At 35.2% G+C, this 40,768-nt stretch carries 31 protein-coding genes (1 of these 31 only partly in view); all 31 read right to left on the reverse strand.

The genetic code is table 11. The annotated features are described in order from the left end of the window. Window positions 1-83, reverse strand: partial view of a hypothetical protein gene (locus SBH76_RS03230; RefSeq protein WP_007593770.1) — the 5' portion only. 325 nt of this gene lie to the left of the window's left edge; the window shows 83 of its 408 coding nt (coding positions 1-83); its start codon is at window positions 81-83; the stop codon falls past the left edge of the window. 136 nt (window positions 84-219) lie between these two features. Further along, window positions 220-861 (reverse strand): D-sedoheptulose-7-phosphate isomerase, encoded by a 642-nt coding sequence (locus SBH76_RS03235; protein WP_317976750.1) that lies wholly within the window; start codon window positions 859-861, stop codon window positions 220-222. A 10-nt stretch (window positions 862-871) separates the two neighbouring features. Next, window positions 872-1,942: a GHMP family kinase ATP-binding protein gene (locus SBH76_RS03240; RefSeq protein WP_315036132.1), complete on the reverse strand. Its 1,071-nt coding sequence runs from the start codon at window positions 1,940-1,942 to the stop codon at window positions 872-874. Window positions 1,943-2,039: 97 nt separating this feature from the next. Beyond that, a complete protein-coding gene (locus tag SBH76_RS03245; protein ID WP_317976751.1) occupies window positions 2,040-2,417 on the reverse strand; it encodes a hypothetical protein in 378 nt (125 codons plus the stop codon). A 15-nt stretch (window positions 2,418-2,432) separates the two neighbouring features. Beyond that, a complete protein-coding gene (locus tag SBH76_RS03250) occupies window positions 2,433-4,382 on the reverse strand; it encodes an HAD family hydrolase (RefSeq protein ID WP_317976752.1) in 1,950 nt (649 codons plus the stop codon). Between the two features lies 1 nt (window position 4,383). Next, complete coding sequence (locus SBH76_RS03255) at window positions 4,384-5,595, reverse strand: rhamnosyltransferase WsaF family glycosyltransferase (protein WP_317976753.1); 1,212 nt, start codon at window positions 5,593-5,595, stop codon at window positions 4,384-4,386. Next, entirely contained in the window at window positions 5,592-6,941 is a 1,350-nt protein-coding gene (locus SBH76_RS03260) for a class I SAM-dependent methyltransferase (RefSeq protein ID WP_317976754.1), read from the reverse strand. Before SBH76_RS03260 ends, SBH76_RS03255 begins: the two co-directional genes overlap by 4 nt. Continuing rightward, on the reverse strand, window positions 6,934-8,235 hold the full coding sequence (locus SBH76_RS03265) for an ABC transporter ATP-binding protein (protein WP_317976755.1): 1,302 nt from the start codon (window positions 8,233-8,235) through the stop codon (window positions 6,934-6,936). The genes SBH76_RS03260 and SBH76_RS03265 overlap by 8 nt, the downstream gene beginning before the upstream one ends. A gap of 13 nt (window positions 8,236-8,248) precedes the next feature. After that, window positions 8,249-9,043, reverse strand: a complete 795-nt coding sequence (locus tag SBH76_RS03270; protein ID WP_317976756.1) for an ABC transporter permease — start codon at window positions 9,041-9,043, stop codon at window positions 8,249-8,251. Next, on the reverse strand, window positions 9,040-10,140 hold the full coding sequence (locus SBH76_RS03275) for a glycosyltransferase (protein WP_317976757.1): 1,101 nt from the start codon (window positions 10,138-10,140) through the stop codon (window positions 9,040-9,042). The genes SBH76_RS03270 and SBH76_RS03275 overlap by 4 nt, the downstream gene beginning before the upstream one ends. Then, window positions 10,130-11,278 carry a glycosyltransferase family 4 protein gene (locus SBH76_RS03280; protein ID WP_317976758.1) on the reverse strand — a complete coding sequence of 383 codons (1,149 nt, stop codon included), beginning with the start codon at window positions 11,276-11,278 and terminating at the stop codon, window positions 10,130-10,132. Before SBH76_RS03280 ends, SBH76_RS03275 begins: the two co-directional genes overlap by 11 nt. Before the next feature lie 129 nt (window positions 11,279-11,407). Continuing rightward, on the reverse strand, window positions 11,408-11,740 hold the full coding sequence (locus SBH76_RS03285) for a DMT family transporter (protein ID WP_317976759.1): 333 nt from the start codon (window positions 11,738-11,740) through the stop codon (window positions 11,408-11,410). After that, a complete protein-coding gene (locus SBH76_RS03290) occupies window positions 11,737-12,075 on the reverse strand; it encodes an EamA/RhaT family transporter (protein ID WP_317976760.1) in 339 nt (112 codons plus the stop codon). Before SBH76_RS03290 ends, SBH76_RS03285 begins: the two co-directional genes overlap by 4 nt. Window positions 12,076-12,150: 75 nt before the next feature. Next, complete coding sequence (locus tag SBH76_RS03295) at window positions 12,151-13,932, reverse strand: hypothetical protein (RefSeq protein ID WP_317976761.1); 1,782 nt, start codon at window positions 13,930-13,932, stop codon at window positions 12,151-12,153. A 5-nt stretch (window positions 13,933-13,937) separates the two neighbouring features. After that, window positions 13,938-15,281 (reverse strand): lipopolysaccharide biosynthesis protein RfbH, encoded by a 1,344-nt coding sequence (rfbH, locus tag SBH76_RS03300; protein WP_317976762.1) that lies wholly within the window; start codon window positions 15,279-15,281, stop codon window positions 13,938-13,940. A 21-nt stretch (window positions 15,282-15,302) separates the two neighbouring features. Then, a complete protein-coding gene (rfbG, locus tag SBH76_RS03305; protein ID WP_317976763.1) occupies window positions 15,303-16,361 on the reverse strand; it encodes a CDP-glucose 4,6-dehydratase in 1,059 nt (352 codons plus the stop codon). Then, window positions 16,362-17,141 carry a glucose-1-phosphate cytidylyltransferase gene (gene rfbF / locus SBH76_RS03310; protein ID WP_317976764.1) on the reverse strand — a complete coding sequence of 260 codons (780 nt, stop codon included), beginning with the start codon at window positions 17,139-17,141 and terminating at the stop codon, window positions 16,362-16,364. Between the two features lie 45 nt (window positions 17,142-17,186). Beyond that, the gene (gene rfbC / locus SBH76_RS03315; RefSeq protein ID WP_317976765.1) at window positions 17,187-17,753 is read right to left on the reverse strand and encodes a dTDP-4-dehydrorhamnose 3,5-epimerase; all 567 of its coding nucleotides are present in this window, start codon (window positions 17,751-17,753) and stop codon (window positions 17,187-17,189) included. Between the two features lie 31 nt (window positions 17,754-17,784). After that, on the reverse strand, window positions 17,785-18,690 hold the full coding sequence (locus SBH76_RS03320) for an NAD-dependent epimerase/dehydratase family protein (RefSeq protein WP_317976766.1): 906 nt from the start codon (window positions 18,688-18,690) through the stop codon (window positions 17,785-17,787). A 3-nt stretch (window positions 18,691-18,693) separates the two neighbouring features. Further along, window positions 18,694-19,641 (reverse strand): glycosyltransferase family 2 protein, encoded by a 948-nt coding sequence (locus tag SBH76_RS03325; protein ID WP_317976767.1) that lies wholly within the window; start codon window positions 19,639-19,641, stop codon window positions 18,694-18,696. Window positions 19,642-19,779: 138 nt separating this feature from the next. After that, window positions 19,780-21,438, reverse strand: a complete 1,659-nt coding sequence (locus SBH76_RS03330) for a hypothetical protein (protein WP_317976768.1) — start codon at window positions 21,436-21,438, stop codon at window positions 19,780-19,782. Window positions 21,439-21,450: 12 nt separating this feature from the next. After that, window positions 21,451-22,902 carry an MBOAT family O-acyltransferase gene (locus tag SBH76_RS03335; RefSeq protein ID WP_317976769.1) on the reverse strand — a complete coding sequence of 484 codons (1,452 nt, stop codon included), beginning with the start codon at window positions 22,900-22,902 and terminating at the stop codon, window positions 21,451-21,453. 40 nt (window positions 22,903-22,942) lie between these two features. Beyond that, window positions 22,943-24,121 carry an MFS transporter gene (locus tag SBH76_RS03340; RefSeq protein ID WP_317976770.1) on the reverse strand — a complete coding sequence of 393 codons (1,179 nt, stop codon included), beginning with the start codon at window positions 24,119-24,121 and terminating at the stop codon, window positions 22,943-22,945. Beyond that, on the reverse strand, window positions 24,111-24,779 hold the full coding sequence (locus SBH76_RS03345) for an HAD family hydrolase (RefSeq protein ID WP_317976771.1): 669 nt from the start codon (window positions 24,777-24,779) through the stop codon (window positions 24,111-24,113). Before SBH76_RS03345 ends, SBH76_RS03340 begins: the two co-directional genes overlap by 11 nt. Before the next feature lie 152 nt (window positions 24,780-24,931). After that, complete coding sequence (locus SBH76_RS03350) at window positions 24,932-31,054, reverse strand: MucBP domain-containing protein (protein ID WP_317976772.1); 6,123 nt, start codon at window positions 31,052-31,054, stop codon at window positions 24,932-24,934. Between the two features lie 157 nt (window positions 31,055-31,211). Next, the gene (locus tag SBH76_RS03355) at window positions 31,212-33,434 is read right to left on the reverse strand and encodes a DEAD/DEAH box helicase (protein WP_317976773.1); all 2,223 of its coding nucleotides are present in this window, start codon (window positions 33,432-33,434) and stop codon (window positions 31,212-31,214) included. Then, window positions 33,431-34,759, reverse strand: a complete 1,329-nt coding sequence (locus SBH76_RS03360) for an ATP-binding protein (RefSeq protein ID WP_317976774.1) — start codon at window positions 34,757-34,759, stop codon at window positions 33,431-33,433. The genes SBH76_RS03355 and SBH76_RS03360 overlap by 4 nt, the downstream gene beginning before the upstream one ends. After that, window positions 34,752-36,659, reverse strand: coding sequence for a TerB N-terminal domain-containing protein (locus SBH76_RS03365; protein ID WP_317976775.1), 1,908 nt, complete (start codon window positions 36,657-36,659; stop codon window positions 34,752-34,754). Before SBH76_RS03365 ends, SBH76_RS03360 begins: the two co-directional genes overlap by 8 nt. An 88-nt stretch (window positions 36,660-36,747) precedes the next feature. After that, window positions 36,748-37,176, reverse strand: coding sequence for a 3'-5' exonuclease (locus SBH76_RS03370; RefSeq protein ID WP_317976776.1), 429 nt, complete (start codon window positions 37,174-37,176; stop codon window positions 36,748-36,750). Window positions 37,177-37,339: 163 nt separating this feature from the next. After that, window positions 37,340-38,575 (reverse strand): OmpA family protein, encoded by a 1,236-nt coding sequence (locus SBH76_RS03375; protein ID WP_315085128.1) that lies wholly within the window; start codon window positions 38,573-38,575, stop codon window positions 37,340-37,342. A 706-nt stretch (window positions 38,576-39,281) separates the two neighbouring features. Next, entirely contained in the window at window positions 39,282-40,175 is an 894-nt protein-coding gene (locus tag SBH76_RS03380) for an Rpn family recombination-promoting nuclease/putative transposase (protein ID WP_317976777.1), read from the reverse strand. Window positions 40,176-40,768: the final 593 nt, after the last annotated feature.

The raw sequence follows: 40,768 nt of genomic DNA on the forward strand, positions 1-40,768 counted from the left end.
TCTATCTCAAACATCTGCTCGCCCTTCCTCTTTTTTAATAATGCTAATTCCGTCATCTGCTTTATTTTCTCTTCGTTTAGCATACTTTCTCCCAACACAAAACTTTCTGCGACATTTTCATTATTATATCATATCTAAGGTTGCATAGCAAATATGGGAGTGGTGTTGATAATAAACTTAAAAAGGCGCACACCTATAAGTGTAGCGCCATATATCATTCTAAAAAAATCTCTCTTCAAGCATCAGGCATAAAGCATGATATACAGGTAGGTGAAGTTCCTGAATCTTGAATGTTTCCTTCTCCGGAACTATTATAATCTCATCACAAAATTCCTTCATCTTTCCGCCGTCTCTGCCTGAAAGTCCTATAGTTTTCATACCCTTGGCTTTAGCTGTGACCAAAGCATAAAGTATATTTTCGGAATTTCCTGAAGTGGATATACCAAGAAATACATCTCCCTCTCTTCCAAATCCGTTGACCTGCTGAGCAAATGAAAGTAAAGGATTACAGTCATTTAAGTATGCAGTTGAAAGCCCTACATGACCTGTAACTGCAATCGACGGCAATGCTCCCTGCAGATTATCGGCTAAAACAGTACCGAGCTTTTCATCAATAGATTTTAATTTATCACAGACTTCTTTTTCCAATTTTCTCGGCTTTACAAAGCCTTTCATAAGTTCCCCGACTATATGCTCCGAGTCGGCGGCACTTCCACCGTTACCGGCAACCAAAAGTTTCCTTCCGCTTGAGTATGCTTCTTCTAAAATCTTGTATGTATTCCAAATGTTATCATAAGCAGTATCAAGTTCGGGATATCTGCTAATCAAGTTATCCAATATTTTTATAATATTTTCTTCCATAAAACCTCAATTATATATCAAATCTAAAATCACCTTCCGGCAGTCTTATATCAATATCTTTATAATCCCATCTGTCATTATCGACTGTCCATGTTTGCACACCTCGCAGTTCAAAATTCCAATCCAGAATTTGACCTCCTACATCCTCCAATCCGGCTGCTACTTTATGTCTTGCATTAAACGGACAATATATCAACAAAAACCCTCCGCCTCCTGCTCCAAGCAGCTTACCTCCGACAGCTCCTTCAGCTTTTGCTCTTTCATACAAAGCATCTATAGCAGGATTTGAAATTTTATTGCTCATTCTCTTCTTGCTGTTCCAACTATAATCAAGCAGCTTTCCGAATGCATTCAAATTTCCTTTCAATAACTCATCTTTCATAGCATAGGCCAAGGCTTTTACCTCACACATTGCCTTAAATGAATCCTGTTTTTCGTAGTTTTTGACCTGATCATCAATAATATTTGCAGAAACATGCACTCCGCCTGTATAACACATGATAAGATTATACTCCAATTCATGTATAATCTCTTTATGTATTCTTAGAGGGTTTACCACAACATTATTTCTTCCATGAAACTCCATAAAATTAAATCCGCCGAAAGTTGTTGCATATTGATCTTGATATCCTCCTGAAATGCCAAGATCAATTCTCTCAACTCCGAAAGCCAAGTCGGCCATTTGATATGCATCCAGCTCTATTTTTTTCCATTTTGCCATAGCACTCAGTAACGCCACCATCACTGTAGAACTTGTGCCAAGACCTGAACCCGGAGGCGCATCACAGTGTAGATAAACTTCACAGCCTTCTTTAATGTTCATTGCCTTAAGTGCCGCTTTAACCAGATCCAGCTTTCCGTCATAGACAAAATTTTCTTGTGTATTATATTTTACGGTCATATCAAAGTCCAGAGAATGAACTGTTATCTCCTCGTCATCTCTAGGTAATATGGAACAGTATGCATATTTATTTATAGTGCTTCCTATAATAACCCCACCTTGATTTTCACAAAATGGAGCCACATCGGTACCGCCTCCACCAAAACTTACACGTAATGGTGCTTTTGAACGAATAATCATTTATTATCTCCTACATTTGTATATCCACCATACTAACATAAAGTAATCTCCAGTGCAAACATCAAAAAAGCAGGATGCTAATACACCCTGCAAAAAATTATTTCTTTCTCATAAAACTTACTATATGCAGCAAAAGTGACACAGCTAACAGAGAATAAACAAAACCGTTTATAGGTGTAAATGCGCCCTTAAAAGAATTGCTGTACTCCTTATTATTTATAAAGAGTTTTCCGTTAATGTATACTCCGCCGTATCTGTCTACTGTAAGTACTGCATTTTTATTCTCATCCTGAATAATAATTCCTCGACCGTTCTCTCCCGGATTTACAACAATCCACTCGCTGCCGTCTTCAATTGTCTGACTTGTTATATTACCGATATTGCCGAAGTCAACATTTTCCGCAGCAAATGCGGTTGTCGAACTGATGCACAATATTACCAACAATGTAATGATTATATTTTTTATATTTCTCATCTTTGAGCCTTCTCTCTAATAATATTTCTCAAGTATATTATTGTAAATCTTTATCAACGGATAAAGCCTATATTTTGTAAGGTAACCTTGAGGCCATGTAGTATTCCTTAAAAAATCTTTGAACTCCTGTCTCTTTTTCTTACTGAATACCGCCAGGAACATCAATCCCGGTCTAAATACGGTTCTCTTATCCACATATGCACCAACACCGAACTCTTCATTATGTGTCAAATTAAAATAAGATGAAACTGTATCTCTTTCCGGATAATATATGAACTTTCTCAAAGATTCATAAGCATCGTTTCTTATATCTTCAGATACTATAAAATTCATATAACAGTATTTTCCTAAAGCACTACAATCTTTAAGGACTTTTTCCTGCAACTTTTTTGTATATGCAAAGAATATATCATCTTCACTCTTTTCATTATTTCTTATAGCTACAGTTATTCCGTCTGCATTTTTATCATAACCCACCGTACTTCCGTTTGGTGAATTACAAATCATCTCAAATGGAGTTGATATAGTAAGAAGAGCTCTTGCAAAACTGCATTTATCCAAATAACCGTATTTTCTTGAATTTTCCGGCTGTTTATTCAGGAATTGTATAAGCCCAACATAATATCCGTTTATCATAGCTTTGTTGAAGAGATAGCACAAATTATCTTGAATAGTGCCTCTCCAGCCTATATCAACAATTGCTATTTCTTCATCGGTGTCTTCTGTAAGATCCTTGTTTTTACAATAGTCCAACAATTGCTTCTTTTTACTTGCTATATGTTCTTCCATAAATGATTTGAACTCTTGGTCCGCAAACAATTTCTGTACAGGTTCCAATGTCCAAGGATATGTCAACACCTCATCAGGGTCAATCGAGTACCTATCTAAAAATATCTTGACATTTGCAACGTCCATTGCCAATGACTTAAACATTGCGGCCATTGATTGTATGGAATACTGATTCCAAAGTCTCATCATTTCATCAAGCGTAAATTCTCTTAATGATGCCACAAAAGTGGACAGTCTGCTGACCTCTAAAATATAAGACTTCGGTACTCTGTTTTTATCATAAAACTCTGCTATTGAATCAAAAATATCCTTGTAGAACTCTCCTTCCCTTGTAAAGAAATATACTTTCCTTATATTCTTTTCAATGCAGCTCTCCATTATATCGGCTATAAATCCATAAAAGAATAAACTGATATCTCTATCTGACGTAAGCGGAAAATTGTTGTATTTCAAAGGATTTTTTAACTCAAAAGTAAACTCCGCTTCTCTTTCTTTTCTTTTCTTATGTTCTTCCTCTGGAAGGTAATGTATAGCTTCAATTCCGATTCTCTTCGGTACTTCCACATCACTGTATCCGTTATCACCTATATGAATATGCTCTGACGGTTCTACACCGCACTCTTTTTCTGTGAGTTCAAAAAGTCTACCTGACCTCTTATTGACCTTATAGTCACATGAACAATAAATTTCTTCAATTTTATTTTTCATTCCTACACTATCGATAAGCCTATACAAAAATTGTTTATCTGTATAAAAGTCAGAGATACAAACAAGTTTTTCATGCTGTATAGAATCGACAGTACTGTCAATTGTAGGGTCCAAATAAATATTTTCAAGTTCCGTATTCAGCTCAAATTCATATAATTCTTCCACCAAAGTATCTACATCGGGATAGTCTGTTTTACAAGCGTATGTTATCCATCTTCTGAATACATCTTTTATATTATACTCATCATCAAAGCCTGATTCTTTACACTCGGTACCAATTTCCACTTCTACATCTACTCTAAGTTTTGTCAATGCTCTCAAGTTTCTTTTATCTTCTTTAAGATAGTCTCTTGCCCCTAAATAAAACTCTCTTGATGTACATACCTTTATCGCATCCGGATGACATCTTCTCCTAAGTATGGTATCCCAGATATCCAGAGACAATAATTTATAACATTTATTTTCCATACTAGATTCCTTTTAACTTATACCATAATTTACGAATCAATTTACTCTTTCTGATAAATCTTATTCTCTTAAGTCTACCTAAGAATGAATTGTCCACAACAGCAGGTGCTTCATAGCTGTCTGCAAGCTTTTGATTCATCATTACATCTGCTACTATAGGCTTTCCGTTATATAATTTTTCAAAAGTATCATTGGACGGAACCGTATCGGCAATCATATTCTGTACCGCCTGATAAAACTGCTCATATCCATGAGTCAGATCCTTATCCTTCATATAATTCATGCCATATTCAGACATTTGTTTTGCTCTTTGCTTATCATCAAGTATGTCAATCAATGCCTTTGCAATCGACTCAGGAGTATAATGTGCCAGTGATACTCCCACTTCCGGCATATCATATAGATTATTTTCCATAAACAAATCGACTACCGGAAGACCGGATGCCATCATCTCAAAAGGTATTCTTGAAGGATTTGATGAACTTATACATAATCCTACACTGCATTTATTATAAAGTTCATTGCATTTATCAATAGGTATAATTCCAAGGTTTTCATGTTCAAACCAGACATTACCCTTTATAGTTGAACCGTATAAATAAATTTTTATATCAGGTCGTAAAAACTTAACTATTCCAAGCGCCTCTATGCCGACAAGACTGCATCTTCTTGGCTTATCAGGCTGATAAATAAAGCATATCGCATTTTCTTTTTCAATATTGTCAAGTTTTTTGTATACATTATGATCCGCACAAAAATCAAAATACTGAGAATCGGTATTATACTCTGTTTTCATCTTATGAGAAAGCCATCTTCCTATTGTTACAGGTTTTAATCCGTAACAATAAGAATTACATGCAAGTAGATATCCGTCACCCATAGGATTAAACAATGCTTCAAAGTCCTGTATAAAGTAAGCCTTAACCGCATTTAACCCACAGTCTCTCACTACTTTAGCTGTATACCAGGCTGTGGCAAATATGATATCATAATCTCCTTTAATATCATATCCCAAAAAGAATCTGGCATCACATTTACCGAAAAACTTTTTAACAAGTTTCTCAAGCTCTGCAACATCCTTTACTTCGTTCTTATCCTCTACATATACATCACATTCATCACCCTTGCTGATCATATATTGAATATTTTGTAGTATTGTTCTATGACCACCGGAACCCTCTATAAACGACGGTAATACCCACGCTGCTCTCATATATCTCCTCCGAATTTTTTTCTATATTCCCATCTAGACATGATATGATTGTCTATTATCTTCTTAAGTTCAGATTGTCTTTCTTCTACCTCCTTCATCTTAGTTTCCATCACTGCTATACAATCTTCTTTTTCCTTGATAGTATTCAATCTCTCAGTCGCAATGTCTTCTAATGTATTTACTTGACCGTTACGCTCTTCAAGAAGTTTTTCGAGACTCTTTATATATTCATCTCTTTCTTTAATCATATTTGATTGTTCATTGATAGCTTCCAATCTTTCCACTGCCAAATTTTCGGCAAACTTCACTCTATCATCTCTATCAGCTATCATCTCTGATTGGTTTTCTATCGCCTGCAGTCTCTCTACAGCAAGTTTCTCTGTTACCTCGATTTTCTCGTCTCTTTCCCTAATCATTTCCGACTGGTTTTCTATCGCCTGCAGTCTCTCTACAGCAAGTTTCTCTGTTGCCTTAATCTTCTCGTCTCTTTCCCTAATCATCTCCGACTGGTGTTCGATTGCCTGCAATCTCTCAATGGCCAATTTTTCAGTTCCTTTTATCTGATCGTCTCTCTCCCTGATCATCTCCGACTGATTTTCAATTGCCTTGTATCTTTCCTCATATAAACCGCTAAGCTCCTCGAATCTGTTTTGAACATACTTATATTTTGATCTGTAAAAATATACATCTTTGTATAGCTCAAAGAAACCTGACTCCTTTATGCGATTATACCATTTATCCGACTTAGGGAAAAGTATTCCGAGACCGCAACTATGCTCAAAATCAAAAAAATTACTGTATTTCTTTTTTGTTTCTCTCCAATGTACACATGATCCGTCATCTATATCGCTATATACATCATGAAAAAGAATTATTCCGTCTTCTGAGAGTTTCGGCAGCCAAGTCTTTAAATCATGATCTACATCTTCAAAGGTATGTCCACCGTCTATATGTAATATATCTATAGATCCGTCTTCAAAATCCGGAAGTGCATCATCAAATCTCATCTGATACAACTTTATATCCAGATTTGAAAAATATGTATCTTTTATCTTATTTACAAGTGCAAATACTTCCTCTCCGGTATCCGGAGCACCTATATCACCACTCCACATATCCACTGCTCTGATTTTTGTATCTAAGTTATTGTCCTTTACAGATTGGCAAAAAGTAAAGAGTGAACAACCGTATTGGCTGCCAAGCTCTGTAATCAATTTCGGTTTTACAAAATTTATAAGATCATATACAAAATCTCTATGACCTTCCCAATATGCAAATTTCAGTTGTGGATTTATCAAATCACTTTCAAACTTAGGTTCTGTAATTATCCATTTATTATTAATCATTTTTTATCCTCTTTATTTCAAATTTATCAATTGTATGGTTTATAATTCCATGCATTGGTTTAAGAGAAATAGCCTGTAAGTGAATAATATTATGAACCCAGCACTGAACTGTATGTACCATTTGATCATATCCTTCACCTATACCTAAGGTCAAAAAATAATCTCCTTCTTTGACTTCAGGCCAATCGAATTCAATTCTTGCATATTGTCTCTCACCATTTTTCACTCCCTCTATCATTATGTTCTCACCAAGAGTACTCTGCGCAAAAATACTGTTTCCATACTTATCTTTAAAAGTATATCCTATAATAATATTATCCGCATCTTTCTTCGGTTCAATCAATAACTCTATTCTCACTCTGTCTCCGGGCTTAACTACATCAACAACCTCATTGTTTATCAAAACCCTTTGACTGTCTATCAAGATATCCTGCGCTCCTCCTATGCTCTCCTTTGGAGACTTTACCCATCCGTCCTCAGATGAGCCTATATTTGAAGAAGTATCCTGATTTTCAACTTCAGTTTTTTCAAGCTCCTCGGCCGCACTGTCCTCTCCCTTATAGATTGTTGTGTGCAAAAGCTTAAGATAATCCTCTATAACCTCAAGCGGTTTTCCCTCCTTGATGATTTTTCCTCTCTCTATAAGTATAACCCTGTCGGCCATATTGGCAATACTGTTCATATCATGAGTTACCAAGAGCTTTGTAACCCCCTTCATCTCATCTTTCATGAAAGTATTACATTTTTGTTGGAAGAAAACATCACCTACAGATAATGCTTCGTCCACTATAAGTATTTCCGGTTTGAAGCTTATCATAACCGCAAATGCAAGCCTTGCAAACATACCGCTTGAATACGTTTTAACAGGCTGCCCCATATATTCCCCGATATCTGCGAAATCTATGATTTCCTTCAGTTTGCCCTGCATTTCTTCATCTGAAAAACCTCTCATAGAACCGTTCAGGAAGATGTTTTCATAACCTGTATATTCCGGATTAAATCCGGTTCCAAGCTCCAAAAGGGCGGAAATTTCACCATCAGTATGTATTTCTCCGGTTGTTGGAGTAATTACACCTGTTATAAGTTTCAATAATGTAGACTTTCCGGCACCGTTTCTTCCTATAATGCCTAATGTCTCTCCTTTTTTTACACTGAATGTAATATTATCAAGAGCTTTATATTCTCTGTGATAATTTTTCCTTGTCAATGAAAAGATTTCTTTTATTCTATCCTGCGGCTTGTCATAAAGATTATAGCTTTTTCCAACACCGATTAATTCAATTGCATTCTCCATCTATATCAATCCTCTATAATACATCTGCAAAATATGGTTTAAGTTTTCTGAATGTGTACATTCCCGCACAAAGGAATAAACCTGTCAATATCCAAAAGTATAGTGTATAAATAGGCTTTTCTATAAAAAGCTTATGTGTCATAAATGAATCTCTATACCCTTCAACAATATAAAACACAGGATTTAACTGGAATATAAGTTTAAACTTACCTGTCAAAACCTCAGGACCCCAAACAATAGGTATTGCCCAGAATCCGATTTGAATTACAATTGCCACCAATTGGCTGACATCTCTCATATATACCGTGAGGGATGATGTAAATAAAACAATTCCCAATACCAAACATACATTGCAAAACATATAGTATAGTAATTGCAAATAATACCAGTCTGCCTGATATCCGAAAAAATTAAATATTATAGTTGTTACAGTTAAAAATATAATATGAATGATTAGTGAAGCACCTATCTTAACCACAGGGATCAAACCTATGTTAAAATTAAGTTTCTTAACAAGATATCCGTACTCCATAAATGCTCCGGTTCCCGCACCAAGCGCGTCCGAGAAGAAAAACCAAGGTATCATACCTGATACCATCCATATAATATATGGAGAACCGTCCGGTCTTTGACCGCTTCTAAGTCCTACTGTAAACACAAACCAATATATTAATATAGTGATTATAGGCTGAATAACTCCCCATGCAATTCCTAAATAGGAACCTGTGTATCTCGCCTTAAAATCATTCTTTGTCAATTTAAGAAACATCTTTCTTTCATTTTTAAGGAAAAAAAGTAATCTTTTCATATATCCTCCTCAATTACCCGATTCCAAAAGCACTTAATCGGCTCAGGGTTAAACTTATCAACCCATCTTTGTCTGGCTCCAAGTGCCAATTGTTCCCACAGTTTTACATCCCTGCAAATCGAGATAATCTTTTCCTTCCAGTCACTATAACTATTACAAAAAAGCCCTGACTCATTATCTATAATAACATTGCTATTATAACCTACATTTGAAAGCAATGGTACTATTGCCGCCGACATATATTGTATGGCCTTAAAACCGCCCTTACCTCTTGTATATTCGTTATCTACAAGAGGCATAAGTCCTATATGCGAACTTTTCATAACGGATACTGCCACATCTCTTGTCCACTCTATATTTTCTACAAGCAAATATTCCGGACACTCTTCAAGTTTTTTATTAGCAACAACCTTTAATATAAGCTTCTTATTAAGATTTGTTTTACAATACTTTGCAGCATCATCCAAGGCTTGAATTATCTCTGACAGATACTTAAGATTATTCATAGTTCCTATCCAACACATAATAATCTCTTCATTATATGATATCTTCCTTTGTGATACACTTTCATCTATATTTAAGCCTTCAAACTCACAGTCGGTAGTCGGGATAATCTTTACTTTATTTTTATACTTGGCTGAAACCGTTTTTGATAAATACTCATTTGTTACTATAATACAATCGGCTTTTTTCTCAAGCAAATTTGCTTCCGCCTCACTTATTTCACCGTCATACCTTATATTGTCGTCAAAATCCCAATATACATTCTTTTTATCCAGATATTTTTCAAGTAATAACTCTAATATATGCGGACAACTCCTTGGAAAAAATCTTCTGTTTATTATAATCGTTCGCGACTTCCATATCAAGGTATCGTATGCCATAACAAATATAACATTCAACAGTGTAATGACACCCATTATAATCTTTTTGATTTTATTATTTGATTTTTTTGATCCGTAATAAAATTTATATATAAAGCTTGGAGTCATATTTATTATTCTGCAGTTTTTCATATATTGAAAAAGTCTGTAATATGAAGAACCGTCATTTTCATTTTTTAAAAAAACAATACATGAACCGTCTTTATTTTTCATAATATTCGTATATTCTTCTCATCTCTTTTTCAACATTACTCCTGTCGTACTCTTTTATTCTTTTCATATTGTACTCTCCGAATGATTTTAGCCTATTCTTATCCATAAGTAAACTATAAATTAAATCAGACCATATGTTGACATCAAACCTTTCAAGTACATATCCCCCTTTTTCATTATCTATTAAATCGGCATTTCCTCTAACCTTAGAGCATACTACAGGTAAACCTATAGCCATTGCTTCCATTACTGCAACCGGAAGCCCTTCTTGTAATGATGAAAATAAGAATATTTCCGCCAATCCCAAAATCTTATAAATATCGGTTCTATAACCTGTAAAAATCACATTATTCTCTATTTCAAGTTCTTTTGCCCTGGTTTTCAAAAAATTTTCAAGTCTGCCATGTCCGCAAACTATAAATTTTACTGAAGTTTCCTTTTCCTTTATCTTTTTAACAACCTCCAATAAAAACTTCTGGTTTTTTCTTTCAATCATCTCACCTGCTGTAATCAAAATTCTATCCGTATCTTTAATACTCAGTTCTTTTTTTAACTCATCCTTTTGTTTATCTTCTATATCGGATTTTTCTTTTATACCCTTTGTATCTATCCCTACACCGGCTATATATTCGACATTTGCAGCTTTAAACTTCTTTGCATTATTAAAATCTTCCATATTTATGCAAATTTGTGTACCTGTATATCTTGATAGAAATCTTTCAACCGGATAGTATATAAGCCAGTTTTTTATAGAAGCACCTTTGAAAAAATGAAATCCGTGAGCAGTATACAAAACATCTTTTATACCGCATTTTTTTGCCGCCAATCTGGCTAACACCGCACCCATAGGAGTATGGCAATGTACCAGATCTATATTTTCATCTTTCATTATTTTTACAAGTTGCTTATATGCCTGCAGGTTTTTTTTGTTGAAAGGACTTCTCTCAAAGTCCACCTGATGGCATATTATACCTGTACCCTCAAGTCTTTTGTTATCCGTTCCGTATGAAGGATTGTTAAAATTTGATGCATAATGTATTTCATAGCCAAGTTCCTTAAGTATAGCCACATTCGGCATTTCAAATTGCGGAACAAATCCGCTTACGGTAGTGACCAATAACGCTTTCTTCTTGCTCATATACATTCTCCTAATTTTTATGCTAATACTATAACAGATAAATCGATTATACGCATGACAATAAACACATTTTTATAAAAAACTTTTATTAAAATAAAAACTGAGCCAATCAACATGACTCAGTTTTTATCACCATCTATGGGCCAGTATCAACGCACCGACAACAATTAAGCATACACCTATTATTTTTTTATTTGAAATCTTCTCTTTTAAAGTTATATATGACAATATCATTGTCCATATATATGTTATAGAAGTTAGAGGCAATACAACGGAATAGTCAAGATGCCTAAGCACAAATATATTTATAAGTGCGGCTACCACATATAACATACCTCCGATATAAAGATTTATATTAAACAAAAGGCTTTTTATACTTTCCGATCCGGAAGCCTTTTTAAAAAATATAGATGCCAACGCCCCTACAAAAGCCATTATTATTAAGGCAATATAATAAATCATTCATCACCTCCGGCAATAAAAATCACTCCTGCCGATATTATAATTATTCCGATAATCTTTGGAAGAGTAACCGCCTCACCTAAAACTATAAATCCTAAAATGACACTTAACGCATAATTTGTTCCAAGTAAAGGTTGCAAAACAGATACACTTCCAAATCTATATGCAAGAAGCATCAACACAGCACCGATACCGTACAATGCAAACCCTGCCAAGGCTACTATGATACCATGTGTAGACGCCAATTTCCAAAACAGCTGACCTACACAGGCAAATACCGCCGCAAGTAGCATGATTATAATGCCCACTTTATTTTTTTTAATTGATTCCAACATATATTAAATACTCCTAAAAACAGAACCCATATCAATATTGATATAGGTCCTGTACTAAACTGTGTAAAATTTGTTTTAAATCTCTTCTACGACTTTTTTCTTTTTAAAATGCTTTCCCGCTTCTTTAAAGAATATAATAGCATAAGCAAGCATTGCAGAGTTGGATACAGTATGTAAAACAGAATTTATCTGTGTACCCGTAGGTGTACCTGAATACATTTTTTCAATCTCAGTCAGGTATGCTCTTCCGCCAAAGAATATTGATGTAGCTGAAATATCTCCTATAGAAGAAAATACAACATATACTACCATCAGTAACCCGCCGAATCCAAAAATAAATCTCTGTAAATTATCTTCCTGTCTTGCATACATCAGTGCAAATGCCGGCATCGTTACTATAAATATTCCCGGTGTACTCATTACAGAAAAGCTGAATCCGAATATCAGTGTGGCAATTATAAGTAAACTGTTTTGTATTAAATCAACTACACTTACACTTAGATTTAATTTTGTGTAATTTAAGAGTATAAAAATCTCTATTACCATAGTAGTTACAAATAAAAATACCACAGGTGCATATTGTATTGTTGTCCACCACATTCTCTGAGTAGCCGTCATATTTCGATACGCAACCTCTATCGGTGCATGTACTAATCTCGGTGCCAGGAAAATGATAAACATAACAAATCCAAAAACAGCAAAGTTAGCAATAAGCTTTACAAATTTTTCTCCCTTACTCTTAAAGAGGAAGTATAGTCCCATCATTCCGATTACCGGCATACACATCATCATTGGAATCTTACATGCCAAGCCGAATGCAACCAATACAAAGGGTAAAATTTTATTTTCATCAATATTATCCAAAAGAAGTATTCCAAGAGTTATAAAATATAAAGGCAGTGCATCATATTGTATAAATACAACAGATACATAAAAAGTTATCGGGTTAAGAACCGACCAAAGATATATACTTTTGCTCTTTTCCTTTGAAATAATATTATGGTCTATCATAAAGCTTACCATACTTATTGCAGTTAAATTAAGCAATACTATGTTTATAAGTTTATGCAATATTGTATATTCCCAATGATATGATACCACTGTAAACTTAAGCGGCAAGTAATTTATAAAATTTGCAGCATTATAAAATGCCAGCATCATTCCATCATATTGCCACAAAAACAAATTAACATTTTTATATTCATTCAAACATGCAAAGAGCTGATAAATATCAATACCCGAGCTCGATAATTTAAGTGTCTCTACAATCGGCTGTAGGTCACAACCGTGATAAATTATAAGACTGATTAATGTTGCAATTAATGATATAAATATGGTCTTCTTTCCTACACTTACAATGGCAGACTTTGAATAAACAAGTTTGTCAAGTCTGTTTTCCTTGTTCAGCAATACTTTATTAAGTATAAATTCAAATATTAAAATAAAAACAATAGAAAATACTATCAATGAAGGATAGAAAAGGCCACCTACAACATCTGTTTTTAACACAAATGTATCTTTATATACATCCGCACTTGTATAATCACTAATTTTATCAACCTTGGTAAACTGTTGATTATTTATTGTTGTAGCAGCAGGCGCACCATCCTTTATTTCGAAAGATACATTCAACAGATTGCCGTATATTTCATATTCCGTATGGTATCTTCCGTCGCTTCCTGCCGAAAGTGTTCTGTACTCCTCATCATACACAAACGACTCAACAACTCCATAGCTTTCAAAATTTGCCAAATCAAGGTAAATCTGAACTCTTGGAACAAGTATGTTCGCGAATATAAATCCCAGATAAATAGCCACCAACAGTATTGGTATATGCAAATATTTTTTTATTTTCATATACCCTACTGCTCTCTTATACCTTCAATAATCATCTTAGCCATAAAATCAATCATATCATTTGTCATTCCTGGATAAAGTCCTACCCAGAATGTATCGTTCATAATACGGTCTGTATTTGTAAGGTCACCGACAATTCTGTATCCTTCTTTAGTCTCTCTCATCTGATCAAAACAAGGATGTTTTGTGAGATTTCCGGCAAAGAGCATTCTTGTCTGAATACCGTTTGACTCGAGTTTGTTTACAAGCTTTCCTCTGTCAACACCCTCTTTACATGTAATAAGGAAACCGAACCAGCTCGGATCTCCGTTCTTTACAGGAACAGGAAGTATGATTTTATCCTCAACAGGCTTTAATGCCTCATACAATCTCTTATAATTCTCTCTTCTTCTTTGTGCAAAGCTCGGGAATTTCTTTAACTGTGCCACTCCGACTGCCGCTTGAAGATCTGTAGGCTTTAGATTGTATCCGAAGTGTGAATATACATACTTATGATCATATCCCAAAGGTAGCTCACCATATTGACGGTCAAATCTATGTCCACACATATTGTCCTGTCCTGAATGACATACACAATCTCTTCCCCAGTCTCTTATTGACTTAATTATCTTGCTTAAAAGAGGATTTGAAGTGTATACTGCTCCACCCTCTCCCATTGTCATATGATGTGGAGGATAGAAACTTGATGTTCCTATATCTCCTATTGTACCTGTAAACTTCTTCTCACCGTCTATAACATATGTACTTCCAAGCGCATCACAGTTATCCTCAATAAGCCATAGATTATGCTTTTTGCAAAAAGACACAACAGCTTCAAGATCAAAAGGGTTACCAAGAGTATGAGCTACCATTACAGCTTTTGTCTTTTCTGACATGGCCTCTTCAAGTTTAGTAACATCTATATTGTATTGTGGTATTGTAACATCCACAAATACAGGTACCGCACCATATTGTATAATAGGTGTAACAGTTGTAGGGAAACCACATGCTACAGTTATAACTTCATCTCCTCTTTTCACCTGTCTTTCACCCAAAAGTGGTGAAGTCAAAGTCATAAATGCGAGCAAGTTAGCACTTGAGCCTGAGTTTACAAGTGATACATACTTTGCACCGAACTGCTTTCCAAACTCCTTCTCAAACTCATCAAAATATCTTCCGGCTGTAAGCCAAAACTCCAAAGAGGCATCTACAAGATTTACCATCTCCTCAGAGTCATACACTCTGGAAGCATAGGTTATTCTGTCACCTTCTTTAAATTCTTTTTTTATGTTATGGAATTTGTCATGATACTCCTTAACCAACTCCAATATTTCCTTATGAGCATCTTCTCGTGTTTTATTTTCGAACATTTCTCCTCCAAATTATATATACTATTTATTTAAATAAGATTTTATCTGCCTTTCAGTGACAGCATTCATATCTTCTCCGTCATTCCAAGCTCTATACCATTCCACGCTCAAATCAATAGCTCCATGAACATTTAGTCCCGGTTTCCAACCATATACTGCCTTTAATTTATCACAGTTAAGTTTCAAGAAACCTGCCTCATGAGGACCGCCGTCTGATTGAATTTTAAAATCAAATCCTTCTCCCCAAGCTCTTTTAAAGCTCTCTACCAAAGTCTGTGCATTTACACAATCACTGTCATCAGGTCCTACATTAAAGTAACCTTCAAACCTTTCTCTATCCTGTGCCTGTCTCATAACTATATCAAGATATATAAAGAGTGGCTCAAGTACATGCTGAAAAGGTCTTATTGAATTCGGATTTCTTATTATAACGGGATTATTTGATATTGCAGCTCTTACACAGTCAGGAACTATTCTATCCTTTGCAAAATCTCCGCCACCTATTACATTTCCGGCTCTCGCTGTAGATACAGGTAAAGCATTTAAAAAACTCTTCTTATAACTATGTGTTACAAGTTCCGAGCAAGACTTTGAATTGGAATATGGATCATAACCGTCAAGGAAGTCGGTTTCAACATATCCCTTATCCTGTTCCTTGTTGTCATATACTTTATCTGTTGTAACATTAAGGAAACTCTTTACACTTTTAGAGAGTCTTACACATTCCATAATATTTACAGTACCCATAACATTGGTTTCATAAGTGTATACAGGTCTTTCATAAGAATCTCTAACTATAGGCTGTGCCGCCATATGAATTACATACTCCGGCTCTACCTCATCAAATACCTTCTTTAAATGTTCAAGGTCTCTTATATCTCCAATAACAGAGTTCATTTCTGTTTCCAAACCTAAAATATCAAAAATATTTGTATCTGTAGGCGGATTCAGTGCATAACCTGTAAGGTTTGCACCACACATTATAAGTATCTTAGAAAGCCAAGAGCCTTTAAAACCTGTATGTCCTGTAAGAAGTACCTTTTTACCGCCATAAAATTTTTTCAATTCTTCAAAATTCATTTATTCAGTCCACCTCATCCATGGAGCCTTTCCACTTGCCCAAAGATTTTCCAATTTTTCTTTTTCTCTTTGTGTATCCATGCACTGCCAGAAACCGTCATGCTCAAATCCCATGAGTTCGCCATCCTTAGCAAGTTGCAACATAGGTTTTTGCTCAAATATAGTAGCATCACCCTCTGTAATATAATCAAATATATTCGGATTCAATACCATAAATCCGCCGTTTATAATGGCAGAATCATCTTCACTCTTTTCTCTAAAAGATGTAATGAGACCTGATTCTTCTTTTTGAAGCACACCCTTTTGCTGCGCTAAGCTCACAGTAGTTATTGTTGCAGTTTTTCCATGGCTCTGATGGAACTTAAGAAGTGCATCTATATCCACATCAGCAACTCCGTCACCGTATGTAAGCATAAAAGGCTCATCCTTCAAATGTTCCTTTGCCCTTAAAATTCTTCCACCGGTCATAGTATTCAGTCCTGTATCAAGTACTGTAACTTTCCAATCCTCAGCGTTTCTTTGATGAACTTCCATCTTATTGTTTTTTATATCAAAAGTTACATCTGAATTATAAACAAAATAATTTGCAAAATACTCTTTTATCTTATTCTGCTTATATCCTGCCAAGATTACAAACTCGTTAATTCCAAATGTTGAATAATACTTCATTATATGCCATAAAATCGGCTGACTGCCAATCTCAATCATTGGCTTCGGTTTCAAATGGCTTTCTTCAGAAATTCTTGTTCCAAGTCCGCCTGCTAATAATACAACTTTCATTCAATCAACTCCTTATAGTTTCAATTCAATATTACTATTACAAAATTAAATTAATTCAATAGGGTTCAATTCGTACTCTTTAAAACTTGGCAGACCCAAATCTCTATTGGAGTGAACTGTTTTTGACAAATCTGCCGGCCACTCAATATTTAAGTCCGGATCATCAAATCTTATTCCTGTATCCGTCTCCTGACTATATTTACCATCACATAAATACAGCATCACAGTTCCGTCTTCCTGTGATAAAAAGCCATGTGCAAATCCGCGCGGAACATAAAGTGCTTTACCGTTTTCTGCACTAAGCTCAAAAGCTCTCCATTCCTTATACGTCTTACTGTCTTTTCTTAAATCAACAATGACATCCCATACGCTTCCACTCATAACACATACCAATTTTGCTTGCGGATGTTTTAACTGAAAGTGTAACCCTCTTATAACGTTTTTAGATGAAACAGAGGCAAAGGCTTCATCTAAACCAAACTCTATTCCATTCTCTCTATAAATACTTTTTTCAAAATTCTTGGTAAAGCCGCCTCTATTGTCTCCAACATGGAAATTTTCAATCAAATACGCGCCTTCTAAATCCAGTTTTTCAAAAGTAAATCCCGGCATATATCCACCTCCTATATCTATAATCGATAATTTAATTATTATTTTTTATCCACATAGCAGTTCTTTTAATACCCTCTTTAAAGCTGACTTTCGGCTCAAAACCTGTATCATTTTTCACAGCATTTACATCAAACTCCTTGTATGTTAATGAAACACCACTGAAAGGAATCTCCCCTAAACCGATTTCTATTTGCGGATCAATTGCATCTCTCATTTCAATCAAAAACTCTCTTAACGGTTTCGGATTCAAACTGCCAATATAGTATGTCCTGTTAGATATACCCTTTTCTCCAATCCTGCAAAATGCTTCTGCAGCATCATCAATATATATAAAGTCATATATCTGTTTTCCTTCTGAAAATGCACAATGTTCTCCATTAAGCATCTTCCTTATGCTTGTATTAACCATCCTCGGACTTGTCTCTCCGGGACCATATATATTAGATATAACAGCTCGTATATAATCCACTCCGATGCTTCCCGCAATAGCTCTTAACATATAATCTGCCGTCAGCTTTGCCGTTGAATAGATTGTATTAATACCCGGCACCAGTTCCGAATCCATTACAGCATTTACTTCATATTCCATTATACTTGATGCAAATATAAACCTTGTACATCCAAGTTCTCTACAAGTTCTAATTGAACTACATGAATTTTGTATATTTGAGAGTTGAACGTTCTCATCAGCTCTTAAAGGTCCGGCGCTCCCGACCCAGGCTAAATGATAAAATTCAGAAACTCTATCATTTCCGACAATATCTCTTATATTATCTTTTTCAGCTCTTACAATGACTACATTTTCCAGGTTTTCAATGTTTTCGCTTGACTCATTTACGACAGCATATACCTTAACTCCGCTATTAGAGAAAAATTTGCATATCGCAGCTCCTATAAATCCGTTAGCTCCTGTAACAACCACACTTTTCTCTGTCAAAACTTAATCCTCCTTAGAATCAAATCCAACTCTTCTCTGTTCGACAACCAAAGGTCTATCCATAACTCTTATGTTTATATTTAATATGTATTCACCTAAAAATCCTATAAAGAACAGGATAACCGATCCCATAAAAAAAGTACCTACAGAAAGTGCCGCTATTCCAAGCTGAAAGCTTTCCCAATTTATAATCTTCATAATAATAGTTACAATGGCTAAAACAAAGCATACACCTGACATCAAAAAGCCCATAATTGTTGCCAATCTCATAACTACTTTTGAGTATGATGTTATTCCAAGCATTGCCAAATCATAAAGCTTAAAGAAATTAAAATTGGATTTTCCGTTTTCTCTCTGTTTTTGTTCATAATAAACTTCTGCCCTCTCAGGTCCAAGTTCTGCAACTATTCCTCTAAGGTATGGGTTTGAATCCTTAAGTTGTTTCATAACGTCAATAAACTTTTTATCATAGAGTCCAAATCCTGTAAATTGCTCTATATGATCAATATCGGCTATCTTCTTTATAACTTTATAATACATTCCTCTAAGGAAGTACATAATAGGGTTTTCCTTGCTTTTATTTTTTATACCTATTACTATCTGTTTTCCTTTTTCCCACTCTTTAACAAAATCCACTATAACTTCAGGAGGATCTTGCATATCTGCAAATATTAACACAGTACAATCGCCTGTTCCCTGTAACAATCCATAGAAACAAGACCTGCTGAAACCGAAGTTCTTGGCATTAAATATTGCCTTAACTCTACTGTCCTTCTCTGACAGTTCTTCAATTATTTCTCTGGACCTGTCCAAAGAATAATTGTCAATGTAAATCAGCTCAAAATTATAATTACTGAGATCCGTCTCAAAAATCTTTTTTATCCTTTCATATATAAGCGGTATATTTACCTCTTCATTATATGTAGGAACCAATATTGAAATTGTTTTCATATCACTTCTCCAATCAGATACACTATAAGACATAGCGAAACCTATTATATTATCGCTTATATCATCTACTATTTCAAGTGCAAAAATATTACGATTATCTGCCGACTGTAAAATTATATTTTTATACTCATACGGATATTAGTATAGCTTTATATCGCTAAAAATATACTCTGTGTCCGGACTTCCATTTGTATCTGAATAGCCTCCATTAAAAAACATTGTAATAGGCGTTTTTTGGTCTGATACATCTATCAGGTACTGCTCCCAATCATTTCCCACATCTCCAAATCCATAAGATATCTCACTTATCTTCTCATTATCTGCATTGATTGCTATTACAGTCGGCTCTCCACCTCCCGCTACTTTCCTTCCGTAAAATACAATATATTTATGTTTGCCAATATCATCTATAGTTATCTTGCCACCAACATAGTTACCTTCAATAATAAATTCTTCAGGCGTAACATTACTGTCATAAGATCTTTTTAAACTTCCTATACATTTTATTCCCTTATTATTATCTTTCCGGTCCTCTACAATTTCTGCATTTTTTAGTTCCAAACCCGTATTGTCTTCGAGTAAATCTATTGGTTCAATCCCCAATATTTTCTTATTGTATAATGCAGCCTGATAATAATCATTCTTATAGTTCACTTGAGAATATAAACTATGAAAATCAAAATTCAAATAATCTCTAAGCTGTTTAGAAAAAATACCCTTATAGTTTTCTTCTGTCAGTCGATACTTATCATTGTACATACACTGAAGTATATAGCTATTTATCCACTCTCCGTAATGTGATGTATCCCAATATTCCTTATTCCCATCCTTATTAGGCTCCGGCAATTCTATTATGGAATCTCTATAATTATTCATATCTGTCACAATTTCCATATCGTCGCAAAGTGAGTAAAGTTTTATATTGTCATGTTGAAGTATCAACTCTGTAGCATATTCCATCTCTTCAATGCGCTTATATATAGTTCCGTCTGAAATATAATCGAAGTATGTCAGTATACTATATGGAGTATAAAAATAGTAAAACATTACATCCTTATGTTCATCTGCGATATCTGTAACATTTTTTGTAATATTATCTTTAATAATATTTTTTTCATCTTCCGTTAAATGTATTGGGCTACCTGCTTTATTAAATTCTATCTTCTCTAAATGTTCCCGGCTTAATCCATATTCATAGCCATAATTGTTTTTTGTCCAGTTTGAATAATCATCAAATGATACAATTCCCGGCTTAAAGCCTTCTTTTCCTCTATCCTCAAACATCTTATAAACTCTTCCAAAAATTATATCTTTATTAAAAATATAATTTACATCATTAAATGGATTACTATCATATAAATAAACCGGATACTCCCCTAAATCATTCCTCATCTTATCAGAATCTTCATTAATCATTCCAACATCTAATCCTCTTACCACCAGCTTTAATTTATCATTATATTTAAATGCTGTTCTTATATTATTATTAATCTCATTATATGTCGCACCAGCAAATGGTACTTTAATTGAATTAACCTTAAACAACTCATCCAGTTCTGATGTCTTAAAGTTTTCAGTCATAGATGTACCGATAATCATAGCATCATAATCAAAATTTTTAATTATACCGTCATTAAACTCACGTTGATGATTACCCTCTAATGTATAAAAGAAAATGTCTGTATGTGGTTTATGATAATGAAAAAGAGGATCAACATAATATATCAAACCACATATTGAGCATAGACTCACCGCAACAGTTAAAATCCAAATTATCAAATACCGTGTTTTCTTCACTATCTTATTCCCTTAAAAATTAAAATATACAAATGCTGATTCACCGCTCAAACCAATAATTCCCCAAACAAATATTATTGACGTGATTATAGCCATTACAAATGAATTATCCTTTAACTTCCTATAATTATTTTCAAACAATAAACATATGCTAAAGGCCAGTAATGTCCAGATTAGTACCCAAAATCCCTTAATGTTATCTACAAACCATCCAAGTCTTAATACATTGTTTATAAATACCATCTCCGGAAAAGCCAGTAACCATATTGGCCCATTAGTTATATTTAAATCCTGAAATTTAATAATCTTAAGCATTATATCACACCACTGTTTTATTGATTCCGATCTGAAAAGAGACCATAATATTGTCGTGATAATAAATGTACCTAACCATCTTACCGATTCAAACATTTTGTTTTCATAATCATCAAATATCCTATCAATAGCACTTAAAATCCCATTTAACAGTCCCCACAAGATAAATGTCCAATTTGCTCCATGCCAAATGCCGCTAATAATAAATACTAACATAATATTTATATATGTTCTTAATATACCTCTTCTATTTCCACCTAATGGAACATAAATGTACTTTGTAAGGAAAGAGGTAAGAGAAATATGCCATCTTTTCCAGAAATCTTTTATTGATAAGGCCTTGTATGGTGAGTCGAAATTTATAGGTAATTTGATATTCAGCATAAGAGATGCCCCCGTTGCCATATCACTATAACCACTAAAATCAAAGTAAATTTCAAAGCTATAGAAAAGTAGCACAAGCATCAAATCCATTGATGATGCCGCCTCTATATTTGAATATCCCCAATTGACAACCTTCGCAAAAACGTCTGCAAACATTACCTTTTTAAATAATCCCAAAGAAAATATTTTAATGCCAAATGTTATGTTCTCAGCACTTACTTTCTTTAATTTGTCATTATTTAACTGTTCTATAAAATCCACCGGGTCCATCAATGGCCCCATTAAGATCTTTGGGAAATAAAGAATAAATATAATATAATCTATTATATTATTATCTTTAATATCTCCTTTTGATACTGCTACTACATATGCTATCTGTTGAAATGTAAAAAAACTTATTCCTAACGGTAATATAATCTTATTTAATACTATATTTTGAGAAAAGATATAGTTGATATTTGATATCGTAAAATTCAAATACTTAAAGTACAGTAATAACATAATATTAATAGTTATTGGTATGGCTACCAATGGCATGGATTTTATATATCTGTACTTCTTAATCACAATAGCACATGCGTAATTTACAAATATACTCAATGCCACTATACAAAGCAACTTATAATTATTATATCCATAAAAAATAACACTGGATACAAGAATCAACCATTTACCTAATATGTTGTTTATTCTGTTAGCTAAAAAATATAAAACAATTGTAACAGGTAAAAATAATAAAATAAAAATAAAAGAATTAAATTGCATAAACTAACCTTTATAATTTGCCACACTTTCTTTAACAGCATTAAATAGCTTTTTTATTTTCTCTCACCAAACTCACCGACCATATCGCTATCCCTGTTCCTATAACACTAAGCAGGATATTTACACTCAAAAGCGCTCTCATTCCCATATAGTCAAGTATTGCTCCACCAAACAGTGATCCGAGCACTGTGCCGGCCGACATCATTCCCGACATAAATGCCTGTCCTGTTGCATGGTCTTCTTCTCTTACTGCCGTACCTGTAAAATATACTGAAGCCGCAGCCATTATCGCAAAGCTGCATATCTGTGAAAGTTGAGTAATATATATTATTTCGATATTAGTTGAAGCAAAATAAAGTACCGCCCTCAATATATAGCCTGCACATGCAATAATCATAAGATTTCCAACTTTTATCTTCTTCATAATAAAAGAAAATGTAAACAAAACAGGAATCTCCACTACCGCCTGAATAAACATCGCAGTTCCGAGATTACCGCTGTTACCGCCAAGAGACTGTACAATTTGCAAAAGATATGTTCCTATAATATTGTGTGAGAAGAAAATAAAAAGCACTGCCAAAAGCATTATAGAAAAATATGGATATTTTCTTATAAAACTGATTACATTTGTTTGCTTATATTCGTCACTCTCAAATACGGATTTCTTTGTGTGTGGCATTGTACTTACAACACATAATAATAAGACCATAATTATAAGGCCTGAAGCAGGTATTATTTTTGTCCCGAATCTAAGTGCCATATTACCGATAAGAAGCGCCATAATTGCATACATTGCGGAACCTGTACCTCTGGCAACTCCGAAATTAAGTTTTACCCCTTCCCTCTCATATGCAAACAATGCCGTATTTATCATCGGCAAATATATACTTGCTATTATATACATCAAGCCGAAAAGAACTGCAATCAGCCACCTTTCTTTTACAATAAACAGCATAATACATATAAGTATATATGGTAATCCTAATAAAATAATCATTCTTTTCCATGTCAGAATTTTTATCCTGTCACATAAATTACCCGCCAAAGGTTGTAATATTACTGCGACCAAACAAAATACAGCTGTAATAATTCCTATCAAGCTGTTACCAAATCCGTTGCCCTGCAAATAAAAGGATATAAACCCGGCACTTGGACAAAACATCATCCAATATAGGCCTTGCAATAAAATATATTGGATATTTATTTTTCTATCTTTCATTTTCCTTGTTTTCCTTGCTTATCCAATCTATCACTTCATCAAGGTCAGCCTTTACATCATCAACTTTTGTTCTTATCTCATCTGTCGGTTCTATTGTATCAGGAACCATTATGACTCTCGCACCTGCTGCAATTCCGGCGTTTAAACCGTTTATAGAGTCCTCCAGTACCAGACTTTGTCCTATATCTGATTTTACCTTATCTGCCGCTTTTAAAAATATATCCGGTGCCGGCTTACCGTTTTCTATCTCATCACCGCATGTGAAATCATCAAAATAGTCATATACATTTGCCATTTTAAGATATTTTATTGCTACCTCTCTCTTTGTTGATGTCGCAAGACAGGCCTTAATATCGTTTTCCTTCAAATATTTAAGTAAATTATCAAGTCCCTTTTTCTTTGTAAGTCCATGCTCTCTTATATGCGAAACAATATATTCCTCTCTGGCATCTCTGCCCTTTTCTATATCAAATTCATCGCCTGCATCAGCTCTCAAAATCTCATATACCAAGGCTTTGTTGGCACCCTTTATCTTAAGTATAGCTTCATCACTTATTTTACACCCCTGTAATAGGGCCGCATTCTGCCATGCTTTTCCATACAGCCTTTCTGTATCAAACATCAGACCGTCCATATCAAATAAAACCGCTTTTATCATTATTATATCCACCTTTTTTACTTTATATTAAGATAACATTTTTTTATATTAAAAGCCATAAATTATATTAACAATGTGTACAACTTTTCAAAAAAAATGAGATAAACTTCCACTCTTTAAAGTGAAAGTTTATCTCTTTGTTTATATAGGTCTTACCTTGTTTCTTTTTTCTTTTTCACAATTACAATTGTTGCAATAAGTGAACTCATCAAGATAAACATATACTTACTGATATCCATAGTATCTGCTGTCTTTGGAACAGGTAGAGCTTCTCTTTGTGCCGGGATCATAGGTACCTTCTCAGGTTCCTTGATTGTAGGGGTTATCTCCTGCTTTTCAACAGTTGTATTTATGGCATCCTTATTTGTAACTGTATTTACAGTTCTTGCCTTCACAAGTCTGTCAGATGATCCGCCACCTGAACCGCCTCTGCTGATATTTGAAGGTGTTGCTATAGACGGTGTTGCTATCGGTCTGATAGTAATATCCCTGTTTCTGTCATTAGGAATTAGTATCTGACTCGGTGTAGCTATTCTTGAAGGAGTCGGTGTTGTAGATGTACCCGGTGTTATTGTACTTGGTGTTACAGGTGTAACAGGAGTTAACGGTCCCGGTATAATTACCTGGCTTGGGTCCTTTTGGTATATATAAGTAACCTCAGTTTGTCCTGTTGTGAATATTCCCGTAGCACGTCCTTGTACAAGGTACAAGTGATATCCTGATATATCTTTTTGTGTTGTTGAGTAAGGAAGTCCAAGACTTCTTGTTCCGTCCAGTACTTCATCACTCTCTATCGGTAACCCTGCAGTATTTACGTAATGGGCAATTACATCTCCTGCATCTTTTCTTCTATAAACATAGGTTACAGTTTGGGTTCCGCTTATAAATGTTCCGTTTGCATTTGCCGGTGTTATAATCAGGTCAAAATTATCAAATGACTTTGCACTCGATGTATATGACAATCCGAGTTTTTCACTACCGTCAAGTATTTCAGGTGTCTCAAGCGGTACATTTCCGTTCTCATCTATATGCTCAACAATAACATTTCCTGCATCCTGACGTTTATAGATATAGTCTACCGTAATCGGTGCTACTGTAAATAGTCCGTTTGCATTTGACGGTACTGTTATCAAATCATAATATTGAATAGTCTTTGGCGATGTAGTGTAGGGCAATCCTACATTGTCTGTTCCTGTAATTATATCTGTACTTTCAATATTGTTTCCATGATTATCAAGATAATTTATTGTCACTCCGCCTGAAATTTTTCTCTTGTAGAGATAAGTTACAGTCTGGGCTCCGCTTGCAAATGTTCCGTTTGCATTTGACGGTACTGTATCTATCTCAAAATCGGCATAAGACTCAGGATTTGTTGTATATGGTAATCCAAGTTTCCTTGTACCGTCCATTACATTAGGTGCTGTCAAATCGCTTCCGTCATATACAGACTTATGATATACTGTTACATTTCCTGCATCATTTCTTCTGTAAACATAGGTAACAGTCTGTGTACCTGTTACAAAAGTTCCTGTTGCATTTGTAGGCACTGTTATAAGTATAAAATTCGGTATATTCTTTGCAGTTGTTGTATATGGTAATCCAAGCTTTCCTACTCCCGATAATATATCGGAATTATCAATCTCATTACCTTCATCATCTACATATCTGACTGTAACATCTCCTGCATCATCTCTTCTGTATTCGTATGTGATAGTACGTACTCCATTTGCCGGATACACTCCTGTATGATCTGCAGGTGTTGCATTTACTACAGTATAATTTGCTATAGTTACCGGTGCGGTAGTATAAGTGAGTCCTGACTTTCCTGTTCCCGGTAAGTTTTGATCTGCCGCAAGTGATGTGGTTGTTCCCGCTTCATAGTGATGAACCAGTACATCTCCTGCATCATTTCTTGTGTAATAGTATGTAACAACTGTATTTCCGGTTGCAGGATATACTCCTGTATGGTTTACAGGCGTTGCATTTACCACTGTGAAATCTGCAAGATTTGCTGCCGCTGTAGTATAGGTAAGTCCTGACTTTCCTACACCGCTTAAAGTTTCATCAGGAGCAACCTCATTTGTTGTTCCGTTCTCATAGTGATGTACAATTACATTTCCAACATCATTTCTCTTATATTCATAAGTTACTGTTTGTATTCCTGTTGTATATACACCGTTTTTATTTGCAGGCTGTGCCACTAAAGTAAAGTCAGGTATATTATGCTCATTTGTAGTATATGCCAAACCAAGCTTTCCTGCTCCCGGAAGTGTCATATCCGGTACCAACTGATTTGTTGTTCCCTGCTCATAGTGATGCACTATAACATTTCCACCGTCATCTCTCTTATATTCATAAGTAACAACTTTGGTAGTACCGGCTGCAGGATATGTTCCGGTATTGTCTGTAGGTGTTGCATTAACTACAGTATAATTTGCTATAATCTCAGGGGTCGTAGTATAGGTAAGTCCCGACTTTCCTGCACCACTCAATGTATTCGGCGCATGAAGCTGTGTTCCGCTACCCTGCTCAACATATTTTACTATAACATCTCCCACATCTTTTCTCTTGTACTCATAAGTTACTACCTTGGTAGTCCCGTGTGCAGGATATGTTCCTGTATGATCTGTAGGTGTAGGATTTACAACTTCATAGTCTGTTATTGTAGCCGGAGTTGTATTATAAGTTGCTCCTGCCATTCCCACTCCGCTAAGATTCTCATCTGCTGCAAGTGAGTTGCCGGTTCCCTGCTCATAGTGATGTACTATAACATCTCCCATGTCTTTTTTCTTATATACAAGTATTACAACATTCTCACCCGGAGATAATGTACCTGTGAGAGGCTTTGATGTGGCATGTAATTCTACATACTCATAATTTCCTGTATTTGAAGGATCTGCCGGCACTGTCACATTATATGTAGCCATAAATGTATGTGTAGTAACGACATCCGCTACTGCAGTACCTGCATTATCTGTCAAAGGAGCTCCTGTCTGATCCTGATACTTTACTCTAAGTGTTGAATCTACGGCCTTTAATGCCGCATTTGCGGTTCTGTTATTTGCTTCAGGTGTAAGATTTACCGTATACTTAAATACATTTCCACCTCCAAATGTCTCATCAGTGAAATCATTTCCTATTACTGTAGATGATGACGGCACTGCCACATTTGATAATGTATCGCCTGTAGAAGGTGTAATTCTTATTGTATAGTTTCCCCTTGCACTGATATTATCAAACGAATAATTTCCGTCTGTATCCGTATTTGCAGTAGCGAGTACATTTCCTCCTGCATCATAGAGTTTTATCTCCCTTGATGCTGCAACTATATCTCCGTCAGCTGTATTATATGTTCCGTTTGACGGATTCATATCATAATAAACTTTTCCCTTAATACTGTATTTTGCAGGGACTATAGTATTTGCTACAGCCTCAAATGCTCCGCCGGTATTATTTCCCGGGAATCCGGCAAATGAGTTGTTTGCCTTATCTGCCTGTGTCAAATCAGTACTGTCAGGTACTTTAACCTTAAAATGTAATGTATCTGTTTGACCGCTTGCCAATGTATATCCCGGTCTCATGGTGATCTTGATCATCTTTACCTGCGACCAATCTGCTACCGTACTCACCCAGTTTGCAGCATAGTTTGCAGCTATATTTCCATTTACAGGCGTATCTGTGCTGTATTGATAAATATAATTCGGATTTGCATCCAACGGTCCCGTCATCTTTACGCTGAATGTAGAACCTCTATCATCATATGTAACACCGTCACTGTTTGGCGCTATCGCTTTATCACCTGAATATGGTAATATATCAAGGAATGTAAATCCACCCTCGGCTCTTTGAGAGTTATTGTAAATATTAAGCTGATAATCAACTTCCTGATTTGAATCAGCTGTTGTAACAGATGAATACAAAGTCGCATCCGCTCTCTTTGATCTCTTGGTTAAAATAAGCTCACGTGGCGGTGAGTACTTAAATTTTGTTGCCATGTAGGCAAATCTCTCTGTAGTATTTCCGTCATTATCAACATCCAGACGGTCAATATCCTTACCTGCAACAGGGTGATTTGTAGCTGTTTCATTATTACTCCAGTTTACTATACTTGAGATAGTATGATCTCCGCCATCAAGGTTCCTTGTTACGGTAAAATCTGTACTAAATTCCAATCTGGAAATTGCGCTTGAATCTGTATAGTTCGGTAGCTTCAATCCGCTTATACTATGTACATAGGCAGTCTTGCCTGTACCTTTGTAGTTTTGAATGGTTGTATAGGTATCCGGTAATGTTGTTGAGCTTACTACCCATCCGCTTGGAGCGTCTCCACCCCATGTATAATATGAATAGCTTGAACTGTTATACTTAAGTCCCGGATCTGCCAAAACAGTATAAGTCAAATTTTCAAGATCCCACTTACTTCCCAAATTTCCTATATAATCAAGCGTACTGTAGTGGCGTACATTTTGATTAATATAGTTTAAACCTGCATCCCTCGGTGCATTTTCAGGATAATCGGCTCTTCTTAGGCTTGCCCATTCCTTTGACCATGTTGTTTGTACACCATTTTGTGTTTTAGTACTTGTTCCGTTATCACCTATACCGCTTGAATTATTTTTGGTTGTAGTAGCTCCTGTAGACGGCATTGTACTCAATGTGTTTTTAACGGTATTATATGAATTCTCCGTTAACTTGAATGAATATTTTATAGATACACCTTCACCATAACTTGACCATGGACTTGTGGTTGTCGGAGCCATAAATTTTATCGGTGTATCAAAAACAAATTCAAGTTTTGTATAATGCTTTGGAGTCGGCAATGTTATTTCTGTTTCTGTCGAAGTAATGGCAACATTAGTTGCAATCACTTCCGTTGTTCCTCCGGGCAATGTACCTATAAGCTTGTTATGCTGCATATTTGCAATTTGTGTTGCATCAAATACAGGTAAATTTTCTTCAGCTCCGGCCGCATTTTTTACCCTAATATTTCTACCGTCATGACGTATTGCATACTTAACAAGTTCCAGACCTTCAACAGGCTCGTCAACTATTTTATCAACAGTATGATTGTATGCTCCGTATGTTACAAGCTGATTCGGGATACCCCCTGAATACTCCCATCCTGTTGAAAGATAGTATGAATGCAAGCTTTCTTCTCTTGTACTTAATATATGATTTTCATATCCACTCTTATAAAATACAAAACCGTCATCTCTTGGTGGTGTTCCCGGATATGAATAAAATGAATCTACAATTTTTGATTTTATAAGCGAAGCCGGATCCAAAGACCCGTCGTCATTTACAAACTGCCATGTTACCGGAAACTCAACTTTAGCAGCTGTTGCGTAGCTTGTCCCAACCGGCTGGTTATTATATCTCATGGTGAAACTACTGTAATCAGAATATGACGTTACCAACTCATCTTTGGTGATTGTCTGATTTGCCGCATTATACGTCCACTTTTCATTTCCCTGTATGGAAGTATCCCAAATAGTGTTCGCAGGTAATTGAACTGTAATCCTGGTTTTTCTTCTATCAAAGCCCTTTGATTTTATATCACCGCCAAGAGTAGTTCCCGGCGCAGGCCATTCAACTCTGTATGAATCCACTCTGATATATGTCTTGGTATCATTTGACAGTACTGTATTCGATTGCAAATCTGATGATCCCTGCAAATAGCTTCTTGTGTTTGTATCGAGTATTGCATTTTTAGTACCGATAGGGTAAGTATATGCCACAAAATTATTATGGGTTGTCGCCAACAATGTTCCGTCAGCTTTGTAAAACTCTATCGGTATATTGTAAGTTTCTCCGTTCACTAAACCGTTTGCTTTTAAAGTTGCCTTAAACGGTATAGTAATCATCGCAGATCCGGCATTAATATATTTAATTTTCATTATATAATAATCGCCCTGCTGAGTTACGCTTTTTGCATCGCCTCCTGTAGGCATGTTTATATAATCTGATATATCACTTGTTGATGGCCAAGCAAATATAGATTTATCCAAATATATAAGCGAATATGCACCGGGGTAGCTTGTGCTAACCGATGATACCACCGTATTGGCATAAAAAGGTACCTGTTCTCCGACATAGTACTTTGTAGTTGGTGTAGCTATGCTGGTATCATAAGTGACATTTGTTGTTATATCCGGATTGTTTTTCACCGGTGGTGGTGTCGCAGCAGCCCAGGCTGCCAGACATTGTGTAAATGTGCCTATGATCATATTAATGATCAACAAAAAAGCATAAATCTTTTTCTTTGAGTTTTTCATATGCAATTTTTCCTTTCACTCTATTTGAGTTCATAATAGCACATTTACAAAATATTTAAAAGAAGTTTTAATAAATAAGCAGAATTTTTAACAACATTTCATACTAAATTAGTAAACTTTCCGAATTAACTTTCACAAAATCAAACCGTTTTCTATCTCAGATTAATTTATCCTTCCAACCTATTACACGCTCTCTCATTCCCTCTATATCCAGTACTCCATAAGCAAAACCCTTTATTACAAGCTCTTCCGGTACAAATTCATCATATTTTTCAAATACAGGTACTTCCTTATCATAAACTAAAGACATGGGGTCTATTTCCTCGGCTGCTTTTTCACTTACTGTCTTATAGAATTCTTTTTCACCTACATTCATAGTAAATTGTATAAAATACGGTCTTGAAGGATTTAAACCTTTAAGACCAAGTTCTTTTGCGCAATGTACCTTTAAAAATCTCTCAAGTGCCAAAAATGCATAGCTTCCAAGCCATGGAAATAAAGCCCACATATTCCCACCAAGATGTATAAGCGGCTTATTTGACAACTCAGCCTTTTTAAAGCAATCTCTGGCTTGTGCCAGTCTGCCTCTACCATGACTCATCAAGTACATATATGTATCTGATGAGCTGAGTACGTCTTTCATTTTCTCCAGTACATGAGTATGTATATCTCCCGGCACGTCTCCAAAATAAGCCGGAATATTTCCCTTTACCAAGCTTACATATATATCTCTTCTTTTATGATCTACTTCCTCCACAATCCACACTCTGCCTGCAATTGCAACCTTACCTCCTCTTTCCGGCGGTCTCACAACAGTTCCAAGTTCTTGTGACTCTGTTCGTACGGAATATTCTATATTCTCCTGAAAAACAGCATAAAATTTATAGTTATTTACCACTCTTTCACCGGAAATCCCCACTATAAGTCCACCGTTTTCAGTCCTGTTTATATGATCTGTTTTCAGCAAATGAAGCAATAAAAGCCTAAAATCATCCTGACTTATTCTTCTGAAGGCCGACAGACTAAGGACTCTGCTTGCCAGATCGGCAGGTGTCATTTCTCCCATTGAAGCCAATGTGCTCATTGTTTGATGGTAGAGCAAACTGTATGGAAGCCTGTCAAGTCTTGGAGGCTCCACAAATTTTTCTTCCACATATAGCTGTACCAAAGCTATTCCCTGTATAAGATACCATGGTATCATCTCAGGCATCATTGCCCTGGGCTCAGGATGATCCTCCCTCATAACAAACCACATTTCCGAAGGTGCCCCTCTCCTTCCGGTTCTTCCGAGTCTTTGTAAAAATCCTGATACGGTAAAAGGAGCATCTATTTGAAATGCTCTCTCAAGTCTTCCGATATCAATTCCCAATTCAAGTGTCGCAGTAGCACATATAGATATCAAGGAATCGTCATCCTTCATCTCCTCTTCCGCACTCTCTCTATATGATGCGGAGAGATTGCCGTGATGTATTAAAAACCTGTCGGATTCATGATTTGCTTCACAGTATTGTCTAAGCTGTTGGCATACAATCTCACATTCTTCTCTTGAGTTTGTAAATACGAGGCACTTTTTTGCCTTTGTATGTTCAAATATATATGCAAGTCCCGGATTTGCACCTTTCGGCACGTATCCGGTATTTATCTCCTTTGCTGTATCCTCATAACAGACAGCTTGCGGCTCTGTATTGAAGAAATGTTCCATTGATAATCTCCAGGTTTCCTTGCCTCTGTCAAACTCAGGTATCAATGTTTTTCTCTTGCTTCCGGATGAAAGAAAATCACCGGCAAGCCTCGGATTTCCTATAGTGGCGGAAAGCCCCACTCTTCTCGGATTACATCCTGCCATCTTACAAAGCCTTTCTATAAGGCAAAATGTCTGTAAACCTCTGTCGGCTCTAAGCAAAGAGTGTATTTCATCAATCACTATAAATCTTAGATCATGAAAAAGAGATGATATTTCCATATGCTTATTTATCATCAATGATTCCAATGATTCAGGTGTTATCTGTAAAATACCCGAAGGTCTTTTTAACAGTTTCCTCTTACCTGTCTGAGTCACATCGCCATGCCATCTTGTCACCTTAATATTCGCTTCTTCGCATATAAAATTCAGCCTTAAAAACTGGTCATTTATAAGAGCTTTTAGTGGTGCTATATAAAGTACTCCTACACTACTTGAAGGATTTTCCTCAAGCAAAGTCAATATCGGAAAGAATGCCGCCTCTGTTTTTCCCGAAGCTGTAGATGCTGTTAAAAGAAGATTTTCATCCGTATTGAATAAAACATCTGCAGCGGCATTTTGCACACCTCTAAGCATCTGCCATCCCGAATTATAAATATATTCCCTTATAAAGGGGGCATATCTTTCATATGTGTTCATAATGTAAACTCCACAAAATTTTCATCGGTATTATCTGATACCGCCTCCGACTTCGCAAAAGAGAAATCGGAAGATTCCAAAAGTTCATTTATTTTCAAATCCGGATTTTGATATATAAGATCCAAAAGCTCAATAAAATCCCTTATCACTTCTCTTGGAGTAATGTTTTCTGCTGCTCCTATTCTGGAATACTCAAGTTTTATAAAATCACCCAACTCTATATCACTTAGTTTCCTATTATAGCCATAGAGTCCGGCATGCATATCTGAGAGCTTTTCACATAATACAAGCATCTCCTCCGGAGTCAGTGCTTCAAGCCTTATCACAGGCGAGAGCAGATCTCTCATACCGGGCTTTGAAAATTTGCCTTCCGAGAGTCTTGAACGAAGAGCCTCATAGCTGTATATTCCCCTTCTCTTATCTTCCAATGTCTGTGGCGTTGCACCCATTATAATTCCGAGATATTTTGCCTTACCCTGCAATGTGTCATTATACATTGTAAGCATCTTTTCATAATTATATTGTCTGGTAACAGCATTAGGTATCTTATATATATTTACAAGTTCATCTACCATAACCATCATTCCGCTATAGCCCGCAAGTCTGAAAAACATAGCAAACAACTTTAAATACTCATACCAGTCCTCATCTGTGATAATTATATTGACTCCAAGCGCTTCCTTTGCATCTGTCTTTCTGCTGTATTCACCTCTAAACCAACGAACAATTTTCATCTTTGTTTCATCATCCCCGTCTATATAGGCATGATAGTATTTAGACAGTAGTGAGCCGAACTCAAATCCATGAACCATCTCTGAAAGTCCTGCTATTACAGTGTATATTTTCTTATCCACCTCATCTAAAAGTTCTTTGCTTCCCGGTAATACCCCATTTGTTTCTATACAATCAGTCTGAATATTATTTATCCATCTGTCTAAAAGTAATGTTATTGCTCCACCTTCAGGCTTTGTTTTTGTAGACAAATTTCCTATAAGCTCTCTATATGTCGCAAGTCCCTGTCCTTTAGTTCCCTGCAGTCTTCTTTCCGGCGATAGATCCGCATCCGCTACTATAAAGCCCTTATCCATCACATAATTTCTTATAGTCTGTAATAAAAAGCTCTTTCCGCTACCGTATTTACCTACAATAAATCTAAATGAAGCACCACCTTCTGCCACTATATCCACATCATGCAGCAATGCCTCTATCTCGTTTTTTCTGCCGACTGTAATATATGGCAAACCTGTTCTTGGAACCACACCTCCCTTAAGTGAATTAATCAATGTTTGAGCAATTCTCTTAGGTACCTTTTTATCTTCATTCATATATCTCTCCTATGATATTCAAAATATCCTCTCTATAATCCTCTACCAAATATATTTCATCGCCTTCACATTCCAATATATTGTCACCTATATCTTCAAAGAAAGTCTCATTTATATTGTCGGTAATAATTGATGTAAACAGATTATTTGACTTTATCAGACTTTTATAATCCTTTCCTGCAATAATAAACTTTAGGATCTTTAAATTTATATTATCTGATATTTCCGGCGGTTTATCAAAATCTAAGTTTTCTGATTTACTCTGATTACCGTCATTATATTTTATAGAATTCTTTTCGATAGTATTTTGTATATCAGCCTTTTCAACTATATCTGTATTTATCACCTGAGAATGTATACAATCTTCATCTACAAGCAAACTTGTCTTTGTAATTTCCGCATCGTTTCGAATCTTTTTTAATGCCGAAAAGTCTATATTTATCAGGTTTCTTTCATTGTGTTTTATTTCCTTAAGAGCTTCGTTAAATGCAGCTGCAATAATGGTGGCAATCCTGGTATCTTCCATACTTGGTTTCAAATAATATCCAAGCTTAAATTCATCTCTGATCAATCTGTCAATTTCATGAACTATAGATGCAAGTTTCTTCTTATCAAAATATGCCCTTATATAAGATTTTTCCTTCCACCTGCCTGCTTTACAATGATACGACCTCACTCCGTTTACTATATAGTCTGCATCTTCCTCTGTTTTATCATTCAAATAAACCGCATTTAATAACGGATATATGCTTCTGTTTTGCATCCTTCCAAAGCAATGTGTAAATATACTTTTGCCGTCAATATTTCCGCTCTTTAATATATATTTCCACACATAGGCATATATAATTATACTTTTCTCTCTTTCCTTTTTAATACTTACGGAATTTAAAAATCTCTTACCGGCAAAAAAACATATGGCATCAAATATTTCTATATCATCATAATCTCCGGATTTTTTCAAAATTTCAAGTGCATGATCTCTGTCTAATATCTCTTTATCAATATATTTTTTTACCTCATCCACCGGAAAGCCTTTAACAAGCGAATACTCAAAATACCATCTATGTAAATTCCTTTTTATCTGTGTATTATCTTCTAAAAAACCGCCTTCTATAAATTTTTCTTCAAATTCTTTAAGTTTGTTCAAACTCTCAACAGATGAAGAACTGCCTATACCGCAAAGAAGCTCATAGATATATAAGTATATAAAGGATGTAAATGTTCTGTTATATACGCCATTCCTCAATTCGGTTCTCCATGTGAAATAAGTTCTCAATTGTTTATCACTCAAATCATGGTATGTAGTAAAATAACCCGAAATATCACATACCTGCCCATGATAATCATCCTCATAATCTTCCATAAACTTGGCCTGCCTATAGAAGTTTTTAGCTCTTAATTGTCCGGAATAATCATCATATCTATACAGTTTTCTCATTTCAGTGATTTTCTCCGGGATATACTCCTTTTTCTTTAGAAAATCACTCCCTTTTGCAAATGGTAAAGGCGTATCCGTATATACAGTATTACTTTTACCGGTATCCGATAAAGCTGTGTCTTTAGACGGATTGCCTTGCAATATCGCATTATCAAATAATTCAAATATATAATCTTTGTCCGTTTTATCATTAAATGATATGCCTATCCAGCTGCTACCATGCATACGCAAAGGATCAACTATATACTCTTTCATCCTGTCAAATAAACTTGCTTCATATTTCAAATCACAATGTTCCATCCATCTTCCGGTATCGGAATTCCACTCCTTTATAAGAAGCGCAATCATCTTTCCCGTTAAAGGATGGCACAGTCTTGACATAGTTAAAGAGCTATCCCATCTGTCGGACTCTTCAATATTATGTTTTTCTTTTATATAATCTAACAGCTCCTTTAATTCCATTTATCCATCCTTCTTTAATCACAAAAAGGTCTGAATCCTCTTACAAGAAAACTTGTATCAGGTTTCAGACCTGTAGGCATCACTAATATTATGCAACAGCAAAACTTGACAAATCAAACAGACTGCCTAGAGATGTTCCAAAATCTGTAGGCCTCATAGCTTCCGCTATCTTACTTAGTGTATTATCAAACAGTTCACGATCTTTAAAAATATGGAAAAGCTTTGCTGTATTTCTTGCATCATCTACACAAAGACACCGGTTTGAAAACATCTTTATTGCCTCGTCAAATTTAGGTGCATTTATAACCATATCGTAGGTAATTCCTGTCAGATCCCTCACTATTGATGTAATTCTTGTATTGTACTCAGGTTTTACATAGGTTCTGAATGATGATATCTCCTGAAAGTTTTCATCCAACATTATAGCACCTATTTCAATAGTCTCCATAGTACATCCAAGATTTCTATGCTCTTTTCCAACTTTGTTCATTTCCAAATCAACTACGATATACTTCATAACAGCCTCCCAAATATTTTATACTTATATAATATATAAAATGCTGTACTATAAAAATGCCTTGTAAAGGTGATCTTAATGTTTTAACCGATACTTATAATACTATATTTATAATCTTTGAACAAGAAAATAAGGCATATGGTCTAACCATACGCCTCAAACTTTACAGTACCGGAATAATAATTTCTACACGTCGATTCAACTGTTTTCCTTCAGCTGTCTCATTTGTTGCCACCGGTCTGCTTTCTCCATATCCGTTTGTAGTAATATTGGCAGTAACACCTGCAGATTGTAAATAGCTCTTTACAGAATTTGCACGATTCTCTGACAGTGTCTGGTTATGTGCATCATCCGCATCGGAGTCGGTATGTCCGTCTATTTCAAAATCGGTTATATTTGCCTCTATTAAAATCTTTGCAAGATTGTTCAGAGTTTCCTCCGCATCAGGTCTGATATTATATTTGTCAACATCAAACAACACTCCCGAATCCAGAGTAATCATTATACTATTGGCCTCTATTGCAGGCACTGCAGGAACCGCACTGAGTAAAGGCAGTTTATATGAGAAAACCAACGGCTTTGCATCAACTTCCTTCTCTTTACCCTTAAATGTGATAACAGCTTTTCCCTTACCGTCATTTTCTATTCCGAGACCTGTTTTCTTATTCTTATAACTTCCCGATCCGTCACCGTTTACTTCAATATCCATATTTTGATCTCTGTATATTACATACTGAGTATCTACAGATATACTTAAATTGGTTTCCGACTTGGTATACAAACCTGTTCCGTCTGCATCTACCATCAAATGTATACCATATCTGTCATCTGAATAATTTCCGGATCCGTCTGCTTCCACTTGCAATGTAATTCCTTTATTAGAATCCAAGTATTGTCCCGATCCGTCGGTTTCTCTTTGTATAGTAATTCCTTTTTCACTGTCAATGTATTGTCCGGAACCGTCTCCTTCGGTCTGAACCGTAGTATTTCCGTCCGCATACTGTCCGGACCCGTTTTCACCCACCTGCACCGAGGTTGTACCTCTTATAATCTGATCATTTTCAACTTTAACAGGTGTTACTGTAATACCTGGCACTGATGAAAGGCTTTTTGTAGCGTCCATCTTTATTTTTGCATCAGCATTTTCATCTATACCAAGTGGAGGCAATACTACAACCGGAACCTCAGGAATCTCTCCAAGTGCATACCCCGGGACTTTTAATTCATCCTCATTCACCTTACTCTCAGCTTTTGTAGTCTCTGCAGTAGTTTCTTCCTTTGATGATTCAACTACAGCACTGCTGCTCTCTTTGCTTTCTGTCTTATCGGCTCCTTTTCCACATCCGGCAGCTAAAACACTGACAGCTAAGACACTTGCCAAAATAATTGATTTTTTCATAGACAAACCTCCATATCAATTTGAATTTTAGTTTTAAACTTTAAAGATATTTAGATATTTATTATCACAGTTCAAACCGATTTTCTTAACACTGTAATTGTACAATGTTTCATTTGCAAAATGAACTTACAATTTTTATAGTACGTCTTAATAATTTGATAATAATTCAAGATTTTAAAAGTAAAAATGAGTTGAAAATCAACCCATCAAAGTATTTATTCATATATTTATATAAATTTAATTTCCGCCAAACAGCAATACATTTACTTTCAGAAGAATTAAATATAGCCGGGTATGATGCCCTTAATATTAAATACCCGGCTATGTATGGAAAATAGTCGGTGCACCGACATGTCATGATGTTTAGAACTTTGTAGAATTTTAGAAAATACAGATTAGAAAGCTGGCTTTCTATAAGAAAAAAGATATCAAACCAAACATCATGTAAAAGGTTTGATAGTTTCATTATACAAACTATCACCATATTGGCAATACCTGATACCACGTTCCGTTGTATTCCGATTAATTTTAGCGTATTAAATAAATTTATTTCTTAAAACTGTGCATATATACAATTTTCTTATGGTAATATTGCCATAAAAACAGTTGTTATTTTTTATATTACATCATTTAAATTTAATATTTAAACTTCTATTATGCAAAAACCGCGTACCGAGTCGGTATCGCGATTTTTTGTTCAATATATTTACTTTCCGTAATCCCTTAAAAGATTGTACTTTTTTAAAAGCTCATTGCGATATTTCTTATCCGTATTGGCTTTTATTATCTTGTCCAGATCGCCTTCCTTAGCAAGTATCGTATTTAACCTGCTTATTAAATCGGCACCTTCTTCCCTACCTTTTTCTATTCCTTTTTCTATCCCTCTTGCCTCAACTATATCCAATACTTCGCACATATTCACAACCTCCTTCGTATTTGCTTCGTCTATGATCTCCTCAAACCTTTTATCTCCTGTCATTGCAGACATAAGCATCAGTAATTCCTCTATATGACCTATTGACCTCTTATCTGCAACATAATTCTTATTTACCCGCATTTGATACAAATAATCTGCAAGTATCCAAAAGTCACTTGTAAAAGAATCTATTATTTCTCTGTCCAGATATGCTATCTCAAATAAATTAATTTTATAATCATTTACATATGGCTTAAGCTCTTCATCCATATCTAAAACCCCGAATAGATTCTTCGGGTATGTCCATTTTTTATCATAACCAAGATATAATACCAAGGTAATTACAGGGTATTTGCTTTCACCATTACATTCTTTTCTGACCTGTCTTGTATACTCCAATCCGTCATATCCCATTACTCTTAGCGGCATAAATTTATCCGGATTTGTCTGATTTTCTATTCCTAAAAGTGCTATATTTATCTGACTGTCTTTCCAATATTTTGCAACATCTCTGTCTTGAAACCTGACTCTTCCGTCTATTTTTAATGCACTGTCTGTAACGGCATCAAAAAGTGTTTCTTCCTCTACCACTTTCTTTCCGCCAAACAACAATACATTTACTATATCCGAAAAAACATCATTGTGTCTTTCAAGCATCTTTTGAGTTATATCTTTTTCTTGCATATCTGCTCCTTTATTATATCAGAGAATTATTTTTGATTCCATTGTCTTTAGAAGTTTTCAGAATTGATTTCAGAAGTATTAAATATAGCCGGGTATAATGCCCCTACTATCAAATACCCGGCTATGTATGGAAAATAGTCGGTGCACCGACATGTCATGATGTTTAGAACTTTGTAGAATTTTTAGAATACACAGATTAGAAAGTTTACTTTCTATAAGAAAAAAGATATCAAACCAAACATCATGTAAAAAGTTTGATGCTTTCATTATACAAACTATCACTATTTTGGCAATACCTGATACCACGTTTCGTTGTATTTTGATTAATTTTAGCACATTAAACAATTTTATCTCATAAAACTGTGCATATAGACAATTTTCTTATGGTCATATTGCCATAAAAAACACACTGAATTTTTATAGCTCATCATACAAATTTAATATTTAAATACCATTATAAAAAGGGACTGTCGGGAAATAAGTAATTTTACTTCCCGCAGAACAAAATAGAAATATCCTGACAAATACAAGGCATTTCGGCTTTGTAACTTTGTCAGGATATTTTACTTTTCTATAATACTGTCTATTTTTGG

Source organism: Lachnoanaerobaculum sanguinis (genome assembly GCF_033242365.1).
In the GTDB taxonomy this organism is placed as follows: Bacteria; Bacillota; Clostridia; order Lachnospirales; family Lachnospiraceae; genus Lachnoanaerobaculum; species Lachnoanaerobaculum sanguinis.

What these genes read in the sequence shown, in the direction of transcription:
- SBH76_RS03270 (WP_317976756.1), bottom strand. Translation starts at nt 9,043, where the DNA reads ATGAAAAGATTACTTTTTTTCCTTAAAAATGAAAGAAAGATGTTTCTT.
- SBH76_RS03290 (WP_317976760.1), bottom strand. Translation starts at nt 12,075, where the DNA reads ATGTTGGAATCAATTAAAAAAAATAAAGTGGGCATTATAATCATGCTA.
- SBH76_RS03375 (WP_315085128.1), bottom strand. Translation starts at nt 38,575, where the DNA reads ATGAAAAAATCAATTATTTTGGCAAGTGTCTTAGCTGTCAGTGTTTTA.
- SBH76_RS03255 (WP_317976753.1), bottom strand. Translation starts at nt 5,595, where the DNA reads ATGAGAGCAGCGTGGGTATTACCGTCGTTTATAGAGGGTTCCGGTGGT.
- SBH76_RS03245 (WP_317976751.1), bottom strand. Translation starts at nt 2,417, where the DNA reads ATGAGAAATATAAAAAATATAATCATTACATTGTTGGTAATATTGTGC.
- SBH76_RS03355 (WP_317976773.1), bottom strand. Translation starts at nt 33,434, where the DNA reads ATGAACACATATGAAAGATATGCCCCCTTTATAAGGGAATATATTTAT.
- rfbG (WP_317976763.1), bottom strand. Translation starts at nt 16,361, where the DNA reads ATGAATTTTGAAGAATTGAAAAAATTTTATGGCGGTAAAAAGGTACTT.
- SBH76_RS03295 (WP_317976761.1), bottom strand. Translation starts at nt 13,932, where the DNA reads ATGAAAATAAAAAAATATTTGCATATACCAATACTGTTGGTGGCTATT.
- SBH76_RS03235 (WP_317976750.1), bottom strand. Translation starts at nt 861, where the DNA reads ATGGAAGAAAATATTATAAAAATATTGGATAACTTGATTAGCAGATAT.
- SBH76_RS03340 (WP_317976770.1), bottom strand. Translation starts at nt 24,121, where the DNA reads ATGAAAGATAGAAAAATAAATATCCAATATATTTTATTGCAAGGCCTA.
- rfbF (WP_317976764.1), bottom strand. Translation starts at nt 17,141, where the DNA reads ATGAAAGTTGTATTATTAGCAGGCGGACTTGGAACAAGAATTTCTGAA.
- SBH76_RS03365 (WP_317976775.1), bottom strand. Translation starts at nt 36,659, where the DNA reads ATGGAATTAAAGGAGCTGTTAGATTATATAAAAGAAAAACATAATATT.
- SBH76_RS03260 (WP_317976754.1), bottom strand. Translation starts at nt 6,941, where the DNA reads ATGATTAATAATAAATGGATAATTACAGAACCTAAGTTTGAAAGTGAT.
- SBH76_RS03335 (WP_317976769.1), bottom strand. Translation starts at nt 22,902, where the DNA reads ATGCAATTTAATTCTTTTATTTTTATTTTATTATTTTTACCTGTTACA.
- SBH76_RS03360 (WP_317976774.1), bottom strand. Translation starts at nt 34,759, where the DNA reads ATGAATGAAGATAAAAAGGTACCTAAGAGAATTGCTCAAACATTGATT.
- SBH76_RS03350 (WP_317976772.1), bottom strand. Translation starts at nt 31,054, where the DNA reads ATGAAAAACTCAAAGAAAAAGATTTATGCTTTTTTGTTGATCATTAAT.
- SBH76_RS03275 (WP_317976757.1), bottom strand. Translation starts at nt 10,140, where the DNA reads ATGAAAAATAAAGACGGTTCATGTATTGTTTTTTTAAAAAATGAAAAT.
- SBH76_RS03325 (WP_317976767.1), bottom strand. Translation starts at nt 19,641, where the DNA reads ATGAAAACAATTTCAATATTGGTTCCTACATATAATGAAGAGGTAAAT.
- rfbC (WP_317976765.1), bottom strand. Translation starts at nt 17,753, where the DNA reads ATGCCGGGATTTACTTTTGAAAAACTGGATTTAGAAGGCGCGTATTTG.
- rfbH (WP_317976762.1), bottom strand. Translation starts at nt 15,281, where the DNA reads ATGTTCGAAAATAAAACACGAGAAGATGCTCATAAGGAAATATTGGAG.
- SBH76_RS03345 (WP_317976771.1), bottom strand. Translation starts at nt 24,779, where the DNA reads ATGATAAAAGCGGTTTTATTTGATATGGACGGTCTGATGTTTGATACA.
- SBH76_RS03240 (WP_315036132.1), bottom strand. Translation starts at nt 1,942, where the DNA reads ATGATTATTCGTTCAAAAGCACCATTACGTGTAAGTTTTGGTGGAGGC.
- SBH76_RS03380 (WP_317976777.1), bottom strand. Translation starts at nt 40,175, where the DNA reads ATGCAAGAAAAAGATATAACTCAAAAGATGCTTGAAAGACACAATGAT.
- SBH76_RS03370 (WP_317976776.1), bottom strand. Translation starts at nt 37,176, where the DNA reads ATGAAGTATATCGTAGTTGATTTGGAAATGAACAAAGTTGGAAAAGAG.
- SBH76_RS03285 (WP_317976759.1), bottom strand. Translation starts at nt 11,740, where the DNA reads ATGATTTATTATATTGCCTTAATAATAATGGCTTTTGTAGGGGCGTTG.
- SBH76_RS03250 (WP_317976752.1), bottom strand. Translation starts at nt 4,382, where the DNA reads ATGGAAAATAAATGTTATAAATTATTGTCTCTGGATATCTGGGATACC.
- SBH76_RS03265 (WP_317976755.1), bottom strand. Translation starts at nt 8,235, where the DNA reads ATGGAGAATGCAATTGAATTAATCGGTGTTGGAAAAAGCTATAATCTT.
- SBH76_RS03280 (WP_317976758.1), bottom strand. Translation starts at nt 11,278, where the DNA reads ATGAGCAAGAAGAAAGCGTTATTGGTCACTACCGTAAGCGGATTTGTT.